This window comes from Streptomyces sp. NPDC047108 (genome assembly GCF_040643575.1).
Taxonomy (GTDB): domain Bacteria; phylum Actinomycetota; class Actinomycetes; order Streptomycetales; family Streptomycetaceae; genus Streptomyces.
Map to the genome: position 1 here is coordinate 1 of NZ_JBEYUP010000002.1, position 57,086 is coordinate 57,086.

The window sequence follows — 57,086 nt, forward strand, 5'->3', positions numbered from 1 at the left end:
GGCACGCTGTTGAGTTCTCAAGGAACGGACGCTTCCTTCAAAACCGTCTCCGGTTTCTCCGGGCGCTTCCCTTCGGTGTTTCCAACCTTACCAGATTCGTTTTCCGTTCCGTTCCCGGTTCGGATTCGCTTTCCGGCCCCCGATTGGAGGGGTTCACGCCTTCCGGCGCGGCTCCCACGTTAGCGGATTTCCCGTCCCGCTCATAATCGAGCTTCCGGTTCCGAATTCCGGCACGCCGAAATTCTCCCCGAAGGGATCAAGCCTCAGTGGATGCCGCCGAGCGGCGCGAGTGAAGCCACAGAACCGCACCGGCTCCGTGGCAACTCGCAGGACTGTACACGACCCTGCGCGGCCGTCCAAAACGCGTGGTGACCGGGCCTCCCTGCGCGTAAAGTCGGCCTCATGACGAAGCATGCGCACGCTCTTCTGTGGTGGGCCGCCTGACGGCGGCCGGACCAGCGCATGCACCCACACGGCCGCCGCTCCCGGCGGCCGTTCGCGTCTCACGCACCTCTCGACTCACGCCGGCCGGCGGGCACGGCGGTCCTCCGAACAGGCAGAACAGGCAGGAGACGAGAGAGATGACCAGGACGCGCATCTTCAGCGGAGTGAAGCCCACGGGGCATCTGACCCTGGGCAACTACCTGGGTGCGGTGCGCCGTTGGGCCGAGGAGGATCAGCACCGCGCCGACGGGGTCTTCTGCGTCGTCGACCTGCACGCGCTGACCGTTGCGCACGACCCGGCCCGCGTACGGCGGCTCAGTCGACAGGCCGCGACGATCCTCCTCGCGGCCGGCCTCGATCCCGATCGGTGCGCGCTCTTCGTGCAGAGCCATGTGGACGAGCACACCCGTCTCGCGTATCTGCTGGAGTGCACGGCCACCGACGGCGAGATGCGGCGGATGATCCAGTACAAGGAGAAGGCCGCGCGCGAGCGGGCCCGCGGCGGGAGCGTACGGCTGTCTCTCCTCACCTATCCGGCCCTCATGGCGGCCGACATCCTGGCGTACGGGACGGACGAGGTTCCGGTCGGCGACGACCAGGCGCAGCACGTCGAGCTGACGCGCGATCTGGCGCGGCGCTTCAACGAGCGGTACGGGCATGTGTTCACCGTCCCGAGGGCCACCCATCCGCCCGTGGCCGCGCGCGTCATGGATCTGCAGGACCCGACGGCGAAGATGGGGAAGTCGCAGGCCCGGTCGGCGGGCATCGTCCATCTGCTCGACGAGCCGGACGCGGTTAGGCGGAAGATCATGCGCGCGGTGACGGATGGCGGGAGCGAGGTCCGCTACGACCGGGAGGCGCATCCCGGGGTCGCGAACCTGCTCGACATCCTCTCGGCCGCCACGGGTGGCAGGGAGCGGCCGGAGGAGCTGGCGGGGCAGTTCGGGTCGTACGGCGCGCTGAAGAAGGACACGGCCGAGGCGGTCGTCGAGCTGCTGTGTCCGCTGCGGCAGCGGCATGCCGAGCTGAGCGCCGATCCGGCGTACGTGGACGGGGTGCTGCGGGCGGGTGCCGAGCGGGCGCGGGCCATGGCGCGTCCCTGGGTCGACGCGGCGCACCGGGCGATCGGGCTGCTCCCTCCCGTGTAGGGGCAGCCGGGACGGGGCGGTGGGCCCCCGGCAGCGGGGGCCCCGGCGTCAGCCCTTGCCCGTGGCCAGTTCGCGGCTGCGGTCGCGCGCTGCCTCGATGGCGGCGAGGAACGCGGCCCGTACGCCGTGGCTCTCCAGTTCGCGGATCGCGTTGATCGTCGTCCCAGCGGGCGAGGTCACGGCCTCCCGCAGCTTCACCGGGTGCTCGCCGCTGTCGCGGAGCATGACGGCGGCGCCGATGGCGGCCTGCACGATCAGGTCGTGCGCCTTGTCGCGGGGCAGGCCGAGGAGGATGCCGGCGTCCGTCATGGCTTCGACGAGGAAGTAGAAGTAGGCGGGGCCGGAGCCGGAGAGGGCGGTGGCGGCGTCCTGCTGGGTCTCGGGGACGCGGAGCGTCTTGCCGACACCGCCGAAGATCTCCTCGGTGTGGGCGAGGTGTTCGGCGGTGGCGTGGCTGCCGGCCGAGATGACGGACATCGCCTCGTCGATGAGCGCGGGGGTGTTCGTCATGACGCGGACGACGGGGGTGCCGGCGGCGAGCCGTTCCTCGACGAAGGCGGTCGGGATTCCGGCGGCGCCGCTGATGACCAGGCGGTCGGACGGCACATGGGGGGCCAGCTCTTCCAGGAGCGTGCCCATGTCCTGCGGCTTGACGGTGAGGATGAGGGTGTCGGCGACCTTGGGCGCTTCCGGGTTCGAGACGGACTCGACGCCGTAGCGGCTGCGGAGTTCTTCCGCGCGTTCGCCGCGGCGTGCGGTGACGAGCAGGTCGGACGGGGACCAGCCGCCGCGGATCATGCCGCTGAGCAGGGCCTCGCCGATCTTGCCGGCGCCGAGAACGGCGACCTTCTGCGTCATGGTGTCGCTCACCTCATCGGGGGTGCGGGGTGTGCGCGTCGGCGCACGTGATGCGGTGTCCATCCTGGCACCCGCGGCGGGCCCGCGCCGCGCCACACCCCTCCCCCGACGACGTATCCGCGCCCGCCATGAGGCGCGGGGCTACGTCGTACGGCGGCGGAGGGTCGCCGCTCCCAGGACGAGGACCAGGAGCGCGCTGCCCGCCACCACGACCGCGTCCCGGACGAAATCGTCGGAGACCGTGCTGTGCAGGAGGATCTCGTTCATGCCGTCGACGGCGTACGACATGGGCAGGACGTCGGAGATCGCCTCCAGCACCGGCTGCATGGTGTCCCGCGGCGCGAACAGCCCGCACAGCAGGAGCTGCGGGAAGATCACCGCGGGCATGAACTGGACCGCCTGGAACTCCGATGCGGCGAAGGCCGAGACGAAGAGGCCGAGTGCCGTGCCGAGCAGGGCGTCCAGCAGGGCGACGAGCAGCAGCAGCCAGGCCGAGCCCGCGAAGTCGAGGTCCAGCGCCCAGAGCGCGAGGCCGGTGGCGAACGCGGCCTGGACGACGGCCAGGAGGCCGAAGGCGAGGGCGTAGCCGAGGATCAGGTCGGCCTTGCCGAGCGGCATGGAGAGCAGCCGCTCCAGGGTGCCCGAGGTGCGCTCACGCAACGTGGCGATCGAGGTGACCAGGAACATCGTCACCATCGGGAAGATGCCGAGGAGTGAGGCGCCGATGCTGTCGAAGGCGCGGGGGTCGGAGTCGAAGACGTAGTAGAGCAGGACGAGCAGCAGGCACGGTACGAGCAGCAGGAGCGCGATCGTCCGCGGGTCGTGGCTGAGCTGGCGCAGCACGCGGCGGGCGGTGGCGAGGGTCCTGGTGAGGTTCATCGGACGGCTTCCTTCTGCTGTGCGGCGGCCTGCTTCGCGGCGTCGACGAGGTGCAGGAAGGCGTCCTCGACGGTGTCGGTGGAGGTGCGTCGGCGCAGGGCCTCCGGGGTGTCGTCGGCGAGGATCCGGCCGGCGCGCATGAGGAGGAGGCGCTCGCAGCGCTCGGCCTCGTCCATGACGTGGGAGGAGACGAGGAGGGTGGTGCCGCGCTCCTCGGCGAGGCGGTGGAAGAGGTTCCACAGGTCGCGCCGGAGTACGGGGTCGAGGCCGACCGTCGGTTCGTCGAGGACGAGCAGTTCGGGGGCGCCGAGCAGGGCCACGGCCAGGGAGACGCGGGAGCGCTGGCCGCCGGAGAGGTTTCCGGCGAGGGCGTCGGCGTGGTCGGTGAGGTCGACCTCGGTGAGGGCGCGTTCGACCTGGGCGCGCCGGTCGGCGCGGCTCAGCCGGGGGTCGAGGACCGCGGCGTAGTAGTCCAGGTTCTGGCGTGCCGTCAGGTCGTCGTAGACGGACGGGTGCTGCGTGACGTAGCCGACGAGGGAGCGCAGCGGGGCGGATCCGGCAGGGCGGCCGAGGACGTCGAGCGTGCCGGTGACCTTGGCCTGGGTGCCGGCGATGGCGCGCATGAGCGTCGACTTGCCGCAGCCGCTGGGGCCGAGGAGACCGGTGACCTGGCCTCGCGGGATGTCGAAGTCGAGGCCGTCGAGGACGGTACGGGTGCCGCGGACGACCGTGAGTCCGCGGGCGTGGATGACGGGCCCGGCCAGGCCCGTCGCCGCGTCGTCCACGCGTCCGCCGACGCGTTCACCGAATTTATTCATCATGCGTTGAATAATGCTCCCGGAGGAGGAGCGGAGTCAAGAGCTCCGCCTCGCGGAAGGGGCAGGCCGCCGTAGGGTCGGGCGTGTGACTCGTCTTCCGTTCCGCGCCCGCGACGGGCGCCGGGCGCGCGGCGTCCTCGCCTCCGTCCTGCTGCCGGTGCTGGTGGCCGGCACGGCCTGCTCGTCCAGTGGCGGAGACGGAACGGGCGCGCAGAGCGTGGGCGATCCGCTCTTCCCCCGCCTCGGCAACGGCGGTTACGACGTGCGCCACTACGCGCTCCGCCTCGACTACGACGTGGAGAACCGCCGGCTCGACGGCGCCGCCACCGTCACCGCGAAGGCCGGCCAGGACCTGCGCAGCTTCAGCCTCGACCTCTCCGGCCTGACGGTCCGGACAGTGACGGTCGACGGGCGGAAGGCGGAGGTGCGGCGCGAGCGGAACAAGCTGATCGTCCGGCCGGCGCGCGAGGTCGCGAAGGGCGCCACCTTCCGTACCGCGGTCGCCTACGACGGCCGCCCGCGCACCCTCACCGACCCCGACGGCTCCACCGAGGGCTGGGTGCCGACCGACGACGGGGCCTTCGTGGTCGGTGAGCCGGCCGGGGCCATGACGTGGTTCCCCGTGAACAACCACCCCGGGGACAAGGCCGCGTACGACGTCCGGATCACCGTCCCGCGCGGCTGGACCGCCATCTCCAACGGCGAGTTGCGCGACGAGCGGACGCGCGGCGGACGCACCACCTTCGCCTGGCGCAGCGCCGAGCCGATGGCCTCGTACCTCGCCACCGCCACCATCGGGAAGTTCGAGGTGGACCGGTCGAGGACGAAGAGCGGGCTGCCGCTCTACGTCGCCGTCGACCCGCGCGAGGCGGCGAAGAGCCGGAAGCCGCTCGCCACCATCCCGGAGGTGCTGGAGTGGGAGACCGGGGTCTTCGGGCCGTACCCCTTCTCCTCGTCGGGCGCCGTCGTCGACCACGAGCCGAAGGGCGTCGACTACGCGCTGGAGGTCCAGACGAAGCCGTCGTATCCCGAGGCGCCGGAGGAGTCGACGGTGGTGCACGAGATGGCCCACGAGTGGTTCGGCAACTCCGTCACGCCGAAGACCTGGCGGGACATGTGGCTCAACGAGGGCTTCGCCACGTACGCGGAGTGGCTGTGGCAGGAGCAGCACGGCGGGGACTCCGCGCAGAAGACGTTCGACGAGCTGTACGCCACCGACGAGGACGAGGACCTCTGGGCCTTCCCGCCGGGCGACCCGGGCAAGGCCGAGAACGTCTCCGGCGATCCCGTCTACGACCGGGCGGCGATGGCCCTGCACCAGCTCCGGGGCACGGTCGGCGACCGCGCCTTCTTCCGCATCCTCAAGGAGTGGCCGGCCGAGTACCGGCACCGCAATGCCGACGCCGCCGACTTCTTCGCCTTCTGCGAGAAGCTGACCGGCCGCGAGCTGGACCAGTTGTTCACGGCCTGGATCGAGAAGGACGGGAAACCGGAGAAGGCCCGGAGCTGAGGCGGGGTGGCCCCGAGCCCCTCCGGCACGGACGGGTCGGACGCGGACGGTTCGGACACGGACGGTTCGGACACGGACGGTCAGAGCGCGCCGAGGTCGAGGTGGCGCAGCTTCTCGGGATTGAGGATGGCGTCGATGCCGGTGATGCGCCCGTCCTCACCGACCGTGAAGGACAGCACCGCGGCCTGCTCGCCGACGGTGTCGACGAAGACCAGCCCCGGCGCCCCGTTGACGTCCCGCACCAGCACGGCCATGCGCTCCGGGTCGTAGCCGCGCTCGGTCAGGCGGTGGACGAAGCGCGCCACCTTCTCGTGACCGGTGACCGGGATCCTGGCCGCGGTGACCTTGCCACCGCCGTCGGAGCGCCAGACCACGTCGGGGTCGAGGACCGCCATCAGGCCGTCGAAGTCCCCGCCCGTCACCGCCGCGAGGAACGCCTCGACCGCCTGCCGGTGCTGCCCGCGGTCGACGGACCTGCGCGGCGCCCCGGTCGCACGGACGTGCTTGCGGGCGCGTGAGGCCAGTTGCCGTACGGAGTCGGGACTGCGGCCGACGACCTCGGCGATCTCGCCGAACGGCACGGCGAACACGTCGTGCAGCACGAAGGCCGTGCGCTCGGCCGGGGTCAGCCGCTCCAGGACGGTGAGCAGGGCGATGCCCACGGACTCGTCGAGCGTCACGCGGTCCTGCGGATCGAGCACCCGGTCGTCCCCCACGACGGGCTCGGGGAGCCACGGGCCGACGTAGGTCTCGCGCCGGGAGCGGGCGGAGCCGAGCTGGTCGTAGCAGATCCGGCTGATGACGGTGGTGAGGTACGCGCGGGGGTTCCGCGCCTCGCCGTCGGGCAGCGCCTGCCAGCGCAGCCAGGTCTCCTGCACGGCGTCGTCGGCGTCGGCCACGGATCCGGTGATCCGGTAGGCGACGCCCCACAGGCGGGTGCGGTACTCCTCGAACGTGCTCAGCTCCGCCATGGCCCTGGTCCGCCTCTCCCTCGTGCACGCCGTCCGCCGTCACCCGCTCGGGCGGGCGCGCGCGACGTATCTCCTGCGAGGGGGACGGGACGGGCGGCCGGACTGTGACACCCGGTCGGATCGCACACGATGGAGGCGGGCGCGTACGCGGGAGAGGCGGGCCGCCCTCAGCGGCGCTTGCGCTTCTGTCCCGGCCCGCCCGCGCTGCTCGCCGCCCGTGCGGCGGGGTTGCCGGTACGGCTCGCCCGGCGCCGTTCGTAGGTCTCGCGCTGCCGCTCGTACGCGGCGCGCGCGGCCTTCTCGCCCGGGGCGTCGACCAGGCTGCGGACGAACCAGGCGAGCAGCACCCCGATGAAGCCGATCATCCGCAGACTCTGCAGCGACCGTTCGACGGAGGCGTCACCGGCGGGCTCGGGCCCGCGGACGAACCCCTGCCAGGTACGACGGAACGCGAGCGCCGTGCACGCCGCGAACATCAGGACCATCAGCAGGGTCACCCAGCGGCCGATCCCCGCGATCGCCAGGCCCTGGTAGCCGAGGACGAGCACCGCCGCACCCGCCACGGAGGCCAGCAGCGATCCGGCGGCGACGCCCGCCCGCCGCAGGGCGTACCGGCCGCTCCGGTCCACCCACGTCGTGCCGAAGAACAGGAGAGGCTCGGGGCGGGGCCCCGCGGGCTGCTGCGCTTCACTCATGGCGTCGATTATGGCCCGGCGTGGGGCGCGCCTCCCGGACCGGCGATCCGGGGCCCGGGACGTGTACGGGATCCGGGGCCCGGACGGGTACGGCATCGGGGGTCCGGATGTGTACGGCATACGAGGCACGGACGGGTACGGCACACGAGGCGGACGGGTACGGCGTCGGCCCGGATGCCGTACGGCCACCGCGCGTACGGTCATGCTCCGGTCACCGTCCGAGGCGGTCCTTTTCGTACGTCGACCCCCGGGAGCCCGGCCCGTACGCTGATGCCGCCCGCTCGACGGGAGGCACGACGACGTGGCACTCAACACGGGAGATCCGGAGGAGATAGGCGGCTACCGGCTGGAGGACCGGCTCGGGTCCGGCGGGATGGGAGTCGTCTATCTGGCGCGCTCCGCCTCGGGCCGACGGCTGGCGCTGAAGCTGGTGCACCAGCAGTACGCGGACGACGAGGAGTTCCGCGTCCGGTTCCGGCAGGAGATCGCGGCGGCCCGGCGGGTCAGCGGCGCCTTCACCGCGGCCGTGGTGGACGTCGACCCGGAGGCCGAGCGACCGTGGATGGCCACCTCGTACATCGAAGGCCCGACCCTGGCCCAGGAGGTGGGGGCCCACGGTCCGCTGCCGTGGCGTGAGCTGCACCGGGTGGCGATCGGTCTGGTCGAGGCGCTGCGCGACATCCACCGGGTGGGCGTGGTGCACCGCGATCTCAAGCCGTCCAACGTCGTGCTCTCGCCCGAGGGCCCGCGGGTGATCGACTTCGGCATCTCACGCGCGGCGGACAACCAGACGCTGACGATGACCGGCCGGGTGATGGGCACACCGCCGTTCATGTCGCCGGAGCAGCTGCGGACGCCCCGGGAGGTCGGCCCCGCCTCCGATGTCTTCTCCCTGGCGACCGTGCTGGTGTACGCGGCCACGGGCCAGGGGCCGTTCGACTCGGACAGCCCGTACATGACGGCCTATCAGGTGGTGCACGAGCCGCCCTCGCTGAACGGGCTCCACGGCCCGCTGCGGACGGTCGTCGAGGCGTGCCTCGCCAAGGACCCGGAGGACCGGCCGGGCCTGGCCGAGCTGCTGGAACGGCTGCGGGCCCTCCCGGCCCCCGAGGAGGAACCCGTACGGGCGAGGGGACGGGACGGCGGCGCGACGCGCGTCGGCGCGGGCGGGGACACCGCCACCGGGACCACGATCCGGGCGGATGCGGACGCCGCCGACGGGCGGTCCGCGTGGCGGCTGCGCCCGGCGGCCTGGCGCGGACGGCGGGCCGCGGGCGCCGGCACCTCACCACGCCGCCGGTACATCGCTCTGGCCTCGGCCCTGGCCGTGGCCGCCGTGGTCACCGGCGTCGCGCTGGCCCAGCCGCAATTCCTCGGGCGGGACGGCGACGAGGGGGCCGGGGCCGATGGGGCCGCACCCCCGGCGCTCCCCGACGGCTGGAAGCCGTGGAAGACCGAGGTCGTCAACGACCCGCAGATCACCGACGAGTTGCGCTGCCTGCCCCAGGACGGCTCGCTGTTCTGCGGCGGTGGCGGAGTCATGGCCACGCGGCTTGGGACCTCCGACGGCGACGTCCGGTGGACGACGCGGAACCCCACCAGCGTCCCCGTGATCGGCATGGACCTGGTCGGGCTCACCGACGACACCGTCGTCGCGTACCGCGTGACCCACCGCAAGAGCGCCGGCGACGAGGTCTACGACATCGCCGGGTTGCGCACGGCGAACGGCGAGCGGACGTGGACGGCGGAGCTGAGCGACGCCTCGTACGCGCTCCGCGCGACGCGCGCCAAGGGCGCCGTCGTCCACGACGGGAAGGTGCTGCACGCAGGACGGGACGGTACGCGGATGGAGGCACGCGACGCGGACACCGGCGAACTGGAATGGACCGAACCGTTCCCCGAGGACGAGACCTGCGTCCCGGTGCTGGTGGGCGGCCGACCGCACGCGCTGTGCGCGCCCGCCCGCGACGCCGCCGACTTCCACATCACCCGCGTCTCCATCCACGAACTCGACCCGGACGACGGCCGCTTCGTCCGCGACAACCAGCTGAAGGGGACGCTGCGTCTCGTCGGTGACGCGGACGGCGCTCCGGTCTTCATCCAGGAGCGGTACACCGACGACGGCGCGATGAGCAGCATGCGCGCCGTCACGGTCGACCTGCGGAGCGGCCGGAAGTCCGTCGTACCGCTGCCCCGGCCGTTCCCCCGGAGCGGCGTCGAACTCCGCGGCGACACCCTCTACTTCACCGAGGGGAACGGTCGTGTCACCGCCATCGCCCTGCGCACCGGAGAGGTCCGGTGGTCAAGGACGACCGCGCTCGAAGGGGCCTCGGGCCCGGCCGTCTCGGGCGACGCGCTGTACTTCAGCTCCGGGACGGGACGGGTGCTGGCCCTCGACCGGCGTACGGGCAAGGAGCTGTGGCACACCGGGCCGCGGGCGGGCGCGGCGATCACGCTGCCGGACCGCTCGCCGCGCGTGCTGCCGGTGGGGCGGGCGCTGTACGTGAGCGCGGCCGACAACACGCTGTTCACGCTGGACGCGCGGAACCCGTCGCGTGGGAGCGGCGGCGGGGGCACTTCCGGCGGTGCGGGCACGTCCGGCGGCGCGGGCACGTCCGGCGGTGCGGGCTGAACGGCTGTACGGGCGAGGCGGGTTGAACCGCCGGGCGAACGGAGCGGGCTGAACGGCCGGGCGAGTGGTGTGGGTTGAGGGCGTCGAACAGGGGCCCTCAGCAGCGCGGGGCCACGTAGCCGTCGCTTCCCGTCCTCACATAGGCGTCCGAAACGTACTGCCCGGGGCCGATGTTGTCCCAGATCCGCGTCGTGCCGTACGGGCCCGCGACCCTCTCGCCCTGGCACTGGCAGTTGATCCGCACCCGCGCCCCGTACGGCAGCACCTTCACCAGACGGCTGCCACTGCTCGGTCCGCTGCGCACGTTCACGCGGTAGCCGGGTGCGACCGGGTAGGTGGCCTGGTCGGGGGCGGCGGTCGTGTCCACCGGTTCCCCGCCCAGGAGTCCGGCATCCAGGAGTTCCGCCTCCAGGAGGTCCTTCTCCAGCGGTGGCGCCTCGGGGAGTTCGGCCGTTTCCGGCGCCGCCGGAACCTCCGTCCCTGTACCCCCCGTGTCCGTAACGATCTCCTCCGTGGCCATTTCGGCCCCTCCCCCGATTTCTGAAGCTTTGGACGACATGCGCAGGCTAGCAAGCCCCGCCTGACCCGTACGCGTCATCGACTAGGCTCCTGCGGGTCGCAACGGGGCCGAGAAGACGGGGGTGGGCCATGCCGCCGCTGCGCGGAACCGGGCCGGGCCCGGAAGCGGAGGATCCGGATTTCGCCGGGCAGTACCGGCTGGAGGAACGCCTCGGCTCCGGCGGCATGGGCGTCGTCCACCTCGCCCGCTCCGCCTCCGGCCTGCGTCTCGCCGTGAAGGTCATCCACGCGGAGTTCGCCGAGGACGACGAGTTCCGGGCGCGCTTCCGTCAGGAGGTGGCCGCCGCCCGGCGCGTGAGCGGCGCCTTCACGGCACCCGTCGTCGACGCCGATCCGGACGCCGACCGGCCGTGGATGGCCACCCTCTACATCCCCGGCCCGACCCTCGCCGACCAGGTGAAGCGGAACGGTCCGCTGACGCTCACCGAGGTACGGCGCCTGGCGGCGGGCCTGTCGGAGGCCCTGCGCGACATCCACCGCGCCGGTGTCGTGCACCGCGACCTCAAGCCGAGCAACGTCCTGCTGTCCGAAGGCGGCCCGAAAGTCATCGACTTCGGGATATCCCGGCCGTCCGACAGTGCTCTGCGGACGGAGACGGGGAAGCTGATCGGCACGCCGCCGTTCATGGCACCCGAGCAGTTCCAGCGGCCGCGCTCGGTCGGCCCCGCGGCGGACGTCTTCGCGCTCGGGTCGGTGCTGGTGCACGCGGCGACGGGGCGGGGACCGTTCGACTCGGACAGCCCGTACATCGTGGCGTACCAAGTCGTCCACGACGAGGCCGACTTGACGGGCGTACCGGAGAACCTGGCCCCGCTGATACGCGCGTGCCTGGCCAAGGACCCGGAGAACCGGCCGACGCCGGACGCGGTCATGGCGATGCTGCGGGCGACGGCGGAGCAGGCCGGGGCGGAGGACGCCGCCCGTGCCCGCGTACCGGCACAACGGCGGCCGTCGGCGGTGGAGTCGGGCACGGCGGGCACGGCGGAGGCGGGTACGGCGGGCGGGGACGGGAGCGGGCCCGCGACCGGTCCCTGGACGGACGAACCGGGCGGGTGGAGCGGCCGGGACGGTACGTACGGCCGGGAGGACCCCACGCATTTCCGGTCCTCCGATGCCGAACCCGCCGACGCCGCGGACCGGATGGCCGCGGCGCTCTGGGAGGAGATGCGCAAGGGGGATGCGTCCGCGGCGGCCCCTCCGGCATCCGGTCCGGCGCCCGGCTCCGCGCCCGGTTCCGCGCCCGGTTCCGCGCCCCGTGACGGTTTCGACTCCGGCTCCGACGGCATCGGTGACAGCGACGGTGCCGCGCACGGCGCCACCCCCGCCGCGAAACGCCCCGCCATCACCCGGCGGCGGCGTGCCCGCTGGGTGGCCGTCGCGGCGGCGACCGCCGTCCTGATCGGCGCGGGCGTGGCAACCGCCCAGCGTCAATCGGGAGTTGACCCCCGGCCGCGGGTCACGACCCGCACCACCGCCGCGGCGTTCCAGCCCTGGACGACCTCCGTGACCGCGGACGGCGCCGCGAAGTCCGAGACCGGCGCGCCCTTCTGCGCGTCCGCGGACGGCGCGCTGTACTGCGCGGCACGCGGGGTGAAGGCCGCGCGGATCAACCCGGGGACCGGCCGGAAGGTCTGGTCGCGGGAGAGCGCTGCGGGCGCCGGCGGCGACACGGCGGGCGGGCCCGAGATGCCGCCCCAGACGCCGGTGGTCTCCGGCGGCCTGGTCCACGTCCTCTCCGTGACGGCGAAGGGCTCCCGCCTGGAGGCCATGGATCCCGCGAGCGGCGCGATCCGCTGGAGCAAGGACGTCTCGGCGTACGAGGGCCGGGTCTACCACGCCGGTGACACCGTGCTGCTCGTCCCCGGCGACGGCACGATCCGCGGGCTCCGCGGCGCGACGGGCAAGGAGCGGTGGCGGAAACCGTACGAGGGGCGCGGGGAACCGGTGTTCAGCGCGTTCGGCGCGGGACACACGGCCTACGGCACGGCGGTGTCGGACGACGGCTCGCACACGTACGTCACGGCCGTCGACGCGGCGACGGGCACCACGCGCTGGCGGCGGACGCTCACGGGCACGCTCACGCCCGCGGGGACCGCGGCCGACGACCGTACGATCCTGCTCACCTCGACCGATCTGCAGCAGCGCACCGACGCGCTGGTCCGCTACGACCCGGATGCCCGCAAGGAGAGCCGTACGCCGCTCACGCTGGCGCTGGACTCGGTGACCACCGGCATTCACGGCGACACCGTCCATCTCCTCGCGCACGGTGGCACGTTGATGGCGGTCGACACGCGCCGCACCGATCCGGAGCGCGCGGAGCTCTGGCGGATGGAGACCTCCGTCAGCAACGCCTCACCCATCGCCGCGACGGCCGACCGGCTCTACTTCACCGCCGCCGACGGCCGGTTGCTGGCCATCAACGCCCGGCGCGGTGTCCTCGCCGGGCAGACTCCGGCCCGGATGAACGCGGAGAACCGCGGCTACGCGGGGTCCGTTCCCGCGCCGGTCGTGGTGGACGGCGGCGTCATCGGGGCGGCGCCGGACGGCTCGCTCTTCGCGGTCAACGAAGGCAGGCCCTCCGGCTGGTGACGGCCCTTTCGCCGCCCGAGCCCCGCGCCCCGCGTCCCACGTCCCGACGAGCCCCGCGCCCGATCGGCATCGGCAACCCGTCCCTCCGAGGCGGGCGTTGAGCCCTGTACCGAAGCCTGGGGGCGTGCAGACCCACCCCCGACTTCCTGTACAGTTGTCCAGGAAGTCGTGGGTGGCCGGACACGGGTCGGCCGAGACCCGGTCGAAGCTCGAAGGGGCAGTCATGCACACGGTCGCGCAGATACTGATCGGCGTCGTCGCCGCACTCCATGTGTACTTCCTGGTGCTGGAGATGTTCCTCTGGGAGCGCCCCCCTGGGCGCAAGCTCTCCGGCCTCGACGCCGAGACGGCCCGTGCCAGCGCCCCGCTCGCCGCCAACCAGGGCCTCTACAACGGGTTCCTGGCCGCCGGTCTCGTCTTCGGACTCGTCTCCTCCGACCCCACCGGCTTCCGCGTGCAGGTCTTCTTCCTCGTCTGCGTCGTGATCGCGGGCATCTACGGCGCGGCCACCGCCAACCGCCGGATCCTGATCGCCCAGGCCCTGCCCGGGGCACTCGCCCTGACCGCCGTCCTCGCCGCGGGCTGAGCGCTCCGTGCCGGCCGAGGATCCTCGCACCGTCCGCACCAGGTCCCGCCTGCGGGACGCCCTGCTGGCCGAGTGCGCGCACCGCCCCCTGGAGAAGGTCAGCGTCTCGGCCGTGACCACCCGAGCGGGCGTCGGCCGGGCCACCTTCTATCTGCACTACGACGATCTGCGGTCACTGGCGACGGACGCCTGCGCCGAGATCGTACGGAGGGCGGTGGACGCGCTGCATGCCTGGCAGGACGGCGATGCGCCGCCGACCGTCCCCGAGGGGCCACCCGCCGCGCTCACCGCGTTCTTCACCGAGGCAGCAGGGCACCGTGCGCTCCATCGCACCCTGATCCGGCCCGGCGGCAGCGGCCCGCTCGGAGAACTGCTCCACCGTGAGCTGCGGGAGCGGTCGCGGAGCGAACGGGAGCGGGTGGGAGCGCCGCACGCCGACCTCGCGGCCTCGGCCGTGGCCGCGGCGTTCACCGGAGTGCTCGCCGACTGGCTGCACGGCCTGATCGACGCCGAACCGGACGTCATGGCACGCCGGATGTGGTCGCTCCTGCTCGCCGTACACCGCGCCTGGCCCTCGGCCCGGAGCGGCCTGGGCGCCGGCGCAGCGGGAATCCGGCGCTCTCCCTGACGCCCGGCTCCTCGCGCCCGGGTCAGCCGAGCTTGCTGACGTCCCGCACCGCGCCCTTGTCCGCGCTCGTCGCCATCGCCGCGTACGCCCGCAGCGCCTGCGACACCTTGCGCTCACGGTTCTTCGGTGCGTAGCTGCCGCCCAGCGCCTCGCGCCGGGCCGCCAACTCCTCGTCGGAGACCAGGAGTTCGATCGTCCGGTTCGGGATGTCGATCCGGATCCTGTCGCCTTCCTCGACGAGCGCGATCGTGCCGCCGGACGCCGCCTCGGGCGAGGCGTGGCCGATGGAGAGGCCCGAGGTGCCGCCGGAGAAGCGGCCGTCGGTGATCAGGGCGCACTTCGCGCCGAGACCGCGGCCCTTGAGGAACGACGTCGGGTAGAGCATCTCCTGCATGCCCGGGCCGCCCTTCGGGCCCTCGTAGCGGACGACGACCACATCGCCCGCCGTGACCCGCTTGTTGAGGATGGCGTCGACGGCCTCCTCCTGCGACTCCACGACCACGGCCGGGCCCTCGAACGTCCAGATCGACTCGTCGACGCCCGCCGTCTTCACGACGCAGCCGTCCTCGGCCAGATTGCCGTGGAGGATGGCGAGGCCGCCCTCGGTCGAGTACGCGTGCTCGACATCGCGGATGCAGCCGCCGGCCGCGTCGGTGTCGAGGGTGTCCCAGCGCTCGGACTGGGAGAACGCGGTCGCGGAGCGGCGGCAGCCGGGCGCTGCGTGGAACATCTCGACGGCCTCGGCCGACGGGGAACCGCCGCGGATGTCCCACTGCTTGAGCCAGTCGGCGAGCGAGGGGCTGTGCACGGTGTGCACGTCCTCGCGGAGCAGGCCCGCGCGGTACAGCTCACCGAGGATGGCGGGGATTCCGCCGGCCCGGTGGATGTCCTCCATGTGGTACGTGCCGTTGGGCGCGACCTTCGACAGGCACGGCAGCCGGCGGGACAGCTCGTCGATGTCCTGCATGGTGAAGTCGAGCCCGGCCTCCTGGGCGGCGGCCAGCAGGTGCAGGATCGTGTTCGTGGAGCCGCCCATCGCGATGTCGAGGGCCATGGCGTTCTCGAACGCGGCGCGCGAGCCGACCGAGCGGGGCAGGACCGTCTCGTCGTCCTGCTCGTAGTGGCGGCGGGTGATCTCGACGACGGTGCGGCCCGCGGCCTCGTACAGCTCCTTGCGGGCGGTGTGCGTGGCCAGCACCGAGCCGTTGCCCGGCAAAGAGAGGCCGATCGCCTCGGTGAGGCAGTTCATCGAGTTGGCGGTGAACATGCCGGAACAGGAGCCGCATGTCGGACAGGCGGCCTCCTCGATCCGGGCGAGGTCGTCGTCGGAGACCGACTCGTTGACCGCGTCCGACATGGCGCTGATCAGGTCGAGGCCGGTCCTGACGGTGCCGTTGACCAGGGTCGCCTTGCCTGCCTCCATCGGCCCGCCGGAGACGAAGACCGCCGGGATGTTCAGCCGCATCGCGGCCATGAGCATGCCCGGAGTGATCTTGTCGCAGTTGGAGATGCAGATCACGGCGTCGGCGCAGTGCGCTTCGGTCATGTACTCGACGGAGTCCGCGATCAGGTCGCGGGAGGGCAGCGAGTAGAGCATCCCGCCGTGGCCCATCGCGATGCCGTCGTCGACCGCGATCGTGTTGAACTCGCGCGGGACGCCGCCCGCCGCCTTGATCGCGTCGGAGACGATCCGGCCCACCGGCTGGAGGTGGGTGTGGCCAGGGACGAACTCCGTGAAGCTGTTGGCCACGGCGATGATCGGCTTACCGAAGTCCTCGCGCTCTACGCCAGCGGCCCGGAGCAGGGCGCGAGCGCCTGCCATGTTGCGGCCGTGGGTGACTGTGCGGGACCTCAGCTCGGGCATCGGGGTCCACTCCCTCGTGATGTGGATGGTCCATCGAGCGTACGCCTCCGCTCCAAGATCTGGACAGCGCGTCCGCATTCCGGGATCAACGGGTCACCCTTCGGTCAGGCTCTGTCGACCCTGGTCAGGTCCGGTCACGCCCGGCCCGGTACGAGGAGGTGCCGACCCGATCCGGCGGAGCTGATGGCCGGTGCCGGCGGTGGCCCGGCAGGTGCCGTCACCCGCGGCTCCGCGCAGGCGTTCAGCGCGCTCAGGCCCTCGGGGGGTGCTCAGGCCCTCGGGTGCTCAGCCCATCAGACTTCGGTCAGATACCGCTGCAGCGTGGGCGCCACCATCGCGATGATCTCCTCGATGTCCACCGTCGCAAGCGGTTCGACCTTGACCACGTACCGCAGCATCGCGATCCCGACCATCTGCGACGCGGCCAGCTCGGCCCGGAACGTCGGATCCGGCACCTCCAGCTCGCCCGCCACCCGCTCCAGCAGCCTCCGCAGCACGAAGTTCCGCAGGACGCCCGCCGCCGCGTCGTGGGTGACGGCGGACCGGATCACCGCCAGGAGCGGCGCGCGGGTCACCGGGTTCTCCCACACGCCGAAGAAGAAGCGGGCCAGCCGTTCGCCGACGCCCTCCGTGCCCTGCGCCAGGACGTCCGGGATCTCCATCGCGGGGACCAGGGACACCTCGACGGCCGCCGCGAAGACCTGCTCCTTCGTACCGAAGTAGTGGTGGACCAGCGCCGGGTCCACGCTCGCGGCCTTCGCGATGCCGCGGATGGAGGTCTTGTCGTAGCCACGGGCCGCGAACTCCGCCCTCGCGGCCGCGAGGATGCGGTCCCGCGCGCCGGGTCCGGACGCGGTGTCCGTACGGGCCGGGCGCCCGCGGCGGCGCGGTGAGTGCGTGGTCACACCCGTCACTGCCTTCCCGCGCCCGTGGGCGAGGCCAGGTGGAGCCGGGTGAAGGCCAGCGCCTCCGCGAGGTCGGCCTCACGCTCGGCCGCGGACATCGCCCGCCGTGTGTTGACCTCGACCACCACATGCCCGGAGAAGCCCGTGACCGCCAGCCGCTCCAGCAACTCGGCGCACGGCTGGCTGCCGCGCCCCGGCACCAGATGCTCGTCCTTGCCGGAGCCGGAGCCGTCTGCGAGATGGATGTGCGCCAGCCGGTCGCCCATCCGGTCGACCATCGACAGCGCGTCGCAGCGGGCCGTCGCCGTGTGCGACAGGTCGACCGTGAAGTGGCGGTAGTCGTCCTTGGTGACGTCCCAGTCGGGGGCGTACGCGAGCATCTCCCGGTCGCGATAGCGCCACGGGTACATGTTCTCGACCGCGAACCGTACGTCCGTCTCACCGGCCATCCGCCAGATGCCGCGGACGAAGTCCCGCGCGTAGTTCCGCTGCCACCGGAACGGGGGGTGGACGACGACCGTGGACGCGCCCAGCTTCTCCGCCGCCGCCCGCGCCCGCTGCAGCTTGGTCCACGGATCGGTGGACCACACGCGCTGCGTGACCAGCAGACAGGGCGCGTGCACGGCCAGGACCGGCACGCCGTGGTGGTCGGAGAGGCGGCGCAGCGCCTCGATGTCCTGGCTCACCGGGTCGGTCCACACCATGACCTCGACGCCGTCGTAACCCAGCCGCGCGGCGATCTCGAACGCCGCCGCCGTCGACTCCGGGTACACGGAGGCGGTTGACAGCGCGACCTTCGCGTCCGGGATGCGCACCACTGGTTGAGCCACGGGAGACAGCGTACGGCGTGCCGCGAGAGGCAAAAGGGGCCCCCGCCCGCGGCGGGGCCCCGGTGCCGCCGCTCGGGGCGGGCGATCCGCCCGTCAGGACGTCGGCAGGTGGTCCAGGCGGCGGAGGATCAGACCCTCGCGCAGAGCCCAGGGGCAGATCTCCAGTTCCTCCACCCCGAACAGGTCCATCGCGGCCTCCGCGACCAGGGCTCCGGCGACGAGCTGCGGCGCCCGCCCCTCGGAGACTCCTGGCAGCTCAGCCCGCTCCTCGACGGACATCGCGGCCAGCCGCGGCACCCATTCCTCGAGGGCCTTCCGGGACAGGTTCCGCTGGACGTACAGGCCCTCCGCGGAGCGGGCCGCACCCGCGATCCTGGCGAGCTGACGGAAGGTCTTCGACGTCCCCACCACATGGTCGGGAACGCCCAGCCGTGTGAACTCGCCCACAGTTCGGGCGATCTCCGCCCGCGCATGCCGTCGCAACGCCCGTACGTCATCGGTTTCGGGCGGGTCCCCCGGCAGCCAGCCGGATGTCATCCGGCCCGCGCCGAGCGGCAGCGACACGGCCTTGTCCGGGTCCTCGTCGAGCCCGTACGCGATCTCCAGCGAGCCGCCGCCGATGTCCAGGACCAGCAGGCGGCCCGCGGACCAGCCGAACCAGCGGCGCGCGGCGAGGAAGGTGAGCCGGGCCTCCTCCTCGCCCGACAGCACGGTCAGGTCGACACCGGTCTCCTCGGCGACACGCGCCAGGACGGCATCGGCGTTGGACGCCTCGCGGACCGCGGACGTCGCGAACGGGAGCACTTCCTCGACACCTTTGTCCTCGGCGGCCTGCAGGGCGTCGTGGACCGTGGCGATCAGCGTCCCGATGCCCTCCGGGCCGATCGCGCCGTCCCCGTCGAGGAGTTCGGCCAGCCGCAGTTCCGCCTTGTGGGAGTGGGCGGGGAGGGGGCGCGCACCGGGATGCGCATCCACGACCAGCAGATGAACCGTATTCGAACCCACGTCGAGGACACCGAGTCTCATACGGTGCACGCTACTGCGGCGGGTGAGCACCCACGTACGGGGCCTGTGCCGCTTACGCTGGGGACGTGGCAAAGACCAAAAAGGCCAAGCAGCACAAAATCGCCAAGAACCGGCGCGCGTCCCAGGCGGCTCAGGCCGCACTGAACGGGGAGCCCGCGGGGCAGTCGGCGCCGGGGTCCGTGGACTCCGCGCCGGAGTCTGCGGCAGCGTCCACGCAGGTGGCAGGCGCCGTGGCGGCGCGGGGAGCGTCCGAGCCCGACGAGGTGGGGCTCGATTTCGCCCGCGCCTGGGTGGAGTTTCCCGACCCCGCCGACGAGGAGCAGCTGTTCCGCTGCGACCTGACGTGGCTGACCTCCCGCTGGAACTGCATCTTCGGCAGCGGCTGCGAGGGCATCCAGGCCGGGCGGGCGGACGACGGCTGCTGCACGCTCGGCGCGCACTTCTCCGACGAGGACGACGAGAGGCGCGTCGCCGAGCACGCGGCCCGACTCACGCCCGACATCTGGCAGTTCCACGAGATCGGGACCACGTCGGGCTGGATCGAGACCGACGACGACGGCGAACGGCAGACGCGGCGCTGGAAGGGGTCGTGCATCTTCCAGAACCGTCCCGGGTTCGGCGGCGGCGCGGGCTGCTCCCTGCACATCCTCGCGCTGCGGGAAGGCCGTGAGCCGCTGGAGACGAAGCCGGACGTGTGCTGGCAGCTCCCGGTCCGACGGACCTACGAGTGGGTGGACCGGCCCGACGACACCCAGGTGCTCGTCGTCTCGATCGGCGAGTACGACCGGCGGGGGTGGGGGCCGGGCGGCCACGACCTGCACTGGTGGTGCACGAGTGCGCGCTCGGCGCACGGAGCCGGGGATCCGGTATACGTCTCGTACCGGGCAGAGCTCGTGGAGCTGATGGGCAAGGAAGGCTACGACCGGCTGGTCGAGCTGTGCGAGGAGCGGATGGCGAAGGAACTGCCGCTCGCTCCGCATCCGGCGGATCCGAGCTAGGCGGATCCGGCGAGGGTTCGGATCCGGCGGTGGTGCGGCCGGTGGCCCGCCGGATCTGCCGTGTGGTGGTGACGGGGCCGCGGCGGGGCGACCCTCTCCCGGCGGCATGACGGACGGGCCGGTACGGTCTCGCGCACTTGTGCCGCCCCGTCCCGGGCCGGCCCACACACCACGCTGTGGTGCCGGGAGAAACCACCCCGCCCCCGTTTGCCGTCCACTACCTCGTCCGGGGTTCAGCGGTGGGACGGATCCGCGTGCGGTACGGGGCCGCGTGGGGCGATCAGCCCGTCGGGCTGGGGGAGTTCGATCGGGTCGGGGTCGGTGAGCCCGAGCTTTCCGTGGGCGTGGGAGTCGGTGTCGGGTCGGTCGGGGTCGGGGTCGGGGTCGGCTCCGGGGTCGCGCCGCGGCCCTGGATCGCCACGACCGTGCCCGCCGGGTCGATGGCCACACGCGCCGTCCACGGCCCCTGCGGTTCGCGAGCCTCGTCGACGGAGACCGAGATCGTCACGGACTCGCCGGGCCTGAGCATTCCTGCCGTACGGCTGAGCTGGAGCCACGACGCGTCCGTGCGGGCCGACCAGTGGACCGGCGATCCGCCCGACGCGCTCAGGGTGATGAGCGTGGTGTCGCCGCTCGGCTGCGCATAGACCGTGAGGCGCCCGGGGCCGTGGGTCGGGCGGCTCGGGCCGGGGGACGACGAGGAGGCGCTGGGAGGTGTGGTTCTTCGGGCGACGTCACGGCCACGGTCCTGGCGGCGGCTGCCCTTGTCGTCGATGACCTCGACCGAGACGTCGTGGCGGTCGGAGGTGAAGCGCGGGTCCGGTTCGGTGCGGGCGTTGCCCGCCTTCTCGTACGGGCGGCCCGCGAGGCCGTCGGGGGACTCGGCGCCCGCGGCGGCCACCGGATTCCCGGCTTCCGTCTCGCCCAGTGCCGGAGCGCCGCGGTAGGCCGCCCACAGGGCGAGGACCGGTGCCGCGACCACGGTCGCGACGACCGTGGTGGTCACCGCCCTGCTGCGCAGCTTGCGGCGGCGGGCCACGCGGTCCTTGGGGTCGACCGGGTAGCCGGTGCGGTCGTAGCGCGGGCCCCCGCGTGCCGCGCGGGCGCGCAGGACGCGGGTCATGGCGGCGTACGCCGAGGCGCGCGGCGCCTCGAGGACGGGGAGGGTGCCGGGCAGTGCCGTGCTGCCGGGCCAGGGCGCGCCCGCGGTGGCGCGCTCGGCGGTGGCCCGGCACTCGGGGCAGTCGTCGACGTGCCGCACCAGTTCGCGGCGCAGGGCGGTACCCAGGAGCACCTGGCTGTCGCCCGTGAGCCGGGCGACGACGGGGCAGTTGCCGCGCTCGACGACGACGAGCGCGGCGCGGGTCCGCTCGACCTCGCAGGCGGCGGCGGAGAGCAGGCCGCAGGCCGCGTCGCGGTCCATGCCGAGGACGGCGGCGACCTCCTCGGTCTTCAGCCGGTGGCGGACGGCGAGTTCGAGCGCCTCGCGCTGCTCGGGGGTGATGCCGGCGGCCTCCGGCCAGGCGAGGGCGCCGAGTTCGCGGCGGCGCTGGGTGGCGGCGGCTTCGGAGAGGCCGGGCTGGGCGCCGGGGGCGCGGTGCTGTTCGGCCAGCCGCTGGAGGCAGGCCCAGCGGGCCAGGGCGTAGAGCCAGGGTCTGCGCTCGCCCTCGTCGGCCGGGCGGCGGCCGCGCTGGCGCTCCGCGATGGCGAGGACCTCGCCGAGCACCGCGGTCGCGGCGTCGTGCTCGCAGAGGACCGAGAGGCAGTACGTGAACAGGCCGTCCAGGTAGGGGCCGTAGCTCGTGGCGAACCGTTCCTGTTCCGCCTGCGGCGTGGACGGTTCGGCGCTCCGCACGGAGCTCTGCGCACGACGGTGTGCCCGGTGTGCGCCGGTGGTGTGCGTCGGATGCTCCCTGCTGCTCATCACCCGCCGACGGTAGGCGGATGATGCCGGGTCCCTCGCCCCACTTGGACAGGTTTAACCCCTACGGGTGACGATCACCCACGAAAGAGGACACGCGTTCCTCTTGCCATGACGGCCCTCTGCTATAGGGCGGGTTGTGCGTGACGGCGTCCCGCGCTCGGGTCGCACGACCGCGCGCGGGCGGGAATCGGCGTTGTCGGACCCCGGCGCTACGGTGACCGCATGGCTGCCGCCCGTACGTCCCGCTCGTCCGCCAAGGACCGTCCCTCCTACCGCTGCACGGAGTGCGGCTGGACCACGGCCAAGTGGCTCGGGCGGTGCCCCGAGTGCCAGGCATGGGGCACGGTCGAGGAGTTCGGCGCTCCCGCGGTCCGCACGACCGCGCCCGGCCGTGTCACCTCCGCCGCCGTGCCCATCGGCCAGGTCGACGGACGACAGGCCACCGCGCGGTCCACCGGCGTCGCCGAGCTGGACCGGGTGCTGGGCGGGGGCCTGGTGCCGGGTGCCGTGGTGCTGCTCGCCGGGGAGCCGGGCGTCGGCAAGTCCACGCTCCTGCTCGACGTCGCCGCGAAGGCCTCGTCGGAGGAGGAGCGCACGCTGTACGTCACGGGCGAGGAGTCCGCGAGCCAGGTGCGGCTGCGGGCCGACCGGATCGGTGCGCTCTCGGAAACCCTCTATCTCGCCGCCGAGACCGATCTCTCCGCGGTCCTCGGCCACCTCGACTCGGTGAAGCCCTCGCTGCTCGTCCTGGACTCCGTGCAGACCGTCGCCTCGCCCGAGATCGACGGTGCGCCCGGCGGCATGGCCCAGGTCCGCGAGGTCGCGGGGGCCCTCATCCGCGCCTCCAAGGAGCGCGGGATGTCCACGCTGCTGGTGGGCCATGTCACCAAGGACGGGGCGATCGCGGGCCCGCGGCTGCTGGAGCACCTGGTCGACGTGGTGCTGCACTTCGAGGGCGACCGCCACGCCCGCCTCCGTCTCGTCCGGGGCGTGAAGAACCGCTACGGCGCGACGGACGAGGTCGGCTGCTTCGAGCTGCACGACGAGGGCATCACCGGTCTGGCCGACCCGTCCGGGCTCTTTCTCACCCGGCGCGACGAGCCCGTCCCCGGCACCTGTCTCACCGTCACCCTGGAGGGCCGCCGCCCGCTCGTCGCCGAGGTCCAGGCGCTGACCGTCGACTCGCAGATCCCCTCCCCGCGCCGTACGACGTCGGGCCTCGAGACCTCGCGCGTCTCGATGATGCTGGCCGTGCTGGAGCAGCGCGGGAAGATCTCGCAGCTCGGCAAGCGGGACATCTACAGCGCCACGGTCGGCGGGGTGAAGCTGTCGGAGCCCGCCGCCGACCTGGCCGTCGCCCTCGCGCTGGCCAGCGCCGCGAGCGACACCCCGCTGCCCAAGAACCTCGTCGCCATCGGCGAGGTCGGCCTGGCCGGAGAGGTGAGAAGGGTCACGGGTGTGCAGCGGCGTCTCGCGGAAGCGGCGCGGCTGGGGTTCACTCATGCGCTGGTGCCTTCGGACCCGGGCAAGGTGCCCTCGGGCATGAAGGTCACCGAGGTGGCGGACATGGGCGATGCGCTCCGCGTCCTGCCCCGGCGCGCGAGCCGTGAAGCGTCGCACTCCGGACGCCCCACATAAGCGGTCCGGCCGCCGGTAGACTTTGCCCTGGTCTCGCCCGTACGTACGCACCCGCGGGCCCCCATCTGCGACCGGAGGAGTTCAGTGGCAGCCAGCGACCGGACGGCAGGTCCCGGCAAGTCCGGGAGCGCCGATGGCCTGATGCGTGCCTCGCTGAGCGCGGTCGCGCCGGGCACCGCCCTTCGCGACGGCCTCGAGCGGGTCCTGCGGGGCAACACCGGCGGTCTCATCGTCCTCGGCATGGACAAGACCGTCGACTCCATGTGCACGGGCGGGTTCGTGCTCGACGTCGAGTTCTCCGCGACGCGTCTGCGCGAGCTGTGCAAGCTCGACGGGGCACTGATCCTCGACAAGGACATCACCAAGATCGTGCGGGCGGGCGTGCAGCTGGTCCCGGACGCCTCGATCGAGACCGAGGAGACCGGCACCCGCCACCGCACCGCGCAACGCGTCTCGATCCAGGCGGGCTTCCCCGTCGTCTCCGTCAGCCAGTCGATGCGGCTGATCGCGCTCTACGTGGGCGGGCAGCGCCGGGTCCTGGAGGACTCGGCCGCGATCCTGTCCCGCGCCAACCAGGCGCTGGCCACCCTCGAGCGCTACAAACTGCGTCTGGACGAGGTCGCCGGCACCCTCTCCGCCCTGGAGATCGAGGACCTCGTGACGGTTCGCGACGTCTCCGCGGTGGCCCAGCGGCTGGAGATGGTCCGCCGTATCGCCACCGAGATCGCCGAGTACGTGGTCGAGCTGGGCACCGACGGACGGCTCCTCTCGCTGCAGCTCGACGAGCTGATCGCGGGCGTGGAGCCGGAGCGCGAGCTGGTGGCGCGGGACTATGTGCCCGAGCCGACCGCCAGGCGTCCCCGTTCGGTGGGCGACGCGCTCTCCGACCTCGACGCGCTCACCCACGCCGAGCTGCTCGAACTCCCCACCGTCGCCCGGGCATTGGGCTACAGCGGCTCCCCTGAAGCTCTCGACTCGGCGGTCTCGCCGCGCGGTTACCGCCTGCTCGCGAAGGTGCCGCGGCTGCCCAACACCGTCATCGAGCGGCTGGTCGACTACTTCGGCGGCCTGCAGAAGCTGCTGGCGGCGAGCGTGGACGATCTGCAGACGGTCGAGGGCGTGGGCGAGGCACGGGCCCGGTCAGTGCGCGAGGGGCTGTCGCGGCTCGCGGAGTCCTCGATCCTCGAGCGGTACGTCTGAGCGGTCCGTCCAGCGGGTCCCGGGTTCCCTGGCCCGGGGCGAGCCCGCGGTCAGTCCTTCTTCAGCGAGAAGGACACACGCGCCGTCTCACCGGCGGCCTTCACCTCGACGAGGTACGTGCCCGCCTTCGCCGAACCCCCGGACGGTGTCGCGCACTTGGGCTCGCTCGGCTTGCGGTCCCACTTCACGCTCTGCGTCGCCTCGCCCTCGGCCGGGACCCGCAGCAGGATCCGTCCGCTCTTCGCGGGGCAGTGGTTCGTGGCCCAGAACGGGTCGTCCTCGTCGGCGAAGGAGATGCTCATGACGGCGGCCTTCGAACCGAAGTCCACCTTGCACTCCTTGGCGGAGGAGTTCTTCGCGACGATCTCGAACTTGGGCTCGTCGTCCGGGGCGTAGGAGTTCTTGATGCTGCGCACGGTCAGCTTCAGGGAGTCCCGTGCGCAGTCGGGCAGGCTGGCTCCCGCGGGGACTCCGTCGCCCCCGCCCCCCGGGCCTCCCCCGCTGCCGGACTCACCGTCACCGCCGCCGTCCGCGCCCTCGTCCGCCGCTCCGCCGCTGCCGCCGGGTCCACTGCCTCCGCCCTCCGACTCGTCGCGGCCGCCCGGCCGTTCGGAGATCGCGGGGCCGGAGGAGGACGGCCCGGGGGTGATGGTCTCGGCGGGGCCCGTACCGCCGGCGCCGTTGCCCTTGCCGTCGCCGCCTCCCGGGCCTCCGTTCGCGACGGCCCAGACGATCAGCAGGGCGAGCAGCGCGATCACGGACAGCACAACTGCCCTCCGGCGCCAGTAGATGGAGGAGGGGAGAGGCCCGACCGGACTGCGCAGTGATCCCACGCGGAAACCTTACGAGAGAACGGGGCCGGGACAGGCACGTACCCGCCGCCATCGACCGCATCTTTTGACGATCATCATCCCGCACGGCATGTACGGGCGGTCACTTGAGCGGGTGCGGACCGATTGCCGTCGCTCACCGTGACCGAACTGGCCTGATCCGTACGGTCCGTGACCTCGCACAGGGCCGATCTTCTGTGCGACACGGCCGACTTCATCAACGCGGGCCTCTTCGCCCTCACCCGGCACGAGGGCACCGTGGCGGTCCCGTTGACGGTCGCGGAGCCCGATTGCTTCCGGGAGACGGTCGGCCGTCTGCGCCAACGCGGCCACGCCGTCCATCACTTCGCGCTGCCGGCCGACCGCGCGAAGAGTGCTGCGGCGGCTGCGCGGGCGCGGAGTCGGCCGCCTCGTACGGCGTGCCGCCGAGCACGACGCCCCACCGGGCGGTGAGAGCTTCGCCGTCTCGAAGCCGGCCCGTGCCTGGAACGGCCGCGGGGCGACGAGTTCGCGGACCACGTGTGGACGGATCACCTCACGGTCCCCCGCGACGCCGCCCGCATCTCCGCCTCCATCGGGTCGGCCCTGCCCCCGAACGCGGACGGATCCTTGCGGGGACGGCTGCGCCGGGCGTGAACCGGGGTCCAGCCCACGGTCCAGCCCATCCGCTTCTGCTGAGCGCGGGAATGCCGGGGGCCGGCGGACGCGGCGCGGAGGACACCGGGGCAGAGGCCGTCGCCGGGCGCGCGTTCGGGGAGTGGCGCGGGCGCGTACGGCGGGCGCGACGGGTCCCGCACGCCCGGGCGGGAACGGCGCTGCGCCTGCCGAACACGCCGCCCTCCGGCGGGCGCGGCAACTCGGTCGGTCGCGCGGACAGGCGCGGCAAGCGGACGGGCGCGGCAATTCGGGCGGTGATGTGGGCGCCGACGGGTGACGCCACGCGCGTACCGCCGGAGCGGCCGCCTCGGCAGGCGGTCTCGTGTCAGGATCAGAGGTGCCATGACTACGACGACCCCGCACCTCACCCCGCAGGAGGCGGACTCCGAGGGCGCGCAGGCGCCCGCCGCGCTCCACACCCCGGTCATCGACTGGTTCCGGACGAACGCCCGTGACCTCCCCTGGCGCCGCCCCGAGGCGGGCGCCTGGGGCGTGATGGTCAGCGAGTTCATGCTGCAGCAGACCCCGGTCAACCGGGTCCTGCCCGTGTACGAACACTGGCTCTCCCGCTGGCCCCGCCCCGCCGATCTCGCCAAGGAGCCGCCCGGCGAGGCCGTACGCGCCTGGGGGCGGCTCGGCTATCCGCGCCGCGCCCTGCGTCTGCACGCCGCCGCCTCCGCCATAACGGAACGGCACGGTGGCGAGGTCCCGCACGACCACGCCAAGCTCCTCGCCCTGCCCGGCATCGGGGAGTACACCGCGGCCGCCGTTGCCTCGTTCGCGTACGGCCAGCGCCACGCCGTCCTCGACACCAACGTCCGCCGGGTGTTCGCCCGTGCCGTCACCGGCACCCAGTACCCACCCACCGCGACGACCGCCGCCGAGCGCCGCCTCGCCCGCGCCCTCCTGCCCGAGGAGGAGGGGACGGCGGCCGCGTGGGCCGCGGCCACGATGGAGCTCGGCGCGCTCGTCTGCACCGCGCGCTCCCCCGCGTGCGGCCGGTGCCCGATCGCCGACCGGTGCGCCTGGCAGGTCGCGGGTGCGCCCGCGCACGAGGGGCCGCCGCGCCGGGGCCAGACGTACGCGGGCACGGACCGCCAGGTGCGCGGGAAGCTGCTGGCCGTGCTGCGCGAGGCGGTCGACCCCGTGCCTCAGGCGGCGCTGGACGCGGTGTGGGACGAGCCGGTGCAGCGGGCCCGCGCGCTGGACGGTCTGGTCTCGGACGGTCTGGTCGAGCCGCTCGACGGGGGCAGGTACCGCCTCCCTCTGACCTGAGCCACCACGGCTCGACCCGCCCACGGCCTCGCGACCACTCTCCGCGGGCCGTGGGCGGCGGCGTCCGCGGGCCTCGGGCGGCCGCATGCGCGGGGCCCGGAAGGGCTCGGTGACGGCCCCGAACGGCACCCGGATCACACCCCGCTGCACACGCCGCGCTACCCACCGTATGATGCTTCATCGGTCAACAACCGTCACGGTGCGCTGAGTTCGTCACGGTGAACGCCGATCAATTGGTCGCACTGCGTCCCGCTTTCCCCCCTTTCACACGCCACGCCGCGTGACGTTGTTACACAACCGACGGATAGCCGTGCGCCGCCCGAGCGTCAGTACGGACTGCTCCGTTACAGCTCCTCACTAGCTTCTTCCTCGTGCCGGGGAGACCGGCGACGAAACGGGCGGATGTGCGGAACGGAGGCGGTCGAGGATGGCGAGCAGCGAGGTCGGCAAGGTCCTGGAGTTCGAGGAGTACGTGAGGACCCGGCAGGAGGCACTGCTGCGGAGCGCCCGGCGCCTGGTTCCGGACCCGGTCGAGGCGCAGGATCTGCTGCAGACCGCTCTTGTCAGGACCTACGGTCGCTGGGACGGTATAGCCGACAAGTCCCTCGCGGACGCCTACCTGCGCCGAGTGATGATCAATACGCGTACCGAGTGGTGGCGCGCCAGGAAGCTGGACGAGGTCCCCACGGAGCAGCTGCCCGAGGCGGCGGTCGAGGACGGCACCGAGCAGCGCGCCGACCGGGCCCTGCTGATGGACATACTGAGCGTTCTGGCCCCCAAGCAGCGCAGCGTCGTCGTCCTGCGACACTGGGAGCAGATGAGCACGGAAGAGACGGCGGCGGCCTTGGGCATGTCGACCGGAACCGTGAAGAGCACACTGCACCGGGCCCTGGCCCGGCTGCGCCAGGAGCTGGAGAGCCGTGAGCTGGACGTGCGGGAGACCGAACATGACGAAAAGCGAGGGCCCGAGCAGTGCGCGGCCTGACCAGGGCTGACTACTCCAAAGCCGGTACGGCGGTCGCAGGCGCGGCCGCCGTCGGCCTCGTGCTGGGCGGATGTGCCGCCGGCGCCGCGGGCGTGCGGACCGAGGGCCCCGCCACGGAGTCGCCGTCCGAGCCCGCGCCGCTCACCAGCCGTAGCCCCGTCCCCGCCTCCGAGTCGCCGCAGCCGGACGTGAACGCCGTGGGCCTCGTGAAGAAGGACCCGAAGGTGAGCGAGACGGTCCGCAAGCGCCTCAAGCCCTGCAAGTCGGGGGGCGACTACCCCGTCGACGTCTCCTACGGCAACCTCACGGGGGGCAGCTCGGACGACATCGTCGTCAATGTCCTGACGTGCTCCGACGCCATCGGGATCGGGACGTACGTCTACCGCCGCGAGGCGGGGAGCAAGCGCTACGAGGCCGTCTTCACCAACGAGCAGCCGCCGGTCTACGCCGAGGTCACCAAGGGGGACCTCGTGGTGACCCGGCAGGTCTACGGGCCGGGGGACGAGGTGAACGCCCCGTCGGGTGAGGACGTCATCGTCTACCACTGGAACAGCGAGAAGTTCGTCGCGATCGACCGCAACCACAACGACTACAGCAATGCGGTCGACGGCGCCGATCCGACCGACGCCCCCGAGGAGGGCTGACAGCAGCAGATGGCAGAGACCCATGTGCTCTTCGTCGAGGACGACGACGTCATCCGCGAAGCGACCCAACTCGCCCTGGAACGGGACGGGTTCGTCGTCACCGCGGTGCCGGACGGGCTGGAGGCACTGGAACGTTTCCGCGCGACTCCGCCGGACATCGCGCTGCTGGACGTGATGGTCCCCGGCATGGACGGCGTCAGCCTCTGCCGGAGGATCCGCGACGAGTCGACGGTCCCCGTGATCATGCTCTCGGCCCGTGCCGACTCCATCGATGTCGTGCTCGGCCTGGAAGCCGGCGCGGACGACTACGTGACCAAGCCCTTCGACGGTGCCGTGCTCATGGCCCGCATCCGTGCCGTGCTGCGCCGCTTCGACAACGCCGGCGGCGGGTTCGGCGGCGCCTCCGCCGACGGGGACGGCGCGGGCGACGACGGCGAACCGCTGCGCTTCGGCGACCTCGAGGTCGACACGGAGGGGATGGAGGTCCGCAAAGGGGGCGCCCCCGTCTCCCTGACCCCGACGGAGATGCGGCTGCTGCTGGAGTTCTCCTCCGCGCCCGGCACCGTACTCTCGAGGGACCGGCTGCTGGAGCGGGTGTGGGACTACGGCTGGGGCGGCGACACCCGCGTCGTGGACGTCCATGTACAGCGTCTCCGCGCGAAGATCGGGCAGGACCGTCTGGAGACCGTCCGCGGCTTCGGCTACAAACTGAAGGGCTGAACGGACGAACTCGTGGTAACGCTGTCCCTGCACACCGGCATCCGCTGGAAACTGAGCATCGCCATCGCCGCCGTGAGCACGCTCGTGGCGATCGTGCTCAGCCTGGCTGTGCACAACGCGGCACGGGTCTCCATGCTCGACAGCAGCCGCGATGTGCAGGACGGAAAGGTCAGCGCCGCCCAGCGGGTCTACGAGCAGAATCCCGAGAAGAACCCCGAGCGACTGTTCGGCTACAAGATCGACGACCCCGACCTGCCGGGTGCCCTCAGGGACGCGGTGGAGGACGGGCAGCGCGCCACCTACCTGGAGGACTCCGGCGACGGCGCGCCCGAGGTCTGGGCCGCTGTCCCGCTCTCCGACGGCAAGGTGCTGTCGATCCACTCCCGCGTCGAGGACAAGTACGACGTCCTCGCCGACCTCGACCGCACACTGGTGATCGGCTCGGCCGCGGTCATCCTGGGCGGCTGCGCGCTGGGCGTGCTCATCGGCGGCAAGCTCTCCGGACGGCTGCGCAAGGCCGCCACCGCCGCCGGCAAGATCACCGAAGGCGACACCGGCGTCCGCGTCCGGGACGCCATCGGCGGCCGGGTCCGCGACGAGACGGACGACCTGGCACGGGCCGTGGACGGCATGGCCGATGCCCTGCAGCAGCGGCTCGAGGCCGAGCGCCGCGTGACCGCCGACATCGCCCATGAACTGCGCACCCCGGTGACCGGGCTCCTCACGGCGGCCGAGCTGCTGCCGCCGGGCCGCCCGACCGAACTCGTACGGGACCGGGCCCAGGCCATGCGCACGCTCGTCGAGGACGTGCTCGAGGTGGCGCGCCTGGACAGCGCGACCGAGCGGGCGGAACTGCAGGAGATCGCCCTGGGCGAATTCGTCACCCGCCGCGTCAAGGTCTTCGCCCCGGATGCCTCGGTCCGGGTCGTACGGGACGCCACCGCACACACCGACCCGCGGCGGCTGGAGCGGATCCTGGGCAATCTCCTCGCGAACGCCGCCCGGCACGGCAAGCCCCCGGTCGTCGTCACGATCGACGGGCGCGTGCTGCGCGTACGCGACCACGGCCCCGGATTCCCGCCGAAGCTGCTGGCCGACGGACCGAGCAGGTTCCGTACGGGCCGCGACGACCGGGCGGGGTTCGGTCACGGGCTGGGCCTGACCATCGCGGCGGGTCAGGCGCGGGTACTCGGGGCGCGTCTCACGTTCCGCAACGCCGCGCAGCAGACGGGCGGCGACGGGGTCGACGGCGGCGAGCCCCAGCGGGAGGGGGGCGCCATCGCCGTGCTGTGGCTGCCGGAGTCCGCTCCCACGGACACCGGCAGCATCCCGATCATCAATCCCCGGGGCCTGCGCAAGGCCTGAGGGACCGGGCGGGCAGCGGCCCCCGGATCCCTCAGACCGTCAGATCCGATCAGATCCGCGGAAGCGTCGGCTCCGCCGTCACGACCAGTCCTTGTCGAAGTCGAGCTCCTCGCGGCGCTGGGTGAACGAGAACCAGTTGCCCGAGTCGTCGCGGAGGATGGACTCGATGCCGTACGGACGCTCCTGCGGCTCCTGCAGGAACTCCACGCCGCGGGCCTTCAGCGTCTCGTAGTCCGCGCGGACGTCGTCGGTGACGAGCACACCGGCGCCCAGGACGCCCTTGGAGACCAGCGTCCTCACGGCCTCGGCGGACTCGGGGTCGAGGCCGGGCGGGCCGGGCACCATGAGCGTCAGCTCGACGTCCGGCTGACCCTTGGCGCCGACGGTGAGCCACCGCATGCCGCCGTCGCCCATGGTCATGTCCCGGCGCACCTCGAGGCCGAGCTTCTCGGTGTAGAACTCCTTCGCCCGGTCCTGGTCGAGGACCCAGACGGTGGTGATGGCGATTCCCTTGATCATGGCGTGCTCCGCATGCTCCTGAAGGTGTGGGACGGGGCGGGGCCGGCCGTCCGCCCTTGCTCCGCCACCGTAGGCAGCGCGGCGCTCACGGTGCTTCTCCAGAATTGCGGTCCTGAGCCTTACGTGCCCGGGCACCGCGGTCCTGAGAAGGGCGGTCGTCCTGCCCCCCGGGAGCCCGCCCGCCGTCAGGGCCCTGCGCCGCGCGCCGCTCCAACCCCTTGAACCCGCCCGACCACAGCAGGGCGTAGCACCCCGGTATGAGCGCCGCGCCGCGCCCCACATGCTTCCTGCGGTACTCGCTCGGGGTCAGGCCGGTCTGCTTCTTGAAGCCCGTGGAGAAGGTGCCGAGGCTGCTGAACCCGACCAGCGTGCAGATCTCTGTGACCGACAGGTCGGCCGTGCGCAGCAGCTCCTCGGCCCGCTCGATGCGGCGGCGGCTGAGGTACTGGCCGGGGGTCTGGCCGTAGACCGCCTTGAAGGCGCGGACGAAGTGGAACCGCGAATAGCCCGCATGCGCCGCGACCGCGTCCAGGTCGAGAGGCTCGGCCCAGTCGCGGTCCATCGCATCCTTGGCACGGCGCAGCTGCCGCAGATGGGCGAGGTGCGCCGTGCCGGGAGGCGTGGGCCCCTGTGCCGCGGGACCCGGCGGTGTCGTCATGTGTCGATGCTGGCACGCCCCACTGACAGAGGCTCCTGTCCTGCGTGGCCCGGCTTCGCGTCCTGAGCCGTCCCGTCGCCGGCGCCCGGCGTCCCGCCCTCGGCGGCGCCCGGCTGGGGACCGGCGCCCCGCAGCGGCACCTCCTTGATGAACCAGGAGGCCAGGAACCCGATCACCGCGATGGCCGCGCCGATCAGGAACACCGTTTCCGTACCGCCGGCGACCGCGTGCTGATACGCCTCGCGCACCGGGTCGGGCAGTTTCGCCAGGCTCGCGGCGTCGAGCTGCGCCGTCCCCGAGGCCAGACCGGAGGCCGCAGCTCCGCCCCGCTCGGCCATGACGTCCTGCACGCGGTGGGTGAAGAGGGCACCCATGATCGAGACGCCGAAGGAGCCGCCGATCGTACGGAACAGGGTGGAGGTGGAGGAGGCGACGCCCATGTCCTTCATCTCCACGCTGTTCTGTGCCACGAGCATCGTGATCTGCATCAGGAAGCCCATGCCGGCGCCGAGCACCGCCATGTAGACGCCCGAGGTGAAGCGGGAGGTCTCGGTGTCCATCTGGCCCAGGAGGAAGAGCCCGACGACGATCAGGGCGCCGCCGATGATGGGGAAGATCTTGTACTTGCCGGTCTGCGTGGTGACCCGGCCCGCGATCAGGGACACGGCCATCATCGCCAGCAGCATCGGCAGCAGCAGGAGGCCCGAGTTGGTCGCGGACGCGCCCTGCACGGTCTGCTGGAACAGCGGCAGGAACGTCATCGCGCCGAACATCACGAAGCCGACCAGGAATCCGATCAGGGTGATCAACGAGAAGTTGGCGTTGCGGAAGATGCCCAGCGGGAGGACGGGAGCCGACGCCCTGCGCTCGACCAGGAGGAAGGCGGCCAGGGACACCACGGCCCCGACGGAGAGGCCGACGATGGTGGCCGAGCCCCAGGCGTACTCCGTACCGCCCCAGGTGGTGACGAGCACCATGGCCGTGATCGCGGCCGTGAGCAGCACGGCGCCCAGGTAGTCGATGCGGCCCTGCATCCGCTTCTTCGGCAGATGCAGCACGGCGGTCACCATCATCAGGGCGACGGCGCCGAGCGGCAGGTTGATGTAGAAGCTCCAGCGCCAGCCGAGGTGATCGGTGATCGTGCCGCCCACAAGCGGCCCGCCGATCATGGCGAGCGCCATGACGCCGACCATCATGCCCTGGTACCGGCCGCGCTCCCGGGGCGGTATGAGATCGCCGATGATCGCCATCACGCCGACCATCAGGCCGCCCGCGCCGAGTCCCTGGACGGCCCGGAAGCCGATGAGCTGCGCCATCGTCTGAGACATGCCGGAGAGCGCGGAGCCGAGCAGGAAGACCACGATCGAGGCCAGGAAGATGCCCTTGCGGCCGTACATGTCGCCGAGCTTGCCCCAGATGGGCGTGGAGGCCGCGGTGGCGAGGGTGTACGAGGTGACGACCCAGGAGAGGTGTTCCAGCCCGCCGAGTTCACCGACGATCGTGGGCATCGCGGTGCCGACGATCATGTTGTCGAGCATGGCGAGCAGCATCGCGATCATCAGCGCGAGCAGCACGACCCGGACGCTGCGCGGCTGCGGGCCGGAGGGCGGGCCTTCCGTCGGGCCGGAGGTCTCCGCGGGCGGCTCTCCGGTGGTGGACTGGGACTGGGACATGGCGTGGACTCCTGCTTACTTGCCGACCGGCTAGTGGCTACACTCGAGAAGTTAGATCGCCAGCTAGCCGGTCGTCAAGTAAGTTTGACGCCCGCACCGGGTCCCGGCCATCGGGATGAGCGCAGGAGAGCAGCAGCATGGGCAGCACAGCACGGGCGAGCCGCGGCGACACCCGCCAGCGCATCCAGCACGTCGCCCTGTCGCTCTTCGCCGAGCGGGGCTACGAGAAGACCTCGCTCCGCGAGATCGCCGAGCACCTGGACGTCACCAAGGCGGCGCTGTACTACCACTTCAAGACCAAGGAAGACCTGCTGATCAGCATCTTCGACGACGGCTGCAAGCCGCTGGACGAGCTGATCGAATGGGGCAAACAGCAGCCCCGGACGCTGGAGACCAAGCAGGAGCTGGTCCGCCGCTACAGCGCCGCGCTGCACGACGCCGCCCCGCTCTTCCGCTTCATCCAGGAGAACCAGGCGACGGTCCGCGAGCTGAGCATCGGCGAGCGCTTCAAGGAGCGCATGTTCTCGATGTTCGAGCTGATCAAGGAAGACGAATGGACGCTGACCGACCGCGTCCGCGGGGTCAGCGCCCTGTTCACCATCCACGCCGGGATGTTCGCGCTGCGGGACATCGAAGGCGACCCCGAGGACAAGCAGCATGCCGTCCTCGAGGTCGCCCTGGAGCTGGTGACGTCAGCGCATCACCCGCAGTCGTAGCGCACGGCCTGCTTACAGGCCGACGCCGTGACCGCGCATGAACTTGAGCGGCTCGACCGCGTGGCCGTAGACCGGGGCCGTACGGGTCTCGAAGTGCAGGTGCGGGCCGGTGGAGTTACCGGTGCTGCCCGACTTGCCTATGACCTGGCCGGTCTTCACGGTCTGGCCGGCGGAGACGCCGAGCTGCGACAGGTGGCCGTACTGGGTGTACGTACGGTCGCCGTGCTTGATCACGATGTTGTTGCCGTACGAGCCGCCCCAGCCCGCCTCGACGATGGTGCCGCCGTGGACGGCCTTCACCGGGGTGCCGGTCGGCACGACGAGGTCCTGGCCGGAGTGCTTGTTGGACCACATCGAGCCACCGAGCCCGAAGGTCGAGCCCTTGGTGTACTGGTCGACCGGCTTGACCCAGGACGCCGGCTTCGGCGGCGCGGCCTTGAGCGCCGCGCGCTTCTTACGGTCGGCGGCGGCCTTGTCGGCGGCGCGCTTGGCGGCGTCGGCCTTGGCCTTCGCAGCCTTCGCGGCCTTCGCCTTGGCGGCCGCAGCGGCCTTGGTCTTGGTGTCGGCGGCCTTCTTCTGGCCGTCGGCCTGGCCGTGAACGGCCTTCGAGAGGGAATTGGCGGTGTTCAGGGCGAACAGCTCGCCCCCCTGAGGCGCCGAGCCGCCCGCGGCGGCGAGCGCGACCCCAGTCCCCAGAACGAGCGAGGCCCCCGTGCCCACGGCCAGGACGGCGGCGCGGCGGCGCAGGACGGTCTTGCTCGTGGTGGTGGTCTTCTGGTCGTGCTTCGTCATACGGGCTTTCCTCCAAGACTTGAATGAATCCCGGCGGTGCGTCCGGGATCGCCCCACCTTGGTAACCCGCGTTCTCCGAGCCGCCAAGCCCCGCTTCTACTAGCCGAAGCCGTAGCAAAGAGGGGCGAATCCACAGCCCGTACCAGCGCTCGCCGGGAACGGGTTCACCCTCGGAAACACCCAGGAGATGAAGGGGATCGCCTGGCCCCCGTAAGCTCAGGACGCGAGTCCCTGGGAAACCAAGGCGGGCGCGACTGAACAGGGGCGGATCGTTTGTGGCCCTCGTGGGCAAATCGGACATTCCGCCCCGAGTGAGCCCCTATCGGCCCTAGTAAGTGAGCCAGGCCACGTGCGGCACGTCACCAGCCGCGGAGAGCAAAAGGGACATTAGGGGCGCCTTCAGAGGTTCGAAGCGCGGCCCGGAACCTCGGAGCCGGCTGCGCCACCCCGGCCGGGCCGCCTACGCTGTGCCACGGGGCGCCTACGCCCCGCCGACCGCACGTGCCGCCCACCGCCGCGGCGCGCGCCTCTGCCGCCGGGGGGCCTGGGACGTGGATCCCGCAGTCATCGGTGCTCGACTGGCCTCGAGCGCCGTCACGCCGCTGGTCAAGAAGCTGTTCGTGAGCGAGGGAGCGGGCGCGGGCCTGACGGACCGGCCGGTCCGGATCTCCGCTCTCGTCTCCTTCCGGGGCGAGAAGCGCACGCTGACGGAGAAGGACCTGCGCGCGCTGGCGGCCGAGCTGGTCGACCGCGGGTCACACGCCATGGGCCCGCACGACCGCCCCGCGGACGAGGTCCGGGCGGTCGTGTCGGACACCCTCGCCCGTACGCTCCACGGCCTCGGCGACCTGGACATGGACGACGTCCAGGCGGTCCGCCTCGGCCACCGGGCCCTCGCCCGGTCGCTCCGGGCGTCGAACACCCGGGCCCTCGCGGACCTCCCGGCGGACGCGGCCTCCCTCCACGACTCGCTGCTGGAGACGGCCTGCCTGCACGTCCTGCACTTCTTCACACAGCGGTCGTCCTTCGTGGCCCGGACGCTGGTCGCCCAGAGCCGCGCGCTGGACGGTCTGACGGCCCGCGTCGACGAGCTGATCGCGCGGACACCCCGTCCCGGGAGCGAGGACGCGGCGTACGAGCGGCGCTATCTCGACCACATCGCGACGAAGCACGGCCGCCTGACGATCTACGGCATCGACCTCACGAACTCCCCCGGCCGCTGGCCGCTGGACGTCGCCTACCTGAGCCTGGAGGCCACGCTTCCGGAACCGTCCGCGCGGCGGGGCACGCCGGGCCAGGTCAGGAGTCTCCTCGACGAGGCCATGGCCGACATCGGCCGCACGAACCCCGTCGCGAGCAGCCACCCCCGCGCGGACGGCTGGTCGGGCCCGCCCGGCCTGGACGGCACGTTCACGATGGCCGACGGCATCGTTCCTGAGCTGGACGTCCCCGCCGACCCCCGACCCGCCGACCAGGCACTCGCCTCGCACGAACGCGTCCTCCTCCGAGGCGTCGCGGGATCCGGCAAGACCACGCTCGTGCAGTGGCTGGCCGTCTCCGCGGCCCGGCGGGTCCCCGACGAGCGGCTGGCCTACCTCCGCGACCGCATCCCGTTCGTCCTCCCCCTGCGCACCCTGACCCGCCACGGCGAGCGGCTCCCCTCCCCCGGTGACTTCCTCGCGGCCGTCGGATCGCCGCTCTCGGGGGCGCAGCCGCGCGGCTGGGAGCGGCGGGTCCTCGAGGCGGGGCGCGGGCTGCTGCTCGTCGACGGCATCGACGAGATCCCGGACGGCGAACGCGACCGCACCCGCGACTGGATGCGCGACCTGCTGGACGTCTATCCGGGCAACCGCTGGCTCGTCACCTCACGGCCCTCCGCCGTACGGGAGAACTGGCTGGCGGACGACGGCTTCGCCGAGCTGGGCCTCTCCGCCATGAGCCGGCAGGACGTGGCGGAGTTCATCCGGCGCTGGCACACCGCCGCCCGCGGCACCGGCGGCACGGATGCCGGCGCCCCCGACGCGGACGGTGAACTCGCCGCCTACGAGACGTCGCTCCTCACCGCCGTCCGCACCAAGCCGGACCTCGGCCGCCTCGCCACCAACCCCCTCATGTGCGGCCTGATCTGCGCGCTCCACCGGGACCGGCGCGGCTATCTGCCGCAGGGCCGCAAGGAGCTCTACGGCGCCGCGCTCTCCATGCTCCTCATCCGGCGCGACCGCGAACGCGCCATGAGCGGTCCTGAGGTGCGCGAGGAGCCGCAGCTCCAACTCCTCCAGCGCCTCGCCTACTGGCTCATCCGCAACGGCCGTACGGAGATGGACCGCGCCCAGGCCGAGCGTCTGATCGCCGCCGCCCTCCCGGCCGTTCCGGAAGTGGCGCGGCTCGGTGACGCCCCGGCCGTGTTCGAGCACTTCCTCCAGCGCAGCGGTCTGCTGCGCGAACCCGGCCCGGACTCCGTGGACTTCGTCCACCGCACCTTCCAGGACTTCCTCGGCGCGCGGGCCGCCGTGGACGAGGGGGACTTCGGCCTCCTCGCGCAGCACGCCTCCGACGACCAGTGGGAGGACGTGGTCCGGATGGCGGTCGCCCAGGGCCGTCCCCGCGAACGGGCGGAGATCTTCGCCCACTTGCTCGCCCAGGGGGACCACGCCGCCGCTCCGGCGGTCCGGGCCCGGATCTTCCTCCTGGCCGCCGCCTGCCTCGAACACGCGGCGGAACTCGACCCGGCCGTACGGGAGGAGGTGGAGGCGCGCGCGTCGACCCTCGTGCCCCCGCGCAACCCCCAGGAGGCGCGGGAGCTGGCGTCCGTCGGACCGATCGTCCTCGACCTGCTGCCGGGGCCCGGGGCCGTCGACAACGAGGACGCAGTGCTGGTGGTGTCCGCCGCGTCGCATGTGGATTCCGATGCGGCCATCCCGTTCCTGGGGGGCTTCGCGGGCCACCGCTCGCTCGCCGTACGGTCCCAACTCGTCTGGGGCTGGTCCCGGTTCGACACCGCCGCCTATGCGGACGAGGTCATCGCCCGCCTCGATCCGGACGATCTCTACTTCACGGTCCGGTCCGACGAACAGCTCGACGCCCTGCGGGAGCTGGGCACGCGCCCCCTGCTCGACGCGCGGGGCACCATCAGCGCCGGCGCCCTGGCCGCGTACGGTGCCCCGGCCCGGCTCACCGGCGTCAAGGTGCACGGCAACGACGCGCTGACGGACCTCTCGTTCCTCCGCGGCCAGGACGCACTGGCGGGCCTGACCGTCAACGAGTGCCGGGCGGTGGAGGACCTGTCCTCCCTGGACGGACTGCCGCTGCGTTCCCTGGAGTTCGACGCGACCGCGGGCCTCGACGGACTCTCCGCGCTGTCCCGGCTCGAACACCTCCTGCTCGGTACGCGCTACGGCGCCTTGTGGAGCCTCGACGCGCTGCCCCGTGAGGCCCCGCTGACCCTGCTCGACCTCTCCCGCGCCTCGATGCCCGAGCGCGGGCTGCGCGGGCTCAGCCACTGGAGCGGTCTCGACGCGCTGGTCCTCAGCCACTTCACCAGCCGGCTGTCCCCCGCCGACTGGGCCGAACTGGCCGCTCTGCCGGGCCTGTCCGCCCTGCGCCTGTCCTTCGGCGCCTTCGGCAACTGCCCGGACTCCCTCGCCCTGCCCTCGGTCTCGGATCTCGTCCTGCTGCATGCCGACACCCCGGCGCACCCTCTCGGGCGCGTGCCCGGGCTCTTCCCCGGGCTCGCCCGGCTCCAGATCGTCGGCGACGAGTCCGCCCGCTACGCACTGGACCTCACGCCGCTGGCCGAACTGCCCTGGCTGGAACAGGTCGTGCTCCCACGGGGCGAGGCGCCGGTCCTCGGCCTGAGCCGGCTCCCCGCCGAGGTCAAGATCATCAACTCCGCCTGAGAGCCGCGACCGGCACCCCCGAGGAAGCGGTGATAGCCCAAGTGCCCCTTCTGTGCGCACAAGTCCAAAGAGGCAGGTGCGTCCAGTGGTCAGCCGGGAGTTCCATGACGGAGCCGTCCGCGGCCGGCTCTGATCCCCGAGCCGGCGACCAGGCACGTCAACCGCGGCAGCAAAAGGCCCGGCCCGGAACCGTGGATACGGTTCCGGGCCGGGCCTGTGGCTCACCGGCGGGCCGTCAGCGCGGCATCACCGGACAGGGCCTGCCGACGATCAGACGTCCTTGGTCAGGTTCGGACCCGAACCACCGGCCGCGGACTCGATCGGGGGGACGTCGGGCAGTGCCGACTTCTCCTCGCCGCGGAAGGTGAACGTCGCGTCGTCCCCTTCGCCCTCTCTGTCGACGACCACGATGTGACCGGGGCGCAGCTCGCCGAAGAGGATCTTCTCCGACAGCATGTCCTCGATCTCCCGCTGGATCGTCCGGCGCAGCGGCCGGGCGCCCAGGATCGGGTCGTAGCCCTTCTTGGCGAGCAGGCTCTTGGCCTCCGCGCTGAGCTCGATGCCCATGTCGCGGTCCTTGAGCCGCTCGTCCACCTTGGCCAGCATGAGGTCGACGATCTGGATGATGTCTTCCTCGGAGAGCTGGTGGAAGACCACCGTGTCGTCGACACGGTTCAGGAACTCCGGGCGGAAGTGCTGCTTCAGCTCGTCGTTGACCTTGGCCTTCATCCGCTCGTACCCGGTCTTGAGGTCGCCCCCGGCCGCGAAGCCGAGGTTGAAGCCCTTGGAGATGTCCCGGGTGCCGAGGTTGGTCGTCATGATGATGACCGTGTTCTTGAAGTCCACGACCCGGCCCTGGGAGTCGGTCAGGCGACCGTCCTCCAGGATCTGCAGCAGCGAGTTGAAGATGTCCGGGTGGGCCTTCTCGACCTCGTCGAAGAGGACCACGGAGAACGGCTTGCGGCGCACCTTCTCGGTGAGCTGGCCGCCCTCCTCGTAGCCGACGTAGCCGGGAGGCGAGCCGAAGAGCCGCGAGACGGTGTGCTTCTCGCTGAACTCCGACATGTCGAGCTGGATCAGCGCGTCCTCGTCGCCGAAGAGGAACTCCGCCAGCGTCTTGGACAGCTCGGTCTTACCGACGCCGGACGGGCCGGCGAAGATGAACGAGCCACCGGGACGCTTCGGGTCCTTCAGGCCGGCGCGCGTACGGCGGATCGCCTGCGAGAGGGCCTTGATGGCGTCCTTCTGGCCGATGACGCGCTTGTGGAGCTCGTCCTCCATGCGCAGCAGCCGCGAGGACTCCTCCTCGGTGAGCTTGAAGACCGGGATGCCCGTGGCCGTGGCCAGGACCTCGGCGATCAGCTCCTCGTCGACCTCGGCGACGACGTCCATGTCGCCGGCCTTCCACTCCTTCTCCCGCTTGGCCTTCGCGGCGAGGAGCTGCTTCTCCTTGTCGCGGAGGGAGGCCGCCTTCTCGAAGTCCTGCGAGTCGATCGCGGACTCCTTGTCCCGGCGGACCCCGGCGATCTTCTCGTCGAACTCGCGCAGGTCCGGCGGAGCGGTCATCCGGCGGATACGCATCCGGGAGCCGGCCTCGTCGATCAGGTCGATCGCCTTGTCCGGCAGGAAGCGGTCGGAGATGTACCGGTCGGCCAGGGTGGCCGCCGCCACGAGGGCCGAGTCGGTGATCGAGACACGGTGGTGCGCCTCGTACCGGTCCCGGAGGCCCTTGAGGATCTCGATGGTGTGCGGCAGCGACGGCTCCGCGACCTGGATGGGCTGGAAGCGGCGCTCCAAGGCCGCGTCCTTCTCCAGGTGCTTGCGGTACTCGTCGAGCGTCGTCGCACCGATGGTCTGCAGCTCGCCACGGGCCAGCATCGGCTTGAGGATGCTGGCGGCGTCGATCGCGCCCTCGGCGGCACCCGCACCCACCAGGGTGTGGAGCTCGTCGATGAACAGGATGATGTCGCCGCGGGTGCGGATCTCCTTGAGCACCTTCTTCAGGCGCTCCTCGAAGTCACCGCGGTAGCGGGAGCCGGCGACCAGGGCACCGAGGTCGAGGGTGTAGAGGTGCTTGTCCTTGAGGGTCTCGGGCACCTCGCCCTTGACGATGGCCTGGGCCAGGCCCTCGACGACCGCCGTCTTGCCGACGCCGGGCTCGCCGATGAGCACCGGGTTGTTCTTGGTACGGCGCGACAGCACCTGCATGACCCGCTCGATCTCCTTCTCGCGCCCGATGACCGGGTCGAGCTTGGATTCGCGGGCGGCCTGCGTGAGGTTGCGGCCGAACTGGTCCAGCACGAGGGAGGTCGAGGGCGTGCCCTCGGCCGGGCCGCCGGCCGTGGCGGCCTCCTTGCCCTGGTAGCCGGAGAGCAGCTGGATGACCTGCTGCCGCACCCGGTTCAGGTCGGCGCCCAGCTTCACGAGGACCTGGGCGGCGACGCCCTCGCCCTCGCGGATCAGGCCGAGCAGGATGTGCTCCGTACCGATGTAGTTGTGGCCGAGCTGAAGGGCCTCGCGGAGCGACAGCTCCAGGACCTTCTTCGCACGGGGGGTGAAGGGGATGTGCCCGGACGGAGCCTGCTGGCCCTGCCCGATGATCTCCTCCACCTGCTGGCGGACCGCCTCGAGCGAAATCCCGAGGCTCTCCAGGGCCTTAGCGGCGACACCCTCACCCTCGTGGATCAGGCCCAGGAGGATGTGCTCGGTGCCGATGTAGTTGTGGTTGAGCATCCGGGCTTCTTCCTGAGCCAGGACGACAACCCGCCGCGCACGGTCGGTGAACCTCTCGAACATCGTTAATCGCTCCTCAGAGCGGTCAGAAAGATCGGGGACGATCCCCTCCCTGTCCTTCCGCATGCTAGTCCCGCTACGGGGGACAGCTCATTCCAACTGCCGACACCGCCCTTGGCCTCCTGCCCCGGACCGCCGACAACAGCTCCAACCCGATGGTGCGAGACGATGTTCCCGCAGGCCAGGCGTATACCCTCGATACCACTACGCCGATGGCGAACGCCATCCCGGCCAACGCGCGCGCGTCGCCCCTCCCACGAGGAAAGTCTTACCCGCTGGAACTGATACTCCATGCGGCGCGGGGCGGTTCCCTCAGCTAAGGGCGAACATCCTTGCGCTCCGGAATCCTCTCCGTTGCGCCGCCCTTACCACGTTGCGTACCCACATGCCAACTGTGCGTAACTCTCCCGGGGTTCGGTAGTTGCTCCGGTCATGGCAACCGCATTCCCCCGCCCCCGGAGCGCAACGTGTGACGTACGCCTGTGGTACGAGCGGGCTCTGGGCTGGCCGGTCACGGGCGGGCGGCCCGCCGGGCACCCCGTGGACCTGCTCACCGGGGCGCGCTTCGACGTGCTGGACCTGCCGGCCGATGCCGGGGCGGCCGTGCTGCGGCGCGTACCGCGCACCGGTCCCGTCGCGCTGGACGGCGGCCGCATGCGCTTCCTGATCGCCGCGGGCGGCGCTGAGCAGCTCCCCGAGCTGCTGGACTGGCTGGAATGGGGCGGTGTCGCCCTGGATCTGGTCGCTCTGGGCCCTGGCGACCGGATGCGCGCTCCCCGGCCGGGGGACTCATGGGAGGCCGCGTGCACCGGGCCACAGCCTGTGTGGCTGCGGCCTCCCGAGCCGGGGTGCGAGATCGAACCGACGCTGCCCGTGGCCACCCTGGGGGGCACCCCAGGGGGTCGCGAGGACGACGGGGGCCTGGCCCCCGACCTCGTACGGCTCGTGGGCGCGGCGGCCACTCAGGTCCACCGGGCCCGGCTGCTGAACGCCTCGCGCGCTCAGGCGTTGGCCTTCTCGTACGCCTCGCGGATCTCGGCGGGGACGCGGCCGCGGTCGTTGACGCTGTAGCCGTTCTCCTTCGCCCAGGCGCGGATCTTCGCGGTGTCCTGGGAGCCACCCGAGGCCGCGGCGCGGGCCTTGCGACCGGACGCGGCACGGCCACCCGTGCGACGGCCGCTCTTCGTGTACGGCTCGAGAAGACCGCGCAGCTTGTCCGCGTTCGAAGCCTTGAGGTCGATCTCGTAAGTCTTGCCGTCGAGCGCAAACGTCACGGTCTCGTCGGCCTCGCCACCGTCGAGGTCGTCGACAAGAAGGACCTGAACCTTCTGTGCCACCGGATTCCCTTTCATCGAAAAAGCAGTACGACGGAAAGGAAACCGCCTTTCTCGGAAAAACACAAACCCCTGGGTGAGGTTGAGTAGCGCATGCGTACGGGAAACGTGCGCGATTCGGACATAGGGATCGCCAAAGCGGGCACATAGCGAAGCCCGGACTGCCGCATCAGGCGTTGCAGAAGCACCGGGAGGATCACAGGTGCAGAAGCATCCGGCTGTTGCCGAGGGTGTTCGGCTTCACTCGTTCGAGACCCAGGAACTCGGCCACGCCCTCGTCATAGGAACGCAGCAGCTCACTGTAGACATCCCCATCTACGGGCGTCTCCCCGATCTCCGCGAACCCATGCTTCGAGAAGAAGTCGACTTCGAAGGTGAGGCAGAAAATACGCCGCACGCCTAGCCAGCGGGCGGTCTGAACCAGCTTGGCCAGGATCTGATGGCCGACTCCCGTCCCCTTCATCTGCGGGTCCACGGCCAGAGAGCGGACCTCTGCGAGGTCTTCCCACATGACATGAAGAGCCCCGCAGCCGAGGACCTGTCCGTCCGCGTCGCGTTCGGCGACCCAGAACTCCTGGATGTCCTCGTAAAGGGTGACCGTCGCTTTGTCGAGCAGGATGCCCTCGCGCACGTACCCGTCGATGAGACGGCGTACGACGGAGACATCGCTCGTCCTCGCCCGGCGGACAGTGACCTCATTTGATACTCGGGACATGTGCGGGACGCTATCGCCCCGCCTCTCCGCCGTCGCCATCGGGATCGTCGAGTTGTGCGACGCGCATGGCGTCCCTGAGGGCTTCCCGCTGTTCCTGGGACATCATGCCGAAGAACGCGACGAGTGCGGCGGCGGCGTTGTCACTGGTGTGCCAAGCCTCGTGCATGAGTGCGGCCGAGTACGCGGCGCGGGTGGAGACGGCCTCATATCGATAGGCGCGGCCTTCGGCTTCCCTGCGGACCCAGCCCTTCTGATGCAGGTTGTCCATTACCGTCATGACGGTGGTGTAGGCGATGGAGCGTTCCTGCTGGAGGTCCTCCAGGACTTCCCGAACGGTGACCGGCCGGTTCCACTCCCAGACGCGCGTCATCACGGCGTCTTCGAGGTCACCCAATCGTCGAACCACATTGGAATAATAGTGGTAGATGTCCTGAATGCCGGTTCACGCGGACCCATTTCCCGCAGCAAAAGGGCGCACGACAGGGGACATGTGTTCCCGGTCGTACGCCCTTCGGGTGCCCGGTCGGCGGGGCCCAGGAGAGGCCCCGCGCGGCCTGCAGCGGAGACGGCCCTACCGCTCCGTGGCCGGACGGCTCCCGCCCTCGACGCGAGCCAGCGCCGCGTCGACTGCGGCGTCCTCCTTGGCCTTGTTGGCCCCGCCCTGGCTTTTCACGATGGTCCTGACCAGAGCGATGAATGCGACGGCCATGACCACGGGCGGCAGCAGCGCGGAGACGTAATCCATGGCTCAAGGGTAGCCAGTCACACCGCGACCAATTGCTCGGGGCGGGACGGAGGCCCTTCCGGCGGGGTCCGGCGCCTGCGGGGCGGGAACACCTCGGCCGGGGTGGGCACATGGCGGCCCGGCTGCTCCGAGGGCCGGGAGGGGCGCTCGGGCTCCTGCTTCGGCCTGGCCCCCGGCTGGGGCTCGGGCTTCCGCTCCGGCTCCTTCTCGGGCTCCGCCGCGGGCTTCGCCTTCGGCTTGGGCGCAGGCTTCTCCGGTTCGTCGTCGGACGCACGGCCTCCCGGCAGCGCGACGAGACGGGCGGCCGGAATTCCGGCGGGCTCCGCCGGTGACACGGACGCCACCGGCTCCCCGGGATGCCCGCGTCGGGCGACACCGGCGAGGCGGTCGGAGAGCGCCTGCTCGGCCAGCGCTTCGCACCGGCGAAGCAGCGCACGCCTGCGCTCGGCCTCCGGAGCGCCCGCCGCCGTCGCGGCCGCACAGAGGGAGCGCAGCGCGGCCAGGTCGTCGGCGCCCGGGGTGTAGCCGGCCGAGAGCGCGTCCACGAGCCGTTCCAGGAACCCGGATGCGGCGCCTGGGAGGGCGGCGCGATATCGGGCCAGATCGGCGAAGAGAAAGGCGCGCAGGCGCATCCCTTCGCCGACCGCCTCCTCCACGGCTTCGGTGAGGCGGCACAGCTCCTGGATCTCCTCCTCCCGGCTTTCAGCGGGAGGCGCGGGGGAGGGCCGCAGGGCGATGGCGAGGGCGCGGCGCAGGACGCGCAGCTCATCGGCGCTGAACGCCATGGCGCCGCGGGAACCGTATGGCGTGGGCATGGACCGACTTTAAGTGCAAAGCGGATAATTTTCGCTTAGCAGGACATACCCGGGGGTGTCGGAACCAGCAGGTCCGACACCCCCCGTCAGCACCCGTCCTACGCGCTCCGGCGGCGGCGTGCGACGGCCAGTACGGCGCCCGTTCCCGCGGCCAGCACAGCCGCCGCGGCAGCCGCCACGACGCCGATGTTCCCGGCGCCCGTCCCGGCCATCGAGCCGGTCGCCTCCGTCCCGCCGGACGAGGTGCCGCCGCCGGTGTCCGAGCCGCCGGACGACGCCGCACCGCCGGCCCCGGAACCGCCGGACCCACCGGAGGCGCCGTCGTCCCCGGCGCCGCCGCTGATGCGGGTCTCGATCGCGGCCGAGTCGTTGCCCGCCTCGGGGTCGCGCGCCGGGTAGTCCTCACGGTCCAGGACGGTGATCTTCCCCTGGGCGCCCTCGACCTTCCGGTCGATGCGGACGTTGAAGACGAGCGTCTCCTCCTCGCCTTGGGCGAAGCGCTCGTCGATGGTGCAGACGTACGTCCTGCTGCCCTTCTCCTTCCTCGAGCAGGCCCAGTCGTCCTCCTCGCCCGGGAACGGGATCGAGGTGATGGTGGTGCCCTTCGGCGGCGTCACCTCGTACGTGCCGCTGCCGTGGCCGTCGCGGCCCGAGAGGTCCAGGGACCCCGGTCCCGCGTTCTTCACGCCGAGCGTGAGCGGGACGGTCGCGCCGACCTTGCCCTCGAGCGTGTCCGTGATCACCTGGAAGTCGGCCTTCTGCGCGGTGACGACGTCGGAGTGGCCGCCGAACTCCTCGAAGCCGGTGGGTTCGACGGTCCTCAGCGTCAGCGGCGCACCGCTGCCCTGCTGGTCGAAGTCCTTCGGGTCCTCGTACTCCCACGGGTTGCCGCTGCCGATGGCCCAGGCGTGGTAGCCGATGTTCCCGTACATCAGCTCCTCGGAGACCGTGAAGCGGAACGGCTCGGAGAACTCGTACGCGGCGCCCGGCTCCAGCGGGGTGTCGAACAGGCAGTACGCGGAGGTGTCGGACCAGCTCTTGTAGTGGCAATTGGAGTGCTCGCGCGCGACCTTGAGACCCTCGGCGCCGTAGAGTTTGATGCCGATGCCCTGGTCGGCGGCGAGCTGGCCGAGGTTCGCGACGGCCGGGGTGACCTTCATGGTGGAGCCGGGGGCGACGTCCTTCAGCGGCTCGTGCGCGCGCTCGGCGAGCTTGGGCCCGTCGATGAAGACCTTCGTCGCGGCTTCGGCGTCAGGGGTGTTGGAGGCGGTCGCCCGGTACTCGATCATCCCGGCGTAGCCGGGCTTCATGCCCTTGGCGCCCTTGATGTAGAAGGGCTGGACGCTGGTCCTGCCGTCGATCGAGGTGTACGCGCAGTCGTAGACGAAGTCCTTGTCGGAGTCCTCGCAGCTTCCGCTCGCCGGCTTCAGAACGGCCTTGCCCTTGAGCGCGGACGCGTCGATGGTCAGCTTCACGTCCTCGGCGAGCGGGTCCTCGCCGTCCGGACCATCGAGATTGAGGTGGAAGAGGAACAGGTCGCCGTCGCCCGGCCGTTCGTCGGCGGTGTACGCGTAGTAGCGCGCCGGCACCTCGATCTGCAGCATGGGGTCGGCCGCGCTCGCCTGCCCCGCGCCGAGGCCGCCCGCCGCCGCGAGCAGGGCCGCGACAACGGCCGATCTCGCGTATGTCCCCTTGCTCACCATGGGTTCCACTTCCGTCCTGGCACAGGTCTCGATTCCTCGCACAGCGAGGACCGACGAGACGGACGGATGGTTGCCCCGAGGTGAACGACCTGAGTAGCGGGGCCTGGTCAGCCCCGGGAGACGTTGCGGTCGTAGACCAGGCGGAGGCCGATCAGGGTGAGCCAGGGCTCGTGTTCGTCGATGACGGAGGACTCGCCGAGCACCATCGGGGCCAGGCCGCCGGTGGCGATCACGGTCACGTCGTCGGGGTCGTCGGCGAGTTCGCGCGCCATGCGCTCCACGACGCCGTCGACCTGGCCGGCGAAGCCGTAGAGGATGCCGGACTGCATCGCCTCGACGGTGTTCTTGCCGATCACGCTGCGCGGGCGGGCCAGTTCGATCTTGCGGAGCTGTGCGCCCCGCACGCCCAGGGCGTCCACCGAGATCTCGATACCGGGGGCGATCACACCGCCCACGTACTCCCCGCGGGCCGACACGGCGTCGAACGTGGTGGCGGTGCCGAAGTCGACGACGACGCACGGGCCGCCGTAGAGCTCGACGGCCGCGAGGGCGTTGATGATCCGGTCGGCGCCGACCTCCTTGGGGTTGTCCATGAGGATCGGGACACCCGTCTTCACACCGGGCTCCACGAGGACGGCCGGCACGTCGCCGTAGTAGCGGCGGGTGACCTCGCGCAGCTCGTGCAGGACGGAGGGGACGGTCGAGCAGATCGCGATGCCGTCGATACCGTCGCCCAGGTCGTCGCCGAGCAGCGGGTGCATGCCCATCAAGCCCTGGAGGAGCACGGCGAGTTCGTCGGCGGTGCGGCGGGCCTCGGTGGAGATCCGCCAGTGCTCGACGATCTCCTCGCCGTCGAAGAGGCCCAGGACGGTGTGGGTGTTGCCGACGTCGATCGTGAGCAGCATCAGCCGCGCGCCTCCCCCGGTCCCTCGCGGAGGTCCAGCCCGATGTCGAGGATCGGCGAGGAGTGGGTGAGCGCGCCGACGGCCAGATAGTCGACGCCCGTCTCCGCGTACGCACGGGCGTTGGCGAGGCTGAGGCGGCCGGAGGACTCCAGGCGGGCGCGGCCGGCGACGAGCGCGACGGCCTCGCGGGTCTGCTCGGGCGTGAAGTTGTCGAGGAGGATCAGATCGGCGCCCTCGGCGAGGACGGGCTCGATCTGGTCGAGCCGGTCGACCTCGACCTCGATGGGCACATCGGGGAAGTCGGACCGTACGGCCTTGAAGGCGGCCGCGACACCGCCCGCCGCGACGACGTGGTTGTCCTTGATGAGCGCGGCGTCCGACAGCGACATGCGGTGGTTGACACCGCCGCCGCAGCGCACCGCGTACTTCTCCAGGGAGCGCAGCCCTGCCGTCGTCTTGCGGGTGTCCCGGACCGCCGCGCCCGTGCCCTCCAGGGCGTCCGCCCAGGCGCGGGTGGCGGTGGCGATGCCCGACAGGCGGCACATGAGGTTGAGGGCGCTGCGCTCGCCGGTGAGCAGGTCGCGGGTACGGGTGCGGACCGACAGCAGCTTCTGGCCCGGCTCGACGCGGTCGCCGTCCTCGGCGTGCCGCTCGACCTCGATGTCGTCGGCGCAGACGACGGACAGGACGGCCTCGGCGATGCGCAGGCCGGCGACGACACCGGACTCGCGAGCGGTGAAGTCACCGGTGGCGACGGCGTTCTCGGGGATCGTGGCGACGGTGGTGACGTCCACGCCGCCGTCCAGGTCCTCCTCGATCGCCAGGTGGGCGATGTCCTCGACCTGGACCGGGTCCAGGCCCACGTCCGCGAGGAGGCCGGCGAGGTGGGGGTCCAGACCGCAACTCAACGGGTCCAGCCCGTAGTCCTCCTCGTCGCCGCCCGCGCAGCCGCACCCGTCGCCGCAGCCGCCCGCGTCCGCGCCGGCGGCGGGACCGCCGATCTGGAGCAGGGGGAGATCCACAGGCTGTGGACGGTCAGGCGTGTTCACGTGTGTCCCCTTCAGGGTGGGTGGTTCGGCCGGCGCTCGCGGAGGGTGCGGACCGCTGCGTTGCGGACCGCTGCTGTACGGGCGGGAATTCTGCCGTGGCGGTGGGGTGCAGCGCGAGCGAGCACTCCGGCGCGAGCCGGGCGACGAGGTGACGGCACCAGTGGTCGTCGTCCCGCTCCGGGCGGTCCTCGCGCCAGTGGCAGCCGCGGGTCTCCTCGCGCTCCCGGGCCATGGCGACCAGGACGCGCGAGACGAGCAGGAGGTTGGTGGCCTCCCAGGTCTCGACGCACGGCTCGGCGGTCTTGCCGTCCCGGTCGAGCTCGGCGACGGCCTCGGTGTGCAGGGCCTGGAGTGCCACCGCCGCGGCGTTCAGGCTCCGCGCGCTGCGCAGGACGCCCGCCCCCGAGGTCATGATGCGCTGGATCACGAAGCGCGACTCCGGCGCGAGGAGCGGCGTGCGCGCGGGCGCACGCGGCACGGGCACCGGGCGCTCGGGCGGCTCGGGCCCGGTGTTTACGGGCGGCTCGGCGGCGATGGTCGCCGCGATCCGCTCGGCGAACACCAGCCCCTCCAGCAGGGAGTTGGAGGCGAGGCGGTTCGCGCCGTGGACGCCGGTGCAGGCGACCTCGCCGCACGCGTACAGACCCGGCACGGTCGTACGGCCCGTGAGGTCGGTGCGGACGCCGCCGGACGCGTAGTGCGCGGCGGGGGCGACCGGGATCGGCTCGGTCACCGGGTCGATGCCGTGCGCGCGGCAGGCGGCGAGGATCGTGGGGAAGCGGGAGGCCCACATCTCGGCGCCGAAGTGGCGGGCGTCCAGGTACATGTGCTCGGCGCCCTGCTCCTGCATGCGCCGCATGATCCCCTTGGCGACGATGTCGCGCGGGGCCAGCTCCCCCAACTCGTGCTGCCCCAGCATGAAACGCACGCCGTCGGCGTCCACGAGGTGCGCGCCCTCGCCCCGTACGGCCTCGGAGACCAGCGGCTGCTGGCCCTCGGCGCCGCGGCCGAGGAAGAGGACGGTGGGGTGGAACTGCACGAACTCCAGGTCGCTCACCTCGGCTCCGGCGCGCAGCGCGAGCGCGACGCCGTCGCCGGTGGAGACGGCCGGGTTGGTGGTCGCGGAGAACACCTGGCCCATGCCGCCGGTGGCGAGGACGACGGCGGGGGCGTGCACGGCGCCGACGCCGTCGCGCCGGCCTTCGCCCATGACGTGGAGGGTGACGCCGGCGGTACGGCCCTCGGCGTCGGTGAGCAGGTCGAGGACGAGCGCGTTCTCGACGGTCTCCAGGCCCGCGTCCCGTACGGCCTCGACGAGAGCGCGGGAGATCTCGGCACCGGTCGCGTCGCCACCCGCGTGCGCGATGCGGCGGCGGTGGTGGCCGCCCTCGCGGGTCAGCTCGATCGCACCGGTCTCGGCGGAGGTGTCGAAAACGGCACCCGTGGAGATCAACCGCCGTACGGCGTCCGGGCCTTCGGTGACGAGCGTGCGGACGGCCCGCTCGTCGCAGAGGCCGGCGCCCGCGACGAGGGTGTCGTCGAGGTGCTGTTCGGGGGTGTCGCCATCGCCGAGCGCGGCGGCGATACCGCCCTGCGCCCAGCGGGTGGAGCCGTCGTCCAGCCGCGCCTTGGTCACCACGACGGTCCTGCGGCCGGCGGCGGCGCAGCGGAGCGCGGCGGTGAGCCCGGCGACGCCGGATCCGACCACGACCACGTCGGCCTCGATGGCCCAGCCGGGAGCGGGCGCGCGGAGGGTTCCCGCGTCGGGGACGGGAAGGCCGCTGCGCTCGCCGTCACCCGCGGCGGCAGCAACGGTGGGCGTCGCGGCGGCGGGCCGACCGGCGGCGTGTGGCGTCGCGGCGGCGGGCCGCGGGGCGTCGGCTATGGGGGCGCCGGTCATCGGGGGCTCCTGCGGCCGAGGCCGGTTCCGGGGGTGGTGCGCGGCCGGTGAGGCGCACGCGGGGCCGTACGCACGGTCGTACGGACGGATGCCATCGGTGCGGGACGGGCCGCCCCGAGCACCAGGGCCACGGCGGCGAGGGCGAGCGGCACCCAGAGCGGCACCCGGACGAAGGGGCTGCCCGCGGCCTGCAACACGGCGCCGGCGCAGATCGCGGCAACGGCCAGGGCTCGCGGCCGGAGGTTCGCGGGCATCATCGGGCGGCTCCGAACTGCAGGCGGACGTTGTCGATCAGGCGGGTCGTGCCGACCTTGGCGGCGACGGCGAGGACGGCCTCGCCGGTGAAGTCCCGCGCCACGTCGGTGAAGTCGGCCGGGTCGACGAGCCCGAGATAGTCCAGGGCGAGCGGCGGCCGGAGCCCGGCGGCCTCATCGAGGACCTGCTGCGCGGCGGCCCGTACGGCATCGGGGTCCGCGACGGGACCGGGCGCCTCCCGGTCCTGCGCCCCCGCCGCGGCGAGACCCGCCCTGCGTCCGGCGAACAGCGCCCTGGACAGCGCCAGGGCCGTCGGCCGCTCCTCCGCCGTGAGGTAGCGGTTGCGGCTGGAGAGCGCGAGGCCGTCGTCCTCCCGGACGGTGGGCACCCCCATGATCTCCACAGGGAAGTTGAGGTCGCGCGCCATGCGCGTGATCAGGGCGAGCTGCTGGGCGTCCTTCTGCCCGTAGAAGGCCACGTCGGGCGCGGTGAGGTGCAGCAGCTTGGCGACGACGGTCAGCATGCCGCCGAAGTGGCCCGGGCGGTACGCCCCTTCGAGCCGGTCGCCCATCGCACCCGCGCTGATCCGGACCTCCGGCTCACCGCCCGGGTAGACCTCCTCGCCGGACGGGGCGAAGACGGCGTCGGCCCCGGCCTTCTCGGCCACGACGAGGTCGGCGTCGAGCGTGCGCGGATAGCGGTCGAGATCCTCGCCCGCCCCGAACTGGAGCGGGTTGACGAACACGGTGACCACGACCTGGCCGTCGGCGCCCACCCGGTCGCGGGCCGCGCGGATCAGCGCCGCGTGCCCCTCGTGGAGGGCTCCCATCGTCATCACCACGGCACGCTCGCCCGTGCGCGTGAGCGCCCCGAGGCCGCCGGCCGTGGGCACGAGCTGCACCGTCATGCGTCTCCTCCGTCCGCGAGGACGCCCAGCAGGTCCTCGGCCAGCTCCGGCTTGAGCATTCCGTGGGCGAGCGCGCGGTCCGCGGTGGCGCGGGCCATCGCCACGTAACCGGCGACGGCCTGCGGTGCGTGGTCCCGCAATTCGGCTACATGGGCCGCGACCGTGCCCGCGTCGCCGCGCGCGACCGGTCCGGTGAGCGCGGCGTCGCCCGAGCGCAGGGCGTTGTCCAGCGCGGCGCCGAGCAGCGGCCCGAGCATCCGGTCGGGGGCCCCGACCCCGGAGGCACGGAGCAGATCCATGGACTGGGCGACCAGCGTGACCAAGTGGTTCGCACCGAGGGCGAGCGCCGCGTGGTAGAGCGGACGGGCCTGCTCCTCGATCCACTCGGGCTCACCGCCCATCTCGATGACCAGCGCTTCCGCGGCCATCCGCAGCTCCTCGGGCGCGGTGACGCCGAACGAGCAGCCGGCCAGGCGCTGGACGTCCACGCTCGTGCCCGTGAAGGTCATCACCGGGTGGAGGGCGAGCGGCAGCCCGCCCGCGCGGGTGGCGGGGTCGAGGACCGCGGTGCCGTAGCGGCCCGAGGTGTGCACCAGGAGCTGCCCGGGGCGTACGGCTCCGGTCTCGGCCAGGCCCTCCACGAGGCTGGGGAGGGCGTCGTCCGGCACGGTCAGCAGCACCAGCTCCGACCGCTCCAGCACGTCGGTGGGGGTGAGCACCGGCACGTCGGGGAGCAGGGCGGCGGCCCGCCGCACGGACGGCTCGGAGATCCCGGAGACGGCCACCGGACGGTGGCCCGCGAGCTGCAGCGCGGCGGCCAGGGCAGGTCCCACGCGACCGGCACCGACGACCCCGACGGCGAGCCGGGCGGGGCGGTCCGCGGGGCGGTCCTTGGGTTCTGGGTGATGTGGTGCGTTCACGCGGGACGGCCTTCCGTTCCAGTCCGCCAGGGGTACCGGACGTATCCCCGCCATGCTACGCGAGTGTTTCGGGGGCCGGCCGCGCTGTCCACCGCCTGTGGACAACCGCGGACGCCCCCGGCGCGCACGACGCACCAGCCATGGAAAACCACGGGACCGGCCCTCGGGGCATGGGCCATCATCGGCTCCATGAGCGAGACGGATGGCACGGAGACGGAGGTCGCGGGCACGGAGTCCGCAGTGGCACGGCACGCGGTCGCGGAGTCCGCAGGCGCACGGCCCGGGGTCGCGGAGCCCGGAAGCGGAGCGGCCGACCCGGGTGAGCGGCCCGGCCCGGACGCGGGCGCCGACGCACGGCCGGACCGCGAGCGGGCCCGCCGGTGCGCGGCCTGGCGCGGAGCGGAGCGAGCGCTCGTACGCGGGCACCAGAACCGGACCGTCCGGGAAGGGCTCGCGGCACTGGCGGCGTACGCCCCCGACGCGTACGACCTCGACGAGGTCGTCGACCTCTACGGCGACGGCATCGTCGGCGCGCTCGAACGCCGGGTCGCCGGACTGCTCGGGACGGAGGCCGCGGCCTTCTTCCCCACCGGGACCATGGCCCAGCAGGTCGCTCTGCGCTGCTGGGCGGGGCGCACGGGGAATCCGGCCGTGGCGCTCCATCCGCTCGCGCATCCGGAGATGTGGGAGCGCGACGCGTTCTCCACGCTGAGCGGCCTGCGCACGGTCCATCCCACGACGCAGCCGCGCCTGCCGACGGCGGAGGAAGTACGGGAGCTGGGGGAGCCGTTCGGTGCGCTGATGCTCGAACTGCCGCTGCGCGAACCGGGTTTCGTCCTCCCGACGTGGGAGGAGCTGACCGCCGTGGTCGAGGCCGCCCGGGAACGCGATGCAGTGGTGCACTTCGACGGCGCACGGCTCTGGGAATGCGCCTCGCACTTCGGCCGTGCTCTCCCGGAGATCGCCGCGCTAGCGGACAGCGTCTACGTCTCCTTCTACAAGTCCCTGGGCGGCATCTCCGGCGCCGCGCTCGCCGGCCCGCAGACCCTGATCGACGAGGCCCTCGCCTGGCGCCACCGGTACGGCGGCCAGCTCTTCCAGCAGTGGCCCGCCGCTCTGGCAGCGCTGAACGGACTCGACCGGGAGCTGCCGCGGCTGCCGGAGTACGTGGCGCACGCCAAGATCGTGGCGCAGGCACTGGGAGAAGCGCTGACGGCGTCCGGCCTCCCCTGGCACCGGATCCACCCGGCGATCCCGCACACGCACCAGTTCCAGGTCTGGCTGCCGTACCCGCCGGACGTGCTCGACGAGGTGAGCCTGCGGCAGGCGGAGGAGACGCGGACGACGCTGTTCCATCGCTGGAACCGCGCCGGCCCCGGCCTCGCCGTCACCGAGATGACGGTCGGGGCGGCGGGCCTGGACTGGACGGATGCGGATGTGGCCGAGGCGGTCGCGGTGTTCGTGGAGCGGCTGCGGTCGGAGCAGTCGAGGGCGACCGGATCGGGGTCCAAGGACACCGTCCCGGCGTCGAAGGCGGCCGGCATGACGCCGGGGACCGCGGGCCCGGACCCGGCGGCACTGAACCGCGACGCGACGACGACGGCGTCAACGGATCTGCGGTAGACGGGAGTCCGGCACCACGCATGGGCCTCGCCCCGGCCGGAGGGGCGGGCCGTGCCGGAAGAACACACACGGCCGGACTGCACCGCACGAACTCAGGGCTGCTCCGGCTGCCCAGCCGCGGCGTCCCCGGCGGCTACTTCGCCTCCGCGCCGCCGCCCCCGCCGAGCGCGCCGCCGCCCGCCCGCACCAGCCCCGTCTCGTAGGCCAGCACCACGGCCTGTACGCGGTCGCGCAGTTCCAGCTTCGTCAGGATGCGGCCCACATGCGTCTTGACCGTGGCCTCGGAGAGGAACAGCCGCCCGGCGATCTCGCCGTTCGACATGCCCTGCGCCACCAGCAGCAGCACCTCGCGCTCGCGGTCCGTGAGCCGCTTCAGCAGGGAGTCGGACGGCTGGGGCGCGCCGCTCGGCAGCATCGGGGCGAAGCGGTTCAGCAGGCGCCGGGTCGTGGTCGGCGCCACGACCGCGTCGCCGCTGTGCACCGCCCGGATCGCCGTGAGCAGTTCGCCCGGCGGCACGTCCTTGAGCATGAAGCCGCTCGCACCGGCCTTCAGGGCCGAGAACGCGTACTCGTCGAGGTCGAACGTGGTCAGGATCAGGACCCGGGGCGATCCCGAGCCGTCACCCGCCCCGGCGGAGCCCTCGGCCCCCGCGCCCCCGGGCGAGCAGATGCGCCGGGTCGCCTCCACTCCGTCCATCCGCGGCATGCGGACGTCCATGAGGACCACGTCGACCTTGGTCGAACGCAGGGCCTCGACCGCCTCCACCCCGTCCCCCGCCTCGGCGACGATCTCCATGTCGGGCTGCGCCTGCAGCACCATGCGGAATCCGGTGCGGAGCAGCACCTGGTCGTCGACGAGCATCACGCGGATCGCCATCTGCGCACTTTCCCTTCCCTGGGTCTGCTGAACGATACGGGCGGCCGGCCGTCCCGTCCTCAGCCCGTCCCCTGCATCAGCCCGCCTGTTTCAGCGGCAGTACCGCACTGATCCTGAAGCCGCCGCCCGGCCGCGGCCCCGCGTCGAAGCGTCCGCCGACCATGCCGATCCGCTCGCGCATCCCGATGAGTCCCTGCCCGAGGCCGTCCGCCCCGCCGTCCTCGTACAACTCGTGCTGTGCGCCGCGCCCGTCGTCCTCCACGAGCAGGTCCAGTTCGCTGTCGCGGTAGGTCAGCCGGACCATGGCGCCCGCGTCGGGCCCGCCGTGCTTACGGGTGTTGGTGAGCGCCTCCTGCACGATGCGGTAGGCGGTCAGCTCGACGCCGCTGGGCAGCGGGCGCGGGCTGCCCTCGACCGTGTAGCGCACGGGGAGCCCGGCCCCGCGGACCTGTTCGATGAGCTCGTCGAGCTGGCCCACGTCGGGCTGCGGCACGTAGTCGCCCGCCTCCTCCGGCTCGCCGGTGCGCAGCACACCCAGCAGCCGGCGCATCTCGGCGAGCGCCTGGCGGCCCGTCCCGGAGATCGTCTCCAGGGCCTGCTTGGCCTGCTCGGGCGCGGCGTCGAGGACATAGGCCGCGCCGTCCGCCTGCACCACCATCACCGAGACGTTGTGGGCGACGACGTCGTGCAGCTCGCGCGCTATCCGCGCCCGCTCGGCGGCCACCGCCATCTTCGACTGCGCCTCGCGCTCCTTCTCCAGGCGGGCGGCACGCTCCTCGAGCTGGGCGTAGTAGGCCCGGCGGGTACGGAGGGAGTCGCCGAGGACCCACGCGAGGGCGAACGGGACGGCCATGACGACCGCACCGACGATGGTGTCGAAGCCCGACGAGTAGTCGTCCGTCCAGCGCACGGCGCCGATGGGGGACGCCGCCAGACCGCCGGCGAGCGCGAATCTGGAGGCCCAGACGGGGCCGCTCACCGCGTTGGTGTAGATGATCACGAGCATCGCGAAGTTGCCCGGGTTGGGCGGCGTGTCCGTGACCACTTGCAGCACGCCCGTACCCGCGGCGAGCAGCAGCATCGCCGTGGGAGC

At 72.2% G+C, this 57,086-nt stretch carries 49 protein-coding genes (1 of these 49 running past the window's edge); 18 read left to right on the forward strand and 31 right to left on the reverse strand.

Annotated features, from left to right (window positions below; genetic code table 11):
- Positions 1–581: 581 nt before the first annotated feature.
- Positions 582–1,592, forward strand: a complete 1,011-nt coding sequence (gene trpS, locus ABZ822_RS05170; protein ID WP_360847109.1) for a tryptophan--tRNA ligase — start codon at positions 582–584, stop codon at positions 1,590–1,592.
- A 48-nt stretch (positions 1,593–1,640) separates the two neighbouring features.
- Here trpS and proC read toward each other — a convergent pair whose 3' ends face one another.
- From proC to ABZ822_RS05185, 3 genes are all read right to left on the reverse strand, one after another.
- Positions 1,641–2,450: a pyrroline-5-carboxylate reductase gene (gene proC, locus ABZ822_RS05175; RefSeq protein WP_360847112.1), complete on the reverse strand. Its 810-nt coding sequence runs from the start codon at positions 2,448–2,450 to the stop codon at positions 1,641–1,643.
- Positions 2,451–2,591: 141 nt separating this feature from the next.
- Positions 2,592–3,329 (reverse strand): ABC transporter permease, encoded by a 738-nt coding sequence (locus ABZ822_RS05180; RefSeq protein WP_360847115.1) that lies wholly within the window; start codon positions 3,327–3,329, stop codon positions 2,592–2,594.
- Positions 3,326–4,150 carry an ABC transporter ATP-binding protein gene (locus tag ABZ822_RS05185; protein WP_360847118.1) on the reverse strand — a complete coding sequence of 275 codons (825 nt, stop codon included), beginning with the start codon at positions 4,148–4,150 and terminating at the stop codon, positions 3,326–3,328. Before ABZ822_RS05185 ends, ABZ822_RS05180 begins: the two co-directional genes overlap by 4 nt.
- An 82-nt stretch (positions 4,151–4,232) precedes the next feature.
- On the opposite strand from ABZ822_RS05185, the gene ABZ822_RS05190 reads away from it, so the two are divergent.
- On the forward strand, positions 4,233–5,657 hold the full coding sequence (locus ABZ822_RS05190) for a M1 family metallopeptidase (protein WP_360847121.1): 1,425 nt from the start codon (positions 4,233–4,235) through the stop codon (positions 5,655–5,657).
- An 80-nt stretch (positions 5,658–5,737) separates the two neighbouring features.
- Here ABZ822_RS05190 and sigJ read toward each other — a convergent pair whose 3' ends face one another.
- Positions 5,738–6,628 (reverse strand): RNA polymerase sigma factor SigJ, encoded by an 891-nt coding sequence (gene sigJ, locus ABZ822_RS05195; RefSeq protein ID WP_360847124.1) that lies wholly within the window; start codon positions 6,626–6,628, stop codon positions 5,738–5,740.
- A gap of 167 nt (positions 6,629–6,795) precedes the next feature.
- Positions 6,796–7,323 carry a hypothetical protein gene (locus ABZ822_RS05200; RefSeq protein WP_360847127.1) on the reverse strand — a complete coding sequence of 176 codons (528 nt, stop codon included), beginning with the start codon at positions 7,321–7,323 and terminating at the stop codon, positions 6,796–6,798.
- A gap of 301 nt (positions 7,324–7,624) precedes the next feature.
- Here ABZ822_RS05200 and ABZ822_RS05205 point away from each other — a divergent pair, with 301 nt between their 5' ends.
- Positions 7,625–9,955, forward strand: a complete 2,331-nt coding sequence (locus ABZ822_RS05205; RefSeq protein WP_360847130.1) for a serine/threonine-protein kinase — start codon at positions 7,625–7,627, stop codon at positions 9,953–9,955.
- A gap of 97 nt (positions 9,956–10,052) precedes the next feature.
- Here the strand turns inward: ABZ822_RS05205 and ABZ822_RS05210 are convergent, their stop codons facing one another.
- Positions 10,053–10,337 carry a peptidase gene (locus tag ABZ822_RS05210; RefSeq protein WP_360848746.1) on the reverse strand — a complete coding sequence of 95 codons (285 nt, stop codon included), beginning with the start codon at positions 10,335–10,337 and terminating at the stop codon, positions 10,053–10,055.
- Between the two features lie 266 nt (positions 10,338–10,603).
- Between ABZ822_RS05210 and ABZ822_RS05215 the strand changes: the two genes are divergently transcribed.
- From ABZ822_RS05215 to ABZ822_RS05225, 3 genes are all read left to right on the forward strand, one after another.
- A complete protein-coding gene (locus ABZ822_RS05215) occupies positions 10,604–13,123 on the forward strand; it encodes a serine/threonine-protein kinase (RefSeq protein WP_360847133.1) in 2,520 nt (839 codons plus the stop codon).
- A gap of 223 nt (positions 13,124–13,346) precedes the next feature.
- Positions 13,347–13,709 carry a DUF1304 domain-containing protein gene (locus ABZ822_RS05220; RefSeq protein ID WP_360848749.1) on the forward strand — a complete coding sequence of 121 codons (363 nt, stop codon included), beginning with the start codon at positions 13,347–13,349 and terminating at the stop codon, positions 13,707–13,709.
- Positions 13,710–13,716: 7 nt separating this feature from the next.
- On the forward strand, positions 13,717–14,337 hold the full coding sequence (locus ABZ822_RS05225; RefSeq protein WP_360847136.1) for a TetR/AcrR family transcriptional regulator: 621 nt from the start codon (positions 13,717–13,719) through the stop codon (positions 14,335–14,337).
- Between the two features lie 22 nt (positions 14,338–14,359).
- Here ABZ822_RS05225 and ilvD read toward each other — a convergent pair whose 3' ends face one another.
- From ilvD to ABZ822_RS05245, 4 genes are all read right to left on the reverse strand, one after another.
- Positions 14,360–16,201 carry a dihydroxy-acid dehydratase gene (gene ilvD, locus ABZ822_RS05230; RefSeq protein ID WP_360847139.1) on the reverse strand — a complete coding sequence of 614 codons (1,842 nt, stop codon included), beginning with the start codon at positions 16,199–16,201 and terminating at the stop codon, positions 14,360–14,362.
- 293 nt (positions 16,202–16,494) lie between these two features.
- A complete protein-coding gene (locus ABZ822_RS05235) occupies positions 16,495–17,106 on the reverse strand; it encodes a TetR family transcriptional regulator (protein WP_360847142.1) in 612 nt (203 codons plus the stop codon).
- A gap of 5 nt (positions 17,107–17,111) precedes the next feature.
- Entirely contained in the window at positions 17,112–17,936 is an 825-nt protein-coding gene (locus tag ABZ822_RS05240) for a sugar phosphate isomerase/epimerase (protein WP_360847145.1), read from the reverse strand.
- Positions 17,937–18,029: 93 nt separating this feature from the next.
- The gene (locus ABZ822_RS05245) at positions 18,030–18,962 is read right to left on the reverse strand and encodes a Ppx/GppA phosphatase family protein (RefSeq protein WP_360847148.1); all 933 of its coding nucleotides are present in this window, start codon (positions 18,960–18,962) and stop codon (positions 18,030–18,032) included.
- Positions 18,963–19,180: 218 nt separating this feature from the next.
- Between ABZ822_RS05245 and ABZ822_RS05250 the strand changes: the two genes are divergently transcribed.
- Positions 19,181–19,960, forward strand: a complete 780-nt coding sequence (locus ABZ822_RS05250) for a hypothetical protein (RefSeq protein WP_360848752.1) — start codon at positions 19,181–19,183, stop codon at positions 19,958–19,960.
- A 280-nt stretch (positions 19,961–20,240) separates the two neighbouring features.
- Here ABZ822_RS05250 and ABZ822_RS05255 read toward each other — a convergent pair whose 3' ends face one another.
- Complete coding sequence (locus tag ABZ822_RS05255) at positions 20,241–21,884, reverse strand: hypothetical protein (RefSeq protein WP_360847151.1); 1,644 nt, start codon at positions 21,882–21,884, stop codon at positions 20,241–20,243.
- 222 nt (positions 21,885–22,106) lie between these two features.
- Here ABZ822_RS05255 and radA point away from each other — a divergent pair, with 222 nt between their 5' ends.
- Positions 22,107–23,522, forward strand: coding sequence for a DNA repair protein RadA (radA, locus tag ABZ822_RS05260; RefSeq protein WP_360847154.1), 1,416 nt, complete (start codon positions 22,107–22,109; stop codon positions 23,520–23,522).
- Positions 23,523–23,606: 84 nt separating this feature from the next.
- Positions 23,607–24,722, forward strand: a complete 1,116-nt coding sequence (disA, locus tag ABZ822_RS05265) for a DNA integrity scanning diadenylate cyclase DisA (protein ID WP_360847157.1) — start codon at positions 23,607–23,609, stop codon at positions 24,720–24,722.
- A gap of 50 nt (positions 24,723–24,772) precedes the next feature.
- Here disA and ABZ822_RS05270 read toward each other — a convergent pair whose 3' ends face one another.
- On the reverse strand, positions 24,773–25,555 hold the full coding sequence (locus ABZ822_RS05270; protein ID WP_360847159.1) for a hypothetical protein: 783 nt from the start codon (positions 25,553–25,555) through the stop codon (positions 24,773–24,775).
- A 996-nt stretch (positions 25,556–26,551) separates the two neighbouring features.
- Between ABZ822_RS05270 and ABZ822_RS05275 the strand changes: the two genes are divergently transcribed.
- The 5 genes from ABZ822_RS05275 (at position 26,552) to cseC (ending at position 31,198) form a co-directional block, all read left to right on the forward strand.
- On the forward strand, positions 26,552–27,484 hold the full coding sequence (locus ABZ822_RS05275) for an A/G-specific adenine glycosylase (protein ID WP_360847162.1): 933 nt from the start codon (positions 26,552–26,554) through the stop codon (positions 27,482–27,484).
- A 427-nt stretch (positions 27,485–27,911) separates the two neighbouring features.
- On the forward strand, positions 27,912–28,469 hold the full coding sequence (locus ABZ822_RS05280) for a SigE family RNA polymerase sigma factor (RefSeq protein ID WP_360847165.1): 558 nt from the start codon (positions 27,912–27,914) through the stop codon (positions 28,467–28,469).
- Entirely contained in the window at positions 28,457–29,113 is a 657-nt protein-coding gene (locus ABZ822_RS05285; protein ID WP_360847169.1) for a hypothetical protein, read from the forward strand. The genes ABZ822_RS05280 and ABZ822_RS05285 overlap by 13 nt, the downstream gene beginning before the upstream one ends.
- 9 nt (positions 29,114–29,122) lie before the next feature.
- Positions 29,123–29,833 carry a two-component system response regulator CseB gene (gene cseB / locus ABZ822_RS05290; protein WP_360847172.1) on the forward strand — a complete coding sequence of 237 codons (711 nt, stop codon included), beginning with the start codon at positions 29,123–29,125 and terminating at the stop codon, positions 29,831–29,833.
- A gap of 12 nt (positions 29,834–29,845) precedes the next feature.
- The gene (gene cseC, locus ABZ822_RS05295) at positions 29,846–31,198 is read left to right on the forward strand and encodes a two-component system sensor histidine kinase CseC (protein WP_360847175.1); all 1,353 of its coding nucleotides are present in this window, start codon (positions 29,846–29,848) and stop codon (positions 31,196–31,198) included.
- Between the two features lie 78 nt (positions 31,199–31,276).
- Here cseC and ABZ822_RS05300 read toward each other — a convergent pair whose 3' ends face one another.
- From ABZ822_RS05300 to ABZ822_RS05310, 3 genes are all read right to left on the reverse strand, one after another.
- On the reverse strand, positions 31,277–31,717 hold the full coding sequence (locus ABZ822_RS05300) for a VOC family protein (RefSeq protein WP_360847178.1): 441 nt from the start codon (positions 31,715–31,717) through the stop codon (positions 31,277–31,279).
- A gap of 85 nt (positions 31,718–31,802) precedes the next feature.
- The gene (locus tag ABZ822_RS05305) at positions 31,803–32,279 is read right to left on the reverse strand and encodes a helix-turn-helix transcriptional regulator (protein WP_360848755.1); all 477 of its coding nucleotides are present in this window, start codon (positions 32,277–32,279) and stop codon (positions 31,803–31,805) included.
- 92 nt (positions 32,280–32,371) lie between these two features.
- Positions 32,372–34,048 carry an MDR family MFS transporter gene (locus ABZ822_RS05310; RefSeq protein ID WP_360847181.1) on the reverse strand — a complete coding sequence of 559 codons (1,677 nt, stop codon included), beginning with the start codon at positions 34,046–34,048 and terminating at the stop codon, positions 32,372–32,374.
- A gap of 137 nt (positions 34,049–34,185) precedes the next feature.
- Here ABZ822_RS05310 and ABZ822_RS05315 point away from each other — a divergent pair, with 137 nt between their 5' ends.
- Positions 34,186–34,764, forward strand: coding sequence for a helix-turn-helix domain-containing protein (locus tag ABZ822_RS05315; protein ID WP_360847184.1), 579 nt, complete (start codon positions 34,186–34,188; stop codon positions 34,762–34,764).
- Between the two features lie 12 nt (positions 34,765–34,776).
- On the opposite strand, the gene ABZ822_RS05320 is transcribed toward ABZ822_RS05315, so the two are convergent.
- Entirely contained in the window at positions 34,777–35,556 is a 780-nt protein-coding gene (locus tag ABZ822_RS05320; protein WP_360847187.1) for a M23 family metallopeptidase, read from the reverse strand.
- 551 nt (positions 35,557–36,107) lie between these two features.
- Between ABZ822_RS05320 and ABZ822_RS05325 the strand changes: the two genes are divergently transcribed.
- Entirely contained in the window at positions 36,108–39,452 is a 3,345-nt protein-coding gene (locus tag ABZ822_RS05325; protein ID WP_360847190.1) for an NACHT domain-containing protein, read from the forward strand.
- Positions 39,453–39,722: 270 nt separating this feature from the next.
- Here the strand turns inward: ABZ822_RS05325 and ABZ822_RS05330 are convergent, their stop codons facing one another.
- The gene (locus ABZ822_RS05330) at positions 39,723–42,248 is read right to left on the reverse strand and encodes an ATP-dependent Clp protease ATP-binding subunit (RefSeq protein ID WP_360847194.1); all 2,526 of its coding nucleotides are present in this window, start codon (positions 42,246–42,248) and stop codon (positions 39,723–39,725) included.
- Positions 42,249–42,677: 429 nt separating this feature from the next.
- On the opposite strand from ABZ822_RS05330, the gene ABZ822_RS05335 reads away from it, so the two are divergent.
- Complete coding sequence (locus ABZ822_RS05335) at positions 42,678–43,316, forward strand: SCO3374 family protein (protein WP_360847198.1); 639 nt, start codon at positions 42,678–42,680, stop codon at positions 43,314–43,316.
- On the opposite strand, the gene ABZ822_RS05340 is transcribed toward ABZ822_RS05335, so the two are convergent.
- From ABZ822_RS05340 to ABZ822_RS05395, 12 genes are all read right to left on the reverse strand, one after another.
- Entirely contained in the window at positions 43,247–43,582 is a 336-nt protein-coding gene (locus tag ABZ822_RS05340; protein ID WP_360847201.1) for an Lsr2 family protein, read from the reverse strand. The genes ABZ822_RS05335 and ABZ822_RS05340 overlap by 70 nt on opposite strands.
- 193 nt (positions 43,583–43,775) lie before the next feature.
- Positions 43,776–44,294, reverse strand: coding sequence for an amino-acid N-acetyltransferase (locus tag ABZ822_RS05345; RefSeq protein WP_360847204.1), 519 nt, complete (start codon positions 44,292–44,294; stop codon positions 43,776–43,778).
- A gap of 10 nt (positions 44,295–44,304) precedes the next feature.
- The gene (locus tag ABZ822_RS05350) at positions 44,305–44,700 is read right to left on the reverse strand and encodes a BlaI/MecI/CopY family transcriptional regulator (protein ID WP_360847207.1); all 396 of its coding nucleotides are present in this window, start codon (positions 44,698–44,700) and stop codon (positions 44,305–44,307) included.
- A 165-nt stretch (positions 44,701–44,865) separates the two neighbouring features.
- Positions 44,866–45,039, reverse strand: a complete 174-nt coding sequence (locus tag ABZ822_RS05355; RefSeq protein ID WP_360847210.1) for a hypothetical protein — start codon at positions 45,037–45,039, stop codon at positions 44,866–44,868.
- 17 nt (positions 45,040–45,056) lie between these two features.
- Positions 45,057–45,854, reverse strand: coding sequence for a hypothetical protein (locus tag ABZ822_RS05360; protein ID WP_360847213.1), 798 nt, complete (start codon positions 45,852–45,854; stop codon positions 45,057–45,059).
- A gap of 98 nt (positions 45,855–45,952) precedes the next feature.
- Positions 45,953–47,557 (reverse strand): hypothetical protein, encoded by a 1,605-nt coding sequence (locus ABZ822_RS05365; protein ID WP_360847216.1) that lies wholly within the window; start codon positions 47,555–47,557, stop codon positions 45,953–45,955.
- Positions 47,558–47,664: 107 nt separating this feature from the next.
- Positions 47,665–48,462, reverse strand: a complete 798-nt coding sequence (locus ABZ822_RS05370; RefSeq protein WP_360847219.1) for a type III pantothenate kinase — start codon at positions 48,460–48,462, stop codon at positions 47,665–47,667.
- Positions 48,462–49,511 carry a carboxylating nicotinate-nucleotide diphosphorylase gene (nadC, locus tag ABZ822_RS05375; protein ID WP_360847222.1) on the reverse strand — a complete coding sequence of 350 codons (1,050 nt, stop codon included), beginning with the start codon at positions 49,509–49,511 and terminating at the stop codon, positions 48,462–48,464. The genes ABZ822_RS05370 and nadC overlap by 1 nt, the downstream gene beginning before the upstream one ends.
- Entirely contained in the window at positions 49,498–51,411 is a 1,914-nt protein-coding gene (locus ABZ822_RS05380) for an L-aspartate oxidase (RefSeq protein WP_360847225.1), read from the reverse strand. The genes nadC and ABZ822_RS05380 overlap by 14 nt, the downstream gene beginning before the upstream one ends.
- Positions 51,408–51,668, reverse strand: a complete 261-nt coding sequence (locus ABZ822_RS05385) for a hypothetical protein (RefSeq protein WP_360847228.1) — start codon at positions 51,666–51,668, stop codon at positions 51,408–51,410. The genes ABZ822_RS05380 and ABZ822_RS05385 overlap by 4 nt, the downstream gene beginning before the upstream one ends.
- Complete coding sequence (panC, locus tag ABZ822_RS05390) at positions 51,665–52,573, reverse strand: pantoate--beta-alanine ligase (RefSeq protein WP_360847232.1); 909 nt, start codon at positions 52,571–52,573, stop codon at positions 51,665–51,667. The genes ABZ822_RS05385 and panC overlap by 4 nt, the downstream gene beginning before the upstream one ends.
- Positions 52,570–53,493 carry a DUF2520 domain-containing protein gene (locus ABZ822_RS05395; protein ID WP_360847235.1) on the reverse strand — a complete coding sequence of 308 codons (924 nt, stop codon included), beginning with the start codon at positions 53,491–53,493 and terminating at the stop codon, positions 52,570–52,572. The genes panC and ABZ822_RS05395 overlap by 4 nt, the downstream gene beginning before the upstream one ends.
- A gap of 189 nt (positions 53,494–53,682) precedes the next feature.
- Here ABZ822_RS05395 and ABZ822_RS05400 point away from each other — a divergent pair, with 189 nt between their 5' ends.
- Positions 53,683–55,116 (forward strand): beta-eliminating lyase-related protein, encoded by a 1,434-nt coding sequence (locus tag ABZ822_RS05400; protein ID WP_360847238.1) that lies wholly within the window; start codon positions 53,683–53,685, stop codon positions 55,114–55,116.
- Between the two features lie 133 nt (positions 55,117–55,249).
- On the opposite strand, the gene ABZ822_RS05405 is transcribed toward ABZ822_RS05400, so the two are convergent.
- Entirely contained in the window at positions 55,250–55,993 is a 744-nt protein-coding gene (locus ABZ822_RS05405) for a response regulator transcription factor (protein ID WP_360847240.1), read from the reverse strand.
- A gap of 76 nt (positions 55,994–56,069) precedes the next feature.
- On the reverse strand, positions 56,070–57,086 hold the 3' portion of the coding sequence (locus ABZ822_RS05410) for a sensor histidine kinase (RefSeq protein WP_360847242.1). Its footprint extends 165 nt past the window's final position; the window shows 1,017 of its 1,182 coding nt (coding positions 166–1,182); the start codon falls outside the window, past its right edge — the gene reads right to left on this strand; the stop codon is at positions 56,070–56,072.

Coding starts and splice junctions, on each gene's coding strand:
- trpS (WP_360847109.1), top strand. CDS start 582: ATGACCAGGACGCGCATCTTCAGCGGAGTGAAGCCCACGGGGCATCTG.
- proC (WP_360847112.1), bottom strand. CDS start 2,450: ATGACGCAGAAGGTCGCCGTTCTCGGCGCCGGCAAGATCGGCGAGGCC.
- ABZ822_RS05180 (WP_360847115.1), bottom strand. CDS start 3,329: ATGAACCTCACCAGGACCCTCGCCACCGCCCGCCGCGTGCTGCGCCAG.
- ABZ822_RS05185 (WP_360847118.1), bottom strand. CDS start 4,150: ATGATGAATAAATTCGGTGAACGCGTCGGCGGACGCGTGGACGACGCG.
- sigJ (WP_360847124.1), bottom strand. CDS start 6,628: ATGGCGGAGCTGAGCACGTTCGAGGAGTACCGCACCCGCCTGTGGGGC.
- ABZ822_RS05200 (WP_360847127.1), bottom strand. CDS start 7,323: ATGAGTGAAGCGCAGCAGCCCGCGGGGCCCCGCCCCGAGCCTCTCCTG.
- ABZ822_RS05215 (WP_360847133.1), top strand. CDS start 10,604: ATGCCGCCGCTGCGCGGAACCGGGCCGGGCCCGGAAGCGGAGGATCCG.
- ABZ822_RS05220 (WP_360848749.1), top strand. CDS start 13,347: ATGCACACGGTCGCGCAGATACTGATCGGCGTCGTCGCCGCACTCCAT.
- ilvD (WP_360847139.1), bottom strand. CDS start 16,201: ATGCCCGAGCTGAGGTCCCGCACAGTCACCCACGGCCGCAACATGGCA.
- ABZ822_RS05245 (WP_360847148.1), bottom strand. CDS start 18,962: ATGAGACTCGGTGTCCTCGACGTGGGTTCGAATACGGTTCATCTGCTG.
- ABZ822_RS05255 (WP_360847151.1), bottom strand. CDS start 21,884: ATGAGCAGCAGGGAGCATCCGACGCACACCACCGGCGCACACCGGGCA.
- radA (WP_360847154.1), top strand. CDS start 22,107: ATGGCTGCCGCCCGTACGTCCCGCTCGTCCGCCAAGGACCGTCCCTCC.
- ABZ822_RS05275 (WP_360847162.1), top strand. CDS start 26,552: ATGACTACGACGACCCCGCACCTCACCCCGCAGGAGGCGGACTCCGAG.
- ABZ822_RS05280 (WP_360847165.1), top strand. CDS start 27,912: ATGGCGAGCAGCGAGGTCGGCAAGGTCCTGGAGTTCGAGGAGTACGTG.
- cseB (WP_360847172.1), top strand. CDS start 29,123: ATGGCAGAGACCCATGTGCTCTTCGTCGAGGACGACGACGTCATCCGC.
- ABZ822_RS05300 (WP_360847178.1), bottom strand. CDS start 31,717: ATGATCAAGGGAATCGCCATCACCACCGTCTGGGTCCTCGACCAGGAC.
- ABZ822_RS05305 (WP_360848755.1), bottom strand. CDS start 32,279: ATGGACCGCGACTGGGCCGAGCCTCTCGACCTGGACGCGGTCGCGGCG.
- ABZ822_RS05310 (WP_360847181.1), bottom strand. CDS start 34,048: ATGTCCCAGTCCCAGTCCACCACCGGAGAGCCGCCCGCGGAGACCTCC.
- ABZ822_RS05315 (WP_360847184.1), top strand. CDS start 34,186: ATGGGCAGCACAGCACGGGCGAGCCGCGGCGACACCCGCCAGCGCATC.
- ABZ822_RS05320 (WP_360847187.1), bottom strand. CDS start 35,556: ATGACGAAGCACGACCAGAAGACCACCACCACGAGCAAGACCGTCCTG.
- ABZ822_RS05330 (WP_360847194.1), bottom strand. CDS start 42,248: ATGTTCGAGAGGTTCACCGACCGTGCGCGGCGGGTTGTCGTCCTGGCT.
- ABZ822_RS05335 (WP_360847198.1), top strand. CDS start 42,678: ATGGCAACCGCATTCCCCCGCCCCCGGAGCGCAACGTGTGACGTACGC.
- ABZ822_RS05345 (WP_360847204.1), bottom strand. CDS start 44,294: ATGTCCCGAGTATCAAATGAGGTCACTGTCCGCCGGGCGAGGACGAGC.
- ABZ822_RS05355 (WP_360847210.1), bottom strand. CDS start 45,039: ATGGATTACGTCTCCGCGCTGCTGCCGCCCGTGGTCATGGCCGTCGCA.
- ABZ822_RS05360 (WP_360847213.1), bottom strand. CDS start 45,854: ATGCCCACGCCATACGGTTCCCGCGGCGCCATGGCGTTCAGCGCCGAT.
- ABZ822_RS05365 (WP_360847216.1), bottom strand. CDS start 47,557: ATGGTGAGCAAGGGGACATACGCGAGATCGGCCGTTGTCGCGGCCCTG.
- ABZ822_RS05370 (WP_360847219.1), bottom strand. CDS start 48,462: ATGCTGCTCACGATCGACGTCGGCAACACCCACACCGTCCTGGGCCTC.
- ABZ822_RS05380 (WP_360847225.1), bottom strand. CDS start 51,411: ATGACCGGCGCCCCCATAGCCGACGCCCCGCGGCCCGCCGCCGCGACG.
- ABZ822_RS05385 (WP_360847228.1), bottom strand. CDS start 51,668: ATGATGCCCGCGAACCTCCGGCCGCGAGCCCTGGCCGTTGCCGCGATC.
- panC (WP_360847232.1), bottom strand. CDS start 52,573: ATGACGGTGCAGCTCGTGCCCACGGCCGGCGGCCTCGGGGCGCTCACG.
- ABZ822_RS05400 (WP_360847238.1), top strand. CDS start 53,683: ATGAGCGAGACGGATGGCACGGAGACGGAGGTCGCGGGCACGGAGTCC.
- ABZ822_RS05405 (WP_360847240.1), bottom strand. CDS start 55,993: ATGGCGATCCGCGTGATGCTCGTCGACGACCAGGTGCTGCTCCGCACC.